This window comes from Cognatundibacterium squillarum (genome assembly GCF_014652435.1).
In the GTDB taxonomy this organism is placed as follows: domain Bacteria; phylum Pseudomonadota; class Gammaproteobacteria; order Burkholderiales; family Burkholderiaceae_D; genus Undibacterium; species Undibacterium squillarum.
On record NZ_BMYU01000005.1, the window covers coordinates 115,343 to 173,013 of the forward strand.

46 protein-coding genes (2 of these 46 running past the window's edge) are annotated in these 57,671 nt (G+C 52.6%); 35 read left to right on the forward strand and 11 right to left on the reverse strand.

The genetic code is table 11. The annotated features are described in order from the left end of the window. From nagZ to IE092_RS11545, 4 genes are all read left to right on the forward strand, one after another. On the forward strand, positions 1-224 hold the 3' end of the coding sequence (nagZ, locus tag IE092_RS11530; RefSeq protein ID WP_229793151.1) for a beta-N-acetylhexosaminidase. It extends 1,315 nt beyond the left edge of the window; only the last 224 of its 1,539 coding nucleotides appear in the window; its start codon lies beyond the left edge, outside the window; it ends in the stop codon at positions 222-224. A gap of 22 nt (positions 225-246) precedes the next feature. Further along, a complete protein-coding gene (locus IE092_RS11535; protein WP_189357329.1) occupies positions 247-1,335 on the forward strand; it encodes an ABC transporter ATP-binding protein in 1,089 nt (362 codons plus the stop codon). 243 nt (positions 1,336-1,578) lie between these two features. Continuing rightward, positions 1,579-2,421 (forward strand): phosphate/phosphite/phosphonate ABC transporter substrate-binding protein, encoded by an 843-nt coding sequence (locus IE092_RS11540; protein ID WP_189357330.1) that lies wholly within the window; start codon positions 1,579-1,581, stop codon positions 2,419-2,421. Next, positions 2,418-4,787 (forward strand): PAS domain S-box protein, encoded by a 2,370-nt coding sequence (locus tag IE092_RS11545; protein WP_189357331.1) that lies wholly within the window; start codon positions 2,418-2,420, stop codon positions 4,785-4,787. The genes IE092_RS11540 and IE092_RS11545 overlap by 4 nt, the downstream gene beginning before the upstream one ends. Before the next feature lie 28 nt (positions 4,788-4,815). On the opposite strand, the gene IE092_RS11550 is transcribed toward IE092_RS11545, so the two are convergent. Both IE092_RS11550 and IE092_RS11555 read right to left on the reverse strand, forming a co-directional pair. After that, positions 4,816-6,123 (reverse strand): MFS transporter, encoded by a 1,308-nt coding sequence (locus IE092_RS11550; protein WP_189357332.1) that lies wholly within the window; start codon positions 6,121-6,123, stop codon positions 4,816-4,818. A gap of 374 nt (positions 6,124-6,497) precedes the next feature. Next, a complete protein-coding gene (locus tag IE092_RS11555; protein WP_189357333.1) occupies positions 6,498-6,836 on the reverse strand; it encodes a hypothetical protein in 339 nt (112 codons plus the stop codon). A gap of 256 nt (positions 6,837-7,092) precedes the next feature. On the opposite strand from IE092_RS11555, the gene IE092_RS11560 reads away from it, so the two are divergent. Continuing rightward, a complete protein-coding gene (locus IE092_RS11560) occupies positions 7,093-8,196 on the forward strand; it encodes a heparan-alpha-glucosaminide N-acetyltransferase domain-containing protein (protein ID WP_189357334.1) in 1,104 nt (367 codons plus the stop codon). A gap of 257 nt (positions 8,197-8,453) precedes the next feature. Here the strand turns inward: IE092_RS11560 and IE092_RS11565 are convergent, their stop codons facing one another. The 4 genes from IE092_RS11565 to xseA form a co-directional block, all read right to left on the reverse strand. After that, positions 8,454-11,084, reverse strand: coding sequence for a S9 family peptidase (locus tag IE092_RS11565; RefSeq protein ID WP_189357335.1), 2,631 nt, complete (start codon positions 11,082-11,084; stop codon positions 8,454-8,456). A gap of 361 nt (positions 11,085-11,445) precedes the next feature. Next, positions 11,446-12,312, reverse strand: a complete 867-nt coding sequence (locus tag IE092_RS11570) for a DMT family transporter (RefSeq protein WP_189357336.1) — start codon at positions 12,310-12,312, stop codon at positions 11,446-11,448. A 197-nt stretch (positions 12,313-12,509) separates the two neighbouring features. Further along, a complete protein-coding gene (sodB, locus tag IE092_RS11575) occupies positions 12,510-13,088 on the reverse strand; it encodes a superoxide dismutase [Fe] (protein WP_189357337.1) in 579 nt (192 codons plus the stop codon). A gap of 226 nt (positions 13,089-13,314) precedes the next feature. Then, entirely contained in the window at positions 13,315-14,676 is a 1,362-nt protein-coding gene (xseA, locus tag IE092_RS11580; RefSeq protein WP_189357338.1) for an exodeoxyribonuclease VII large subunit, read from the reverse strand. Positions 14,677-15,877: 1,201 nt separating this feature from the next. Between xseA and IE092_RS11585 the strand changes: the two genes are divergently transcribed. The 12 genes from IE092_RS11585 (at position 15,878) to IE092_RS11640 (ending at position 27,129) form a co-directional block, all read left to right on the forward strand. Further along, a complete protein-coding gene (locus IE092_RS11585) occupies positions 15,878-16,483 on the forward strand; it encodes a MotA/TolQ/ExbB proton channel family protein (protein ID WP_189357339.1) in 606 nt (201 codons plus the stop codon). 2 nt (positions 16,484-16,485) lie between these two features. Further along, complete coding sequence (locus IE092_RS11590) at positions 16,486-16,932, forward strand: ExbD/TolR family protein (RefSeq protein ID WP_189357340.1); 447 nt, start codon at positions 16,486-16,488, stop codon at positions 16,930-16,932. A gap of 85 nt (positions 16,933-17,017) precedes the next feature. Continuing rightward, complete coding sequence (gene lpxK / locus IE092_RS11595; RefSeq protein ID WP_189357341.1) at positions 17,018-18,058, forward strand: tetraacyldisaccharide 4'-kinase; 1,041 nt, start codon at positions 17,018-17,020, stop codon at positions 18,056-18,058. Continuing rightward, entirely contained in the window at positions 18,039-18,227 is a 189-nt protein-coding gene (locus tag IE092_RS11600) for a Trm112 family protein (RefSeq protein WP_189357342.1), read from the forward strand. Before lpxK ends, IE092_RS11600 begins: the two co-directional genes overlap by 20 nt. Next, the gene (kdsB, locus tag IE092_RS11605) at positions 18,224-18,994 is read left to right on the forward strand and encodes a 3-deoxy-manno-octulosonate cytidylyltransferase (RefSeq protein WP_189357343.1); all 771 of its coding nucleotides are present in this window, start codon (positions 18,224-18,226) and stop codon (positions 18,992-18,994) included. Before IE092_RS11600 ends, kdsB begins: the two co-directional genes overlap by 4 nt. A 190-nt stretch (positions 18,995-19,184) precedes the next feature. Further along, entirely contained in the window at positions 19,185-19,841 is a 657-nt protein-coding gene (adk, locus tag IE092_RS11610) for an adenylate kinase (RefSeq protein WP_189357344.1), read from the forward strand. Between the two features lie 570 nt (positions 19,842-20,411). After that, entirely contained in the window at positions 20,412-21,170 is a 759-nt protein-coding gene (locus IE092_RS11615; RefSeq protein WP_189357345.1) for a 3-hydroxyacyl-CoA dehydrogenase, read from the forward strand. Positions 21,171-21,282: 112 nt separating this feature from the next. Continuing rightward, a complete protein-coding gene (locus IE092_RS11620; protein ID WP_189357346.1) occupies positions 21,283-22,464 on the forward strand; it encodes a patatin-like phospholipase family protein in 1,182 nt (393 codons plus the stop codon). A gap of 46 nt (positions 22,465-22,510) precedes the next feature. Further along, positions 22,511-23,125 carry a phosphoribosylglycinamide formyltransferase gene (gene purN, locus IE092_RS11625; protein ID WP_189357347.1) on the forward strand — a complete coding sequence of 205 codons (615 nt, stop codon included), beginning with the start codon at positions 22,511-22,513 and terminating at the stop codon, positions 23,123-23,125. Positions 23,126-23,155: 30 nt separating this feature from the next. Continuing rightward, a complete protein-coding gene (locus IE092_RS11630) occupies positions 23,156-24,418 on the forward strand; it encodes an RsmB/NOP family class I SAM-dependent RNA methyltransferase (RefSeq protein WP_189357348.1) in 1,263 nt (420 codons plus the stop codon). Between the two features lie 65 nt (positions 24,419-24,483). Further along, entirely contained in the window at positions 24,484-25,806 is a 1,323-nt protein-coding gene (locus tag IE092_RS11635; protein ID WP_189357349.1) for a mechanosensitive ion channel family protein, read from the forward strand. 129 nt (positions 25,807-25,935) lie between these two features. Continuing rightward, entirely contained in the window at positions 25,936-27,129 is a 1,194-nt protein-coding gene (locus IE092_RS11640) for a DesA family fatty acid desaturase (protein ID WP_189357350.1), read from the forward strand. 582 nt (positions 27,130-27,711) lie between these two features. On the opposite strand, the gene rpmG is transcribed toward IE092_RS11640, so the two are convergent. The 3 genes from rpmG to radC form a co-directional block, all read right to left on the reverse strand. Further along, on the reverse strand, positions 27,712-27,879 hold the full coding sequence (rpmG, locus tag IE092_RS11645) for a 50S ribosomal protein L33 (protein ID WP_189357351.1): 168 nt from the start codon (positions 27,877-27,879) through the stop codon (positions 27,712-27,714). 25 nt (positions 27,880-27,904) lie between these two features. Continuing rightward, positions 27,905-28,141, reverse strand: a complete 237-nt coding sequence (rpmB, locus tag IE092_RS11650; RefSeq protein ID WP_189357352.1) for a 50S ribosomal protein L28 — start codon at positions 28,139-28,141, stop codon at positions 27,905-27,907. Positions 28,142-28,264: 123 nt separating this feature from the next. After that, complete coding sequence (gene radC / locus IE092_RS11655) at positions 28,265-28,939, reverse strand: RadC family protein (protein ID WP_189357353.1); 675 nt, start codon at positions 28,937-28,939, stop codon at positions 28,265-28,267. A 99-nt stretch (positions 28,940-29,038) separates the two neighbouring features. Between radC and IE092_RS11660 the strand changes: the two genes are divergently transcribed. The 6 genes from IE092_RS11660 to IE092_RS11685 all read left to right on the forward strand — a co-directional run bounded on the left by IE092_RS11660 (position 29,039) and on the right by IE092_RS11685 (position 34,554). Next, positions 29,039-29,494: an FKBP-type peptidyl-prolyl cis-trans isomerase gene (locus tag IE092_RS11660; protein ID WP_189357354.1), complete on the forward strand. Its 456-nt coding sequence runs from the start codon at positions 29,039-29,041 to the stop codon at positions 29,492-29,494. 5 nt (positions 29,495-29,499) lie between these two features. After that, positions 29,500-30,444: a 4-hydroxy-3-methylbut-2-enyl diphosphate reductase gene (ispH, locus tag IE092_RS11665; RefSeq protein WP_189357355.1), complete on the forward strand. Its 945-nt coding sequence runs from the start codon at positions 29,500-29,502 to the stop codon at positions 30,442-30,444. Between the two features lie 481 nt (positions 30,445-30,925). Continuing rightward, on the forward strand, positions 30,926-31,855 hold the full coding sequence (locus IE092_RS11670; RefSeq protein WP_189357356.1) for a branched-chain amino acid ABC transporter permease: 930 nt from the start codon (positions 30,926-30,928) through the stop codon (positions 31,853-31,855). An 11-nt stretch (positions 31,856-31,866) separates the two neighbouring features. Further along, entirely contained in the window at positions 31,867-33,048 is a 1,182-nt protein-coding gene (locus IE092_RS11675; protein ID WP_189357357.1) for an ABC transporter permease subunit, read from the forward strand. Between the two features lie 10 nt (positions 33,049-33,058). Next, complete coding sequence (locus tag IE092_RS11680) at positions 33,059-33,829, forward strand: ABC transporter ATP-binding protein (protein WP_189357358.1); 771 nt, start codon at positions 33,059-33,061, stop codon at positions 33,827-33,829. Further along, positions 33,829-34,554 carry an ABC transporter ATP-binding protein gene (locus IE092_RS11685; protein ID WP_189357359.1) on the forward strand — a complete coding sequence of 242 codons (726 nt, stop codon included), beginning with the start codon at positions 33,829-33,831 and terminating at the stop codon, positions 34,552-34,554. The genes IE092_RS11680 and IE092_RS11685 overlap by 1 nt, the downstream gene beginning before the upstream one ends. A gap of 102 nt (positions 34,555-34,656) precedes the next feature. Here the strand turns inward: IE092_RS11685 and phaP are convergent, their stop codons facing one another. Continuing rightward, entirely contained in the window at positions 34,657-35,214 is a 558-nt protein-coding gene (gene phaP, locus IE092_RS11690; RefSeq protein ID WP_189357360.1) for a TIGR01841 family phasin, read from the reverse strand. Positions 35,215-35,479: 265 nt separating this feature from the next. On the opposite strand from phaP, the gene IE092_RS11695 reads away from it, so the two are divergent. Then, positions 35,480-36,175, forward strand: a complete 696-nt coding sequence (locus IE092_RS11695) for a nitroreductase (protein ID WP_189357361.1) — start codon at positions 35,480-35,482, stop codon at positions 36,173-36,175. A gap of 144 nt (positions 36,176-36,319) precedes the next feature. Further along, a complete protein-coding gene (gene pbpG / locus IE092_RS11700) occupies positions 36,320-37,333 on the forward strand; it encodes a D-alanyl-D-alanine endopeptidase (protein ID WP_189357362.1) in 1,014 nt (337 codons plus the stop codon). A gap of 365 nt (positions 37,334-37,698) precedes the next feature. Here pbpG and glnE read toward each other — a convergent pair whose 3' ends face one another. Further along, positions 37,699-40,449, reverse strand: a complete 2,751-nt coding sequence (gene glnE, locus IE092_RS11705) for a bifunctional [glutamate--ammonia ligase]-adenylyl-L-tyrosine phosphorylase/[glutamate--ammonia-ligase] adenylyltransferase (RefSeq protein ID WP_189357363.1) — start codon at positions 40,447-40,449, stop codon at positions 37,699-37,701. 222 nt (positions 40,450-40,671) lie between these two features. Between glnE and IE092_RS11710 the strand changes: the two genes are divergently transcribed. From IE092_RS11710 to IE092_RS11755, 10 genes are all read left to right on the forward strand, one after another. Continuing rightward, a complete protein-coding gene (locus tag IE092_RS11710) occupies positions 40,672-44,820 on the forward strand; it encodes a YhdP family protein (RefSeq protein ID WP_189357364.1) in 4,149 nt (1,382 codons plus the stop codon). Between the two features lie 10 nt (positions 44,821-44,830). Beyond that, positions 44,831-45,628, forward strand: coding sequence for a carbon-nitrogen hydrolase family protein (locus tag IE092_RS11715; RefSeq protein ID WP_189357365.1), 798 nt, complete (start codon positions 44,831-44,833; stop codon positions 45,626-45,628). Positions 45,629-45,724: 96 nt separating this feature from the next. After that, entirely contained in the window at positions 45,725-47,176 is a 1,452-nt protein-coding gene (gene tldD, locus IE092_RS11720) for a metalloprotease TldD (RefSeq protein WP_189357366.1), read from the forward strand. A gap of 21 nt (positions 47,177-47,197) precedes the next feature. Next, positions 47,198-47,950 carry a cellulose biosynthesis protein BcsQ gene (gene bcsQ / locus IE092_RS11725; RefSeq protein ID WP_189357367.1) on the forward strand — a complete coding sequence of 251 codons (753 nt, stop codon included), beginning with the start codon at positions 47,198-47,200 and terminating at the stop codon, positions 47,948-47,950. Between the two features lie 355 nt (positions 47,951-48,305). Beyond that, entirely contained in the window at positions 48,306-48,794 is a 489-nt protein-coding gene (gene bcsD / locus IE092_RS11730; protein WP_189357368.1) for a cellulose biosynthesis protein BcsD, read from the forward strand. Positions 48,795-48,815: 21 nt separating this feature from the next. After that, complete coding sequence (bcsP, locus tag IE092_RS11735; protein ID WP_189357369.1) at positions 48,816-49,421, forward strand: cellulose biosynthesis protein BcsP; 606 nt, start codon at positions 48,816-48,818, stop codon at positions 49,419-49,421. Continuing rightward, positions 49,418-50,182 carry a cellulose biosynthesis protein BcsQ gene (gene bcsQ / locus IE092_RS11740; protein WP_189357370.1) on the forward strand — a complete coding sequence of 255 codons (765 nt, stop codon included), beginning with the start codon at positions 49,418-49,420 and terminating at the stop codon, positions 50,180-50,182. Before bcsP ends, bcsQ (IE092_RS11740) begins: the two co-directional genes overlap by 4 nt. Positions 50,183-50,244: 62 nt before the next feature. Further along, positions 50,245-52,362 (forward strand): UDP-forming cellulose synthase catalytic subunit, encoded by a 2,118-nt coding sequence (gene bcsA / locus IE092_RS11745; RefSeq protein ID WP_229793152.1) that lies wholly within the window; start codon positions 50,245-50,247, stop codon positions 52,360-52,362. 50 nt (positions 52,363-52,412) lie between these two features. Then, positions 52,413-54,719, forward strand: coding sequence for a cellulose biosynthesis cyclic di-GMP-binding regulatory protein BcsB (gene bcsB / locus IE092_RS11750; RefSeq protein ID WP_189357372.1), 2,307 nt, complete (start codon positions 52,413-52,415; stop codon positions 54,717-54,719). 288 nt (positions 54,720-55,007) lie between these two features. Continuing rightward, on the forward strand, positions 55,008-57,671 hold the 5' portion of the coding sequence (locus tag IE092_RS11755) for a cellulose biosynthesis protein BcsC (RefSeq protein WP_189357373.1). It continues 1,569 nt past the right edge of the window; only the first 2,664 of its 4,233 coding nucleotides appear in the window; its start codon is at positions 55,008-55,010; its stop codon lies beyond the right edge, outside the window.

Consider the following 57,671-nt stretch of genomic DNA (forward strand, 5'->3'; position numbering starts at 1 on the left):
CGATCCGTATCCGGTACAGCGATAAAGTCCGTCGCGAATGGAAACCGGATTTGCATCTGGTGTTATGGAACCCGTTCCAGATGCTGGATATTGATGCACCTGCACTGGTGACCTATGGCTTTGCACCACCAGCGGTAGATGCTGCCAGAGCATGGCTGGCGGGTGAGGTCAGCGCGAGCGGTGTGTTACCGGTGCAGTTACCGGCAGCCAGCCAGACGCATTGAAAACACCGGCCCGGAGAACTGAATGGCAGCGCTGGAATTACATCAGATACGCAAAGAGTATGACGGTAACGTCGTGCTCAATGATATCAATTTGCACATTGAGAATGGTGAGCTGCTGGTGTTACTCGGGCCTTCAGGCTGCGGGAAATCCACGCTGTTACGCATGATTGCCGGGCTGGACGATATTTCTTCCGGTGAATTGCGCATAGACGGCAGACTGGCGAACCACTTGCCACCGGCAAAACGTCAGCTGGCGATGGTGTTTCAGAGTTATGCGCTGTATCCGCATATGTCGGTATTTGACAATATGGCATTCAGTCTGAAAATGGCCGGTAACAGCGCTGCGCAGATTCGCGAAAAAGTGCATGCAGCAGCAGAAACGCTGCAAATCAGCCATTTGCTGGACCGTCTGCCAAAAGCGCTCTCTGGCGGACAGCGTCAGCGTGTCGCGATCGGGCGTGCAATAGTACGTGAGCCTTCGGTGTTCCTGTTTGATGAGCCATTGTCGAATCTCGATGCCAGCCTGCGCGGACAGATGCGTGTGGAACTGGCGCGTCTGCATAAGAAGCTTGGTGCGACCATGATTTATGTAACCCATGATCAGGTCGAGGCGATGACGCTGGGACAGCGCATTGTGGTGCTGAATCAGGGGAAAATCGAGCAACTGGGGACACCCGCGCAACTGTACCGCACGCCGGCCAGTCTGTTTGTGGCACGTTTTCTCGGTATGCCGGCGATCAATTGTTTCAGCGCACAACTGATGAGTTCGGATGGTCCGGTCCTTCGCATCGGTGGTCATTTTTTGTTGCGCAGCCCGGTTGTTTTTACCTCGTCGCTCAATGATGTGCTGACGGTTGCGGTACGGCCGGAACACATGCGCTTAACGGCGGATACCGACTACGAAATGGTGATGTTCAGTGCTACTGTTACTGTGACAGAACAACTGGGCGACTGCACTTTGTTGTATTTGCAAGTGCCATGGCAAGAGGAGTGCATTGCCGTGCGTGATGCGCAGTGTCAGTCATGGCAAACCGGGCAAACGGTCGGTGTGTACTTCGATGCCGAACACTGTTTATTATTCGATGCCGCTGGTCAGCGTATCGCACCGTAAGCCGTAATCTCAGTAGTCCCGCCTGTAACGGAGTGGCAAATCTGTTGATCGGACGCGAATACTTTGCGACAACGGAAAAGAAAATCGCACCGCGTTGCGTGCTGAGGTTTTCGGAGTTGCATTTGCATGCTATGTTATCAGAACGCATATCAATGACACTGGCCACAAATGCATCACGCTGTGATGTGGAATCGCGTTATTCAAGGCATGCGTGCAAATTTCACCGGTACATGGAACGCAGGCATGACAAGGCTATTTTCACGCAGGCGCTGGTTAGCTACCAGCGCAGGACTTATTTCAGGTTTGGCTTTTGCCGGTCAGCGCGCACCGCTGGTAGTGGGCGTTATTCCGTATTTATCTCCGTCAGTATTACTGAGCTTGTTTGCGCCTGTGCGTGATCATTTGCAAACCGTGCTCGCTCGTCCCGTGGTGTTGTACACCGCCACCGATGTACCTACTTATATTCAGCGTTGTCTGAAAGACGAATATGACCTGCAATTGTCATCAGCGCACTTTACCCGGCTGGTTCAGCGGCGTACCGCCAGTGTACCTTTGGCACGATTCAGCCACGACCTGTTCGGTATGGTCTACGTCAATGGTAAATCTTCGGTACAAAAGCTGAATGATTTAAGCGGATTGAGACTGGCCGTAACGGACAGAACGATTCTGGTTAATCTCGAAATTTTCCGTACGCTGCGCAAACATAAAATTGTGGAGTCCGATTTGCAGTTAAGAATGAGTGCAAATCAGAACAGTGCACTGCTGGCGGTGTCACATGGTGAAGCCGATGCCGCTATTACAGCGCATTTTGCACTGGATCAGATGCCGGAATCGCAACGCGGTGATTTTCGCAGTATTTTTCAGAGCAGCGCCTTGCCAAATGTGCATTTGGCCGCTTCGCCAAGGCTGAGCGGTACAGAGCGTCAGCAGATTCAGCAAGCCATGCTGAGCTTGCCGGAACAGGCCGGCGGACAATTATTTCTGCAGCGCAGCCGTTACGGCGGTGTTGTACCGGCCGATGAGGCAGTGCTCAAATCAATGGATGTATATCTCTCTGATACGCTGCATTTTCTGGGGATGCAATGAAGTTATCTCTGCGCTGGAAACTGGTACTGGGCAGCCTGTTAATCGAAGTCGTCATGCTCAGTTTTCTTGTCACTAACAGTGTGCGTCTGAATGAAGCGCATTTACAGCAACTGGCGGCGATACGTTTACGTGAAGTATCGGTGCTGTTGAATGCTTCACTCGGCCCATCACTGGTGCAGCAGGATTTTGCCTCAGTCACAGAAGTGTTTCGACAAAGTCGCAGTCAGGAAGGCATTACCTATTTCCTGCTCTACGACAATACCGGGCAACTGGTGGCAGCCGATGGTTGGGAGGGCATCCCGCCGCAGCACCGGGCAGGATTACAGTTACAGACGAATCAGCACCGGATGGACAGTCAGGTGGATATCGTTGTTGCGGGGCAGGCCTACGGTAGTCTGTATTTCGGCATGAGCACAGCATTTCTCGATCAGTCGCGCGCTGCACTATTGGCTGAATCAATCATGATTGCCGGACTTGAAGTGATTTTGTCATTGCTTGGTTTACTTGTGCTCGGTACCTGGCTGACACGCCATTTAAAAACGCTGGAGACCGCGGCACTGGCGATTTCTGCCGGACAATTCAATGTACGACTGCCCGAGCACAGTGAAGACGAGCTGGGTGTCGTGGCACGTGCGCTGAATCGTATGGGTGATGAACTGCACAATGAAATGGCGGCAATGCGTAACAGTGAGCAGCAGCAGCGTGAGCTGGTTGTACGCTTGCAGGCAGTATTCGATGCGGTGCCGGATTACTTATCGCTGAGCCGTTTGCAAGACGGCAAGATACTCAGTGTGAATGCCGGATTTTCTTCGCTGACCGGTTATCCGGGCGACTTTGCCATCGGACGAACCACAGTCGAACTTGGCATCTGGGCAAATCAGGCCCATCGCGAAATCTGGATATCAAAATTGCTGAGCGCAGGTTCTCTGGCGGATTATCAGACCAGTCTGCGTACCAGTGATAACCGCATCATTATTGTATTGCTGTCGGCCAAATTACTGGATATTGATGGCCAGCCACATATCGTTGCAATTTGTAAGGACATTACGGAGCGGCTGCAAATTCAGGCCAGAATCGAGAAAGCCAGACGTGACTTGCAGGACGTACTGGACGCAGCATCTGAGGTCTCGATTATTGCGACCGATCTGGACGGTGTGATTACCATGTTCAACCGGGGCGCAGAAAAGCTGCTGGGATTTCAGGCCGAGGAAATGGTGCATACGCTGACACCGGCGGTTTTCCATGATCCTCAGGAAATGCAGCAAAGACAGGAAGAGCTACGAGCGCGCTATGGTTCACGTGTGGAGGGCATTGGTCTGTTCACGGTAGTTGCGATCGAGCAGGGATCAGAGATCCGAAACTGGACCTATATACGGCGCGATGGGCAGCGTAAAACGGTGTCTCTGGCGGTCACGGCGATGCGTGACGGTGGCGGACAAGTGATTGGTTTTCTGGGGGTGGCCCGCGATATCACACCACAGCGTGAAGCCGAACATGCGCTGGCAACCCTGAATAATGAACTGGAATTGCGTGTGACCGAAAGAACGGCAGCCCTGCAGCAAGCGAATTTTGAGCTTGGTGAGGCGATGGATCAGTTACGCATCGCGCAGGATGAACTGGTGCGCTCTGAAAAAATGACGGCACTCGGCAATATGGTGGCTGTCGTCGCCCATGAACTGAATACACCGATTGGCAACAGCCTGACAGTCGCCAGTACCATGCATGACCGTTGCGCGGATGTTGGCCGGCAGTTTGATAATAATCAGTTGCGCAAGTCGGGCCTGCAGGAATTTTTGATGGCAGAGCACGAAGGCTCTGACATTTTGCTGCGTTCATTACGGCGCGCCAGTGAACTGATTACTAACTTCAAGCATGTGGCGGTGGATCAGACCACGGGTCAGCGCCGTGCATTTGATCTGAAAGAAGTGATGGAAGATGTGGTATCGGTGCTGAGTCCTATGCTGCGTAAGACGGCTTACAAGCTGGAATTGCAGATTCCGGCAGGATTGCAGATGGACAGTTTCCCCGGGCCACTGGAGCAGGTCATTACCAATCTGATGACGAATGCGCTGACGCATGCGTTTGAAGATCGCGACACCGGTATGATGCGTTTGCAAGCGGAAAGCCGGGATGCTGCGCATGTGGAGCTGCGTTTCAGCGATGACGGAGTAGGGATACCCGCAGATCATTTATCGCGCATCTTTGATCCGTTTTTCACGACGAAGATGGGTCGCGGCGGAACGGGGCTGGGACTGAATATTGTCCACAATATCGTCACCAAAACGCTGGGCGGGCAACTGGAAGTATGCAGTCATGCGGGGACAGGTACCACGTTTATTTTAAGACTGCCGGTGATTGCACCCTGAGTGCAGACCGGCAGTTGCAGATGCCTGATCAGGAAGCGTCGGCGGGCGCTGTTGCCAGCGGTGCTTCGTTGCGCTTACCGTTATCCGGCAAGGGCAGAAAGCGTGTCAGGATTAATGATGGCAGGCCGCACAGCAGCACAAACAGGAAGAAGTGCTGATAGCCGAGTGCAATCTGGATATCACCGCTGACGGTTTTAAACAGTACGAAGCCCAGCTGCATCACACCGGTACCGAGTGCGTAATGCGCAGTCTGATATTTACCCGGTGCCACCACCTGCATGATGAACAGGATCAGACCAACGAAACCAAAGCCGTAACCGAACATTTCCAGACTCAGTGCCGTACCGATGACCAGCATACTTTCGGGCATTTGCGTGCTCAGATAAAAGAACACCAGATTCGGTACGTTCATCGCAATAATCAGCCACGGCATGGCTTTTTTCAGACCCAGCCACGAGGTGAAGTAGCCACCGAGGATACTGCCCGCCAGAAAGGTCAGCGTACCGGCTGTACCGTAGACGATGCCGACCTGATCGGTACTCAGACCCAGTCCGCCTTGTTCTTTCAGCTCACGCAGGAACAAGGGGCCAATAGTCTGAATCTGTGCCTCACCGGCACGGAACAGGATGATGAACAGAATCGCCAGCCAGATGCCCGGTTTGCGCAGAAAATCGATAATCACATCCTGCAGGGTTTGCAGAATTTCAGCGGTAGAACCTGCCTGCACGTCGCTGCGGGTATCCGGCAAAGCCCATACGTGGTAGGCCGATAAGGCCAGCAGCATGGCCGCCAGCAGCGCAAAAATCACACCCCAGGCCAGATTCGGGCTCATTTGTTTTTCCAGATGACCGGCCAGAATCACCAGTCCGCCCAGCGAAATGAATTTGGCGGCATTGAAAAAAGCGCCTTGCCAGCCCGCATACGCTGCCTGCTGTTTGGCTTCCAGTGTGGAAATGTATAAACCGTCAGCGGCAATATCATGGGTGCCGGATGCAATTGCCACTACCGCGAACAGCGCAATACTGATCGCAAAGTAAGACGACATTTGCAGCGACAAAGCAACCAGACCCAGCGTAATGCCGCCGATTGCCTGAAAGATCACCACCAGTTTTTTCTTGCTCGGTGCCGCTTCGAGGAAAGGGCTCCACAGGCATTTAAATACCCATGCCATGCCGATCAGACCGGTCCAGCGCGCGATCTGGTCATTGCTGATCCCCATACTTTTGTACATCAGACCGGCCACCAGCGCCACCGCGTAAAACGGTAAGCCTTCTGCCAGATACAGTGTCGGCACCCAGCGTATCGGATTGCCGGATGCTGCTTGTTGATTACTCATGTGCTCCCCCTCAGGATCGTTCTGCCGGCTGTGCCGTTTTCATGTAGCGGCAACCATAACGCCGTGCATGGTGGCGGTCAACTGGTTTTGAAAGTTAAATGCCACTCTGTATCCACTTTGCGGAATGCAGCAAAAACCGGCGGCTGGTCTGCATCAGCGCAGTACTGAAAAAATAAGGGTTTATGCAGATTCTGCGGTGTCGGGATGCGGCCGTTTTCACGGTTTGCCGTTGTTGGCGGAACAGCAGGAAATGTCAGTATCCTGCAACTGGTATGCAAGCTCTGCACAGTTGCCGCGGGCAAAAAAAACGCCGCGGCAGGGGAGTGCGGCGGCGGAGGGGAACTTACAGTGAGAAACCGGAGAATTGCGGGAAATCAGCGATGCTGGTCGTGCCAGCGCAGTTTGTTCGGCTGACCTGCCTGAGCATCATACGCTTCATAAGCGGACGGGCGCTGTTGCGGCTGCACACGCGCTTCCTGCATACGGCGCACGCCCATCAGGTGCAGACTGAGGCGGAACAGCATCGCCGCCAGTATCAGCATCAGCACGAAAGGCAGCAGACTCAGCACCAGTGCAATCGCCGCCAGTACGATCAGTACCCGTGGCAATGGTGTGCGCGATAAACCGGCGGTGAAACGATCCAGCACGCGGCGACCCTGTTGTCCGTACTGACGACCAACGGAGTACAAAAACTGGGAAATGTTTCGCAACATGATGAATTCCTTTCAGCGGAGTCTGGCAAGTGATAGCGAAATGCATTATGCATGGACGTGTTACGGAATGCAGCGGTAAAAATGCCGGAAAATCGCCGATGCAGGGATTTCGCGTCTGCAAGCCTTTGCTGCACAGGCAGACCACCGGACAGATATTCTGCGCTGCATCACTCTGACATGCAGCGCATTGCAAGCGATGGATGAATACCAGTCAAAATCCAGTCAAGTTCCACTTACAATGCCAGCCGGAATCTGTATGCAGGATACATTTCAGGGAAAACAGGCGATGACGAATCAGGCGAAAGGTGGCCGCGTAGCAGCGGTGGATATGCTGCGCGGTCTGGCGGTGGCGGCAATGCTGATGGTGAACAATGCCGGCGACTGGTCGCATGTTAGTCCATGGCTGGAACACGCAACATGGCATGGCTGCCAGCCCGCCGATCTGATTTTTCCCTGTTTTCTGGCGCTGACCGGCATTGGTCTCGGTTTATCTGTCTGTCAGCCGGCAGCTGCGACACGTCCCGGCGTGTTACAGGCCGCGATCCGGCGCAGCCTGCGGCTGATCGCGCTGGGCGTGGTGTTGCATCTGGTGGCGATGTGGCTGATTGAAGGTCGTGCCTTCCGCCTGCCGGGTGTGCTGCAGCGTATTGGTCTTTGCTTTTTGCTGGCATCGGTATGGGGGGTATATGTGCAAACCCCGCTGAAACGCTGGGCGTCAGTGCTGGTAGTGGGGGGAGTATATTCAGCGTGGCTGTTATCCGGCAGTTCGCTGCTGCCGGGGCAGAATGTCGCGGATCAGCTGGATATCGCGGTATTCGGTCAGTGGGCGATGCCGCCGGAAAACGGTAGTGCAGGCGGTGATCCGGAAGGTCTGGGTTCGCTGGCCGGTGCGCTGATCAGCGTGATGCTGGGCGTGCTGATTGCCGCACCGCTGCGTGAACGCCGCTGGCATTTACTGGGTGTACTGGCGCTGGTGATGATGCTGGGCGGCTGGCTGTTCAGCTTCTGGCTGCCGCTGAACAAGCATTTGTGGACGCCTTCGTTTGCGCTGTGGACTACCGGCATCAGCCTCACGATCCTGCTGGTTTTGCAGACAGCCGTCAGCCAGCTTCGCTTGCCGGCATTTGGCACCAGCCTCGGTATCAATGCGATTGTGATTTACGCCGGTGCGTGGGTGGCAACCTGTGTGCTGAGCTTTTTCGCTGCCGATCAGTGGTTGTATCGGCATCTGATCCTGTCCGGCCCGTGGGCTGTGTTAGGGCCGGAATTCTGTTCCGCCCTGTACGCTGCAGCCTTCACTGCCTGCTTTGCGGCGCTGGCAGTCTGGATGCGTCGTCGCGGCTGGCGCTGGGTGATCTGAGCTGGCTGACAGCCTGAAAAGCCTGAAAAGGCGCGGAAAATGCCTCAAATGCGGATTCTGGCATAGCGATCCGGCGGTCGTCGGCAGAAGGTCCGGGCCTCCGTCAATGCCGGATGCGGATAGCTGCACAGCGCCTGCTGATTTTCGCTCAGGATTCGTTTGATCCACCGTTCTGATTACTGCTGAGAACGGACAATAAAAAAGCCATCCGGCGTAAGGCCGGATGGCTTTTCTGTCATGCAGACATCAGCAAGCGATCAGCGCTTGCCTTCGCCCAGATGCTGCAGGAAGAAGGCTTCGTACTTCTTATGCCATGCTTTGGGCTTCACTGCACCGCCCATACCATGTTCGCCATCCGGATCGAGGAACAGATCCACCAGCGCTTCCTTGCCGTTTTCCAGCAGGGCGCGGTACACATTCACGGTGTCCTGATACAGCACGTTCGGGTCCTGCATACCGTGTACCAACATCAGCGGTTTTTTCAGACCGGCAGTCAGTGGCAGCAGCGAATACTTACGCAGATTTGGTTTGCTGCGGTCGGTTTTGCCGATGGTGCGGCCGCTGTACCAGCTGTTGTAGTTCTCCCATTCCGTCGGGCCGGCACCGGCAATACCGGCAGCGAAAACGTCAGGGCTGGTGTACATCGTGTACTGAGTCTGGAAGCCGCCAAAGCTCCAGCCGGTCAGGCCGATACGTTTGCTGTCCACGCCGAAGTTTTTGGTCATGTACTTGACCAGATCTTCCAGATCTTCGGTTTGCGGTTTGCCAGCCTGTTCCCAGTTCGCATCGCTGAATTTACGGCCATAGTTGGAATGACCGCGCGGGTCCACCGCCACCGTCACATAACCGTGTTTCGCTGCCATATACATGCCGAACAAATGCGCGGTTGGCTGGAAGCTGTCCACTTCCACGATATGACGGTCATTCAGCGGGCCACCGTAGGTGTAGACCACGGCTGCGCGCTGGTCTTGCGGTGTCCAGTCTTTTGGTTTGAACACAAAAGCCTGAATCTGATCGCCATGACGATTCGTGAAGCTGAAACGCTCCGGTGTCAGGCGTGCAACATCTTTCCATTTCGGATCATGGCTGCTGGTCAGGGTACGGGTTTTGTGGCTGGCAATGTCAGTAAATTTCAGCTCAGGACGGTTACTCCAGTTGCCGCTGACGCTGGCCAGTTTGTCACCCTGATAGCTGACATCTGATGCACGGTGGAATTCACCGCTCTGACCAATCGCCTGCATGTCACCATTTGCCAGCTGCACTTTGTACACATTCATTGCGGCGAAATCATCTTTGTTCGCCAGCACAAACATGGTTTTGCTGTCCGGTGTGTAACCCAGCACCTGATGGGCTTCGAAATCACCTTTCAGTACCGCGCTGGCTTTGCCGTTCGCGATATCAATGGTGTAAGGCTGACGATAGCCTTGCTCATCCAGCACGGCGATCAATTGTTTGCCATCCGGTGTGAAGTGCGGACGAATCACATTCACCACTTCGTGACCGACATTGCCTTTGCGTTCGAACACCATTTTCGGTTTGGCTTTTTCGTCGGCATTACCAACATAAATGCGCAGCAAATCTTTTTCACGTTCCCAGGTCGAGAAGGTGTAGCGGCTGCCGTCTTTGGCCCAGCTCACATCGCTCATTTCAAACCAGACATCGCCACCGGCATTGGTGAAGACCGGTTCCGGCTGGCGGCTGCTGGTGTCGCCGGTGCGGCGGATATACAGGGCGCTGGCCAGAATTTTGCGTTTGTCATCCGACACTTCACGCGGCACTTTTTTCGCCGTGGCAAATCGGTCGTTGTAATTCATGATTTCGACCTGACGCTCAGACGCAGGACGGGGTTTACCAGTTTCCGGATCAACATCCGGTGCCTCGGCAACAATCGCCATCCATTTTTTATCTTCGGTCAGGGTCGTCGAGCTGATGCGGTATTTTTTCTCTGCATCATCAGCAAAAATCAGTTCCGGATTCAGCTGGCGAATCACGCTGGAATCAAACGCTGCGCTGTACAGGCGTTTTTCATCCATATAAATATACCCTTTATCATCCGCCTGATATGCAGCGATACGTTCCGGTTTATCGGTTTGTGTTAAACGCTCGATTTTGCCGGACGATGCCTGCAGGCGGAACAAATCACCACGGTACTGGAAAATCAGTTCGCTCTTTTTATTCGCCCAGACATAGCTTGCCACGCCAGGATACAGATCACCGGCTTTTAATTTGTTTTTTGCGATTTTCTTTTTCAGTTCATCGCGCAACTCCCACAGCTCTTTTTCTTTTTCCGCTTTCTTTTCTGCAGGCTTGTCGGCAGCTTTGTCAGCTGTTTTATCGTCGCCGGCTTTATCGTCTTTGGCAGCTGCTTTTTCTTCTGCTTTCTTTGCTGCTTCTTTGGCTTTTTTCTCTGCCAGTTCTTTTTTCAGTTCAGCAATGGCTGCTTCTTCCCACTGAAACAGATTCACGTTTTCACCGCGCAGATAGGCAGCCTGTGCTTCAGCTTTGGCCTGACGTTCCGCTTCTTCTTTATCGCGCTGCGCCAGTTTTTTATCGAAACGGTCCCAGACTTCCGGTGCATCGTAGCTGCGCATCAGCGCAGGCGAGGTAATGCGGCGGGTTTCGCCGGTCTGGGTATCGTACAGATACAAATCTAAACCGGCTTCGCCAAACGGATTCCAGATGTATGCCAGATAACGGCCATCATGGCTGAAATTGATTACATGCGCCGACTGGCCGGCATAGCTCTTGGCACGGAACAATTGCTCCAGCGTCAGATCGCTGCTGGCAGACTGCGCCGCCGGTGCCGTATCGGCATGCACCACGGCAGGTGCAGTACTGAACAATGCACACGCCAGTGCCACGCTCAGGGTCAGATATTTTGGTGTCATAGTGGAAATCCCCGGTGAGAAAAAAGCTTCACGCCCGGCAACGGCGGCACAGGCATGAAATCTTGCATAAACAGGCTGGAATAGACAGGATTACCGCACAGCAGTTCCGCAATCACAGGAATAGAGCGGAGAAACCTAGAAAATTTGCTGTAAGCCTTCAGCAGCCATCAAAGATTGTGCCTTTATGTCTGTCTGCAATCCGCTGTCGGATAGGCAGCAAAAAGCGGATTGTTTATGGCTGAGCGAATGTTTTAATCAATTGATCAGAACATACTCTCTGATCCGGTTCAGGTTCCGGATGTCAAAAAAGGCGCAGCAGCGCCTTTTTTGTTTTGTCAGCAGCACAGAAAGCAGAAGGTCATCAGCGTGATGGCCGCACTACCAGTGCCACACCGGCCAGCGCGATCAGCATGCCGGTTGCTGCTGTTAATGTGAAGCTTTCGCCGAACATCAGCCACGCCATCAGTGCGGTGACAGCGGGCACTAAGTACATATAGCTGGTGACTTTGGTGGCTTCGCCGTGACGTATCATCACAAACAATACGGAAATGCCGATACCGGATAACACCAGTACGGACCAGGCCATCGCAATGAAAAAGCGCGCTGTGTACTGGATTGTCTGTGTTTCCAGCATCAGTGCAAACGGCAGTGTGACCAGTAACGATGCTGCAAACTGGATCACTTGTCCGGTCCGCACATCCACCGCAGGACAAAAACGTTTCTGGTACAGCGTGCCGGTCGTCATGGAAAACAAGGCCATCACCGCCAGCGCAATACTGGCGCCGGATAATCCAATTGCTGAAATTTTATTTGAAACGACCAGCGCCACGCCGCTGATGCCGAGTGCCAGACCGAACCATTGTTTACCGCGTACTCTTTCGCCAATCAGCGGACCGGCCACCGCGGTCAGAATCGGCTGGATATTCGCAATCAGCGCCGCCACACCGGCTGGCATGCCGAGTTTGACGGCGCACCAGATCCCGCCCAGATAACCCGCCTGCATCAGTACGCCGGCCACGGCGATCGGTAAGACTTGTTTTTTTGATGGCCACGGTGCATGCATGAAGATCGCGAGCAGCAACATCATCAGCACCACGCCGCTGTAGCGCAGACACAGGAAAGTCAGCGGTTCCGCATATGGCAATCCGAACTTGGCAACGACATAGCCGGAAGCCCAGATGAAGATAAAAATCGCAGGGAAAAAACGTATCAGGCGGCTGGCTGGCATGGTGTGGTCTTTACAGTCCGGTACAGGTTGGGTTTGTCGCTGAACGCTGCACAGTGTGGCAGTGCAGGTCAGGCAGAAGCGGATTATCCCATGCGACTTTTACCGTCAGAATGCAAAAAACCCGCACTGCCAATACAGTTGCGGGTTTTTTCATACTGTGCAGTTTGTTTGACCTGCACAGTTGCCAGACGCAGAAATTACGCGAAGTTTTTCGCTGCGAATTCCCAGTTGGTCAGCGCCCAGAATGCTTCCAGGTACTTAGGACGTACATTACGGTAGTCGATGTAGTAAGCGTGTTCCCACAGATCGCAGGTCAGCAGTGGTTTGTCTTCAGTCGTCAGCGGTGTTGCTGCGTTGGATGTGTTGACGATATCCAGTGTGCCGTCTGCTTTTTTCACCAGCCATGTCCAGGAGGAACCGAAGTTACCTACTGCGGATTTGGTGAAGGCTTCTTTGAACGCGTCAAAAGAACCCCATTTTGCATTGATTGCATCTGCCAGCGCGCCGCTTGGCTGACCGCCACCGTTTGGTGTCAGGCTGTGCCAGTAGAAAGTGTGGTTCCAGATTTGCGCTGCGTTGTTGAATACGCCGCCGGAGGATTTTTTCACGATCTCTTCCAGAGACAGGGACTCAAACTCTGTACCTTTGATCAGGTTGTTCAGGTTGGTCACATAAGTCTGGTGATGTTTACCGTAGTGGAATTCCAGTGTTTCTTGAGAGATATGTGGCGCCAGAGCGTCCAGTGCATAGGGCAATGCCGGTAAGGTATGTTCCATGTTGCGTCCTTTAAATTAACAGTGGTTTCCGTCGGTATAACGGCAAAGACCGCATTGTAAGCGTTTCGCGCAAAGCTTGCAGCCTTTGCAGCAGAAATCCGCATGCGGCTTAGGGATATCGCCAGCGTTTCTGCCGTGGAGCGGCGGGTTGATATGCATAATTGCGCATTTGCCGACTTTTAACGCTGTTTTTTGCACGTTTTTGAGCCGTGTATTACCGACAGCATTATTCCAGCGTCGCTTGTACCGATGCCAGTTCTGCGGTCGCGCTGCCTTCTGCCAGCTGAATGTGGTAGGCCTGATGCGGTTTCAGGGCAGCCGGCGAGCGCAGGATGCGGCCTTGCTGATCGCGCAGTATGGCGTAACCGCGTTCCAGTGTGCGTTGCGGGTTCAGCGCTTCCAGTTGCGCCTGCCATTGCTGCAGGCTGGTCTGGCGCTGCTGATGCTGCTGGAACTGCGCACGCTGCAAGCGCTGTTGTAATTGTTGCAGTTGCTGTCCGGCCTGCCGGATATCAGGCCGCTGCGCCTGCCAGCGCTGTTGCAGCAGGGTAAGTGCCTGCTGACGCTGGTGTAGCCGGTATTGCCAGACTTGTTTCAGCCGGTTTTCCCATTGTTGCAGGGTTTGCTGTTGCTGCCGTATCGCTGCCTGCGGACTGATCAGGCGACGGTTCAGATAGTCCAGCGTCTGCTGATGTTGCTGAAACCGGCGCTGCCAGCTGCGCTGCAGGCGTTCCTGCTGCTGATTCAGCTGTGTCAGCCAGTGCTCACAAGGCTGACCGGTCAGTTCGGCCGCTGCAGTCGGTGTCGGTGCGCGTAAGTCGGCAACAAAGTCGGCAATTGTGAAATCCGTTTCATGCCCCACACCGCTGATAACAGGAATATCACTGTGGGCAATGGTTCTGGCCAGCATTTCATCATTGAATGCCCATAAATCCTCGATGCTGCCACCGCCACGGCAAAGAATCAGCACGTCACACTCGGCACGGTCGTTGGCGGTGGACAGCGCCAGTGCCAGTTTTGCGGCTGCGCCTTCGCCCTGCACAGGCGCCGGATACAGGATCACTTCGGCATGCGGCAGACGGCGTTTGAGTGTGGTCAGCACATCGCGCAAGGCAGCGGCCTGCGGACTGGTAATCAGGCCGATCCGTTTCACAAACGCCGGGAGCGGGCGCTTACGTTCGGCAGCCAGCAAACCTTCGGCTTCGAGGGTGGCTTTGATGCGCAGAAACGATTCATACAAATGCCCGACACCGGCCCGGCGTATCGCTTCCACCGTCAGCTGATAATCGCCGCGCGGCGCATACAAACCGACGGTAGCGCGCACTTCCACCTTATCGCCTTCACGCGGCTGAAACTCTGCATACATTGCCCGTCCGCGGAACATCACGGCTCTGACCTGCGCACCGGCATCCTTCAGTGTGAAGTACCAGTGGCCGGAAGCGGCGCGGGTAAAGTTGGATATTTCGCCGCTGACCCAGAGCAAGGGAATCTGGCGCTCCAGCAACTGGGCGACAGCATTGTTCAGTGCGGAAACCGACATCACAGACGGCATCGCAGCGCGGTTTAAAACAGGAGACTCAGTATTCATGCGGGTTTTCAGGCAAAAAGCTTTCCACAAGCAGCAAACATGCGGTAAGCATCGCATCCGGACGGGGGCTTGTCAAAGTGAATGAAAACTGCTGCGCTAAGTGATTGATTATTCGGGATTTTCACTTTGCAAAATGTTTGTGCATCCTGAAAATATCCTTACAAATCAATGACATTCAGGGGACTGTGCAGGCTTTTGCACAAGCTTATCCACAGAAAATGTGGGCAACTTGGGGATATCTTTTTCGGATGGCACACTGCAGCAAGCTGCCTGTTTTTTAGGCAGAAAAGAAAATGACTTTCAATTCAGGGACTTAGCATGCTTTACCGGCCACTCTTCACAGTCTTTTCCACAAAAAATGTGCAAACTGTGTGAAGTTACCCACTGTTTCAGTCGGTCAGACGGGTACGTTGTTGCTGCTTAAAAAATAGTCAGAACAAGATATTCAATATAAATCAAAGACTTAGTGATAATTCCGGCGATTTTGCACATGGTTTTCCACATAATTTGTGCAAAATTCCGGGGCAAGCTGGCTTTGAGTCTGCATTTACGCCGGAAAAAACAGTAAAACGCAGGGAAAGCGGTATTTGCTTAATTTTTAAGCGTAAATGGTTTATCTTTTAAAATCATGGGTTTACGGCGCAATTACATAACTTTGCACATAGTTTTCCACAAAAATTGTGAACAGTCTGAGCGGTTTGTCCCGGTGTTGGGGAAAAAACGCCATTTCGGGTTCTGCACACGCCTTAAGGTCGTTTTGCCTAAAAAACAGGCATTGATATAAATGGTTTTAAAATCAGTGACTTAGCAGGCTAATCCCTGACTTTTCACATGTTTGTCCACAAAAAGTGTGCAGAACCATGCAGTGAAATGAACGGTATATCCGGACTGCTGCGGGCTGTTGCCGCTGGCTGAAGTGCTGCCTAAAAAATAGGCGGAATAAGTTTATTGAATAAAATCAGTGACTTAGCGAGATATCGCAGGCTTGTCCACAAGCTTCCGCACAGAAAATGTGTAGATCCGTGGATATTCCGGTCTGCGCCTTGTTGTGCCCCGTGTCGTCCGGTACTTGCCCGTGATGGGCGAACACGTTACATTGCGTGCTGCACAAAACTTTGCACCGCAAGACCGGCCGACTATGGTCAGCATGCTTCGCGGTGCGCACTGCCTGCTGTTATTCCACCTGTTTAAAGGAGTCACTTTGTTAGCTATATTTCAGGCCGCTGGCTGGCCCATGTATTTTTTGCTGCTGGCATCCATTATTGCGCTGGCGCTGATCGTAGAACGTACGGTTTCGCTGCGCGCCAGCAAAATTCTGCCTTCGACGCTGCTGGATGAAGTGATCCGCGTACACCAGAGCGGTAAAGCGACGCCGGAAGTGATTCGTCAGTTATCTGAAAACTCTCCGCTGGGTCGCGTACTGGCAGCCGGTCTGCGCAATGTGAATGCGCCGCGCGAAGTAATGAAGGAATCCATCGAGGAAGCGGGCAGTGGTGTTGCACACCAGCTGGAACGTTTCCTGACCACACTCGGCACGATTGCTTCGCTGGCACCGCTGATGGGTTTGTTCGGAACGATTGTCGGTATGATTGAAATTTTCGGTTCCCAGACCGCAACCGGTGCGAATCCGGCGCAACTGGCACACGGTATTTCTGTCGCACTCTACAACACCGGCTTTGGTCTGCTGATCGCGATGCCGACGCTGGTGGCATACCGCCACTTCCGTGCGCTGGTCGATGGTCTGGTTGTGGAAATGGAGCAGCAAGCCGTGAAATTTGTTGACGTGGTACACAGCGCCAGGAAATAAGCATGAATTTTCGTAAAGGAAGAGGACGGGAAGAGCCGGAAATCAACCTGATCCCGTTCATTGACGTGCTGCTGGTGATTCTGATTTTCCTGATGGTCACCACCACTTACAGCCGTTTCACCGAACTGCAGATTACCCTGCCGACCGCTGATGCGGAAAAAGCGCAGGATAAACCGCAGCAAATTGAAATCGGGATTGATGCGCAGGGCCGTTACAAGATCAATACGCAGGCTGTTTCGTTTATTGATACTCAGACGCTGGCAGAAGACTTGAAGAAAGCTGCGGCGGAAATCGGCAAGCAGCAATCCGGTACGGCGGTGGATCCGGTTATTATCATCAATGCGGATAAAGCGGCGACGCACCAGTCCGTGATTGATGTACTGGAAGCGGCGCGGATTGCAGGTATGGCGAAAGTCACGTTTGCAGCACAGACCGGTAATAAAAATTAAGGCAAAGGCGGTGCTGCCGCCGTTGGCCGGAATGCGGAATATTCCGTGATGCAGGGAGCCGGTGGCTCCCTCTTTGTTTTGAGCTATGCGTCTATCAATAGAATCTTTTCTGCATCGCCAGTGGCAGCAGCGTGGCTGGTGGTCATGGCTGATGCGTCCGCTGAGTGCGCTGTACGGATACTTGTCCGGGCGCGCAAAACAACAGGCTTTGTGCCAGCAGCAGCGCATACCGGTGCCGGTGGTTGTTGCAGGAAATGTGTTTGTCGGCGGAACCGGTAAAACGCCGCTGGTGATTGCGATCGTGCAGCATTTGCAGGCGCAGGGTTTGCGGCCGGGGGTGATTTCACGCGGCTACGGCGCATCGGCTGAAACGGTTTGTGCCGTAACGCAATCGACATCAGTGACGCAGTCCGGTGATGAGCCCTGGCTGATACACTGGCATACCGGTGCGCCGGTATTTGTCGGACGTCGCCGCACCGATGCGGCACTTGCCTTGCTGGCAGCGCATCCGGAAACCGATGTGCTGATTGCGGATGACGGTTTGCAGCATTATCAGCTGGGACGGGATATTGAGCTGGTGCTGTTTGATCAGCGCGGCTGCGGTAACGGTTTGCTGTTACCTGCCGGTCCGCTGCGCGAAGCTGCCAGCCGGCCGCGGGATTTCACGATTCTGAACGCGCCGCACAGTATCGACGTACAGCAAGTTCCGGGGCTGGCGGCAGAATCCGGCGTGGTGCGCATGGTTTTACAGCCCGGCTCCTGCTGGCAACTGACAGATCCGGCGCAGCGTCGCCCGCTGTCCGCATTTGCCGGTCAGCAGGTGACAGCGGCGGCCGGTATCGGGCATCCGGAACGTTTTTTCCAGACACTGCGCGGTGCCGGCATACAGCCGCAGACCATGCCTTTACCTGATCATTATCAATTCTCAGCGACAGATTTTCAGTCCTGCGATAGTCAAACCATACTGATCACAGAGAAGGATGCAGTAAAATGCCTGCAAATTCCGGCACTGAAGAATGACCGGCGTATATGGGTGCTGCCTGTTGAGGCACAACTGACGCCGTCTTTCCTTGCCGACCTGACTCAAATGATTTCGGAGAAACAGCGTGGAAGCCCGTCTGCTTGATAATCTGGTGTGCCCATTGTGCAAAGGCCCGTTAACCCATCACAAAGCCAAAAAAGAACTGGTTTGCTATGCAGACCGTCTGGCATTTCCGATTCGTGATGATATCCCGATTATGTGGGTCGATCAGGCCCGTACCCTGACTGCAGAAGAAGCGGAAAGCCGCACATGAGTGCGGCAGGTTTCATCGCGATTGTGCCGGCAAGACTGGCATCCACCCGTTTGCCTGACAAGCCGCTGGCCGATATCTGCGGCAAACCGATGGTGGTGCGCACGGCAGAGCGCGCAAAAGCGTCCGGCGCAGCGCGCGTTGTGGTGGCGACGGATCATGCCAGCATTGTGGCTGCCTGCGAGCAGCACGGCATTGAAGTAATGCTGACCCGTGCGGATCATCCTTCCGGCACTGACCGCATTGCGGAAGTCGCACATGCGCTGGGTTTGCCGGCGGATGCAGTGATCGTGAATGTGCAGGGCGATGAACCGCTGATCGATCCGGCGCTGATTGCAGCCTGTGCAGAACGCATCAGTGCCGGTGTACCGATGGCGACCGCTGCGCACGATATTCACAGCGCGGATGAGATTTTTAATCCGAATGTGGTGAAAGTGGCACTGGATCGTCAGCAGCGTGCATTGTATTTTTCCCGCGCAACGATTCCGTGGCACCGTGATGCATTCGCGCATGGTACACAACAGGTGCCGGAAAATTATCCGGCGCTGCGCCATATCGGAATTTATGCGTATCGCAATGATTTCCTGCAACAGTATCCGGCGCTGCCTTTGTCGCCGCTGGAACAGATTGAATCACTGGAACAGTTACGTGTGCTGTGGAATGGTTATGCGATTGCCGTACACGTCACAGAAGACAGTCCCGCGCCTGGCGTAGATACGCCGGCTGATCTGGAAAAAGTGCGCGAAATTTACCGGAATTTGCAAAAATAAGCGCGAACTGCACAGATTTTCATGGCAATTCATCAAGAATCGCCAAACTTGTGGTAAGTTTGGTGAAAAGTTTGTGTGATATTCAGGAAGTGCTGCCGCGTTACTGCAGCCCGCGCCGCCGGTGGTATGGTCCCTGCGGTGCATTTCCGCGCTGAACAAGAATTTAATTTAACTCGTCTTAGGAACTATTATGCGTCTTATTTTATTGGGAGCGCCAGGCGCCGGTAAGGGCACCCAAGCTAATTACATCAAAGAAAAATTCAATATTCCTCAGATTTCCACCGGCGACATGCTGCGTGCAGCGGTGAAAGCCGGTACGCCGCTGGGTATCGAAGCGAAAAAAGTGATGGATGCCGGCGGTCTGGTTTCTGACGATATCATCATCGGTCTGGTCAAAGACCGTCTGCAACACGATGACTGCAAAAACGGTTACCTGTTCGATGGTTTCCCGCGCACAACCCGTCAGGCAGATGCAATGAAAGAAGCCGGCGTGCAAATCGATTACGTTCTGGAAATTGATGTGCCGGACGAAGCGATTGTTGACCGCATGAGCGGCCGCCGTGTTCACTTGCCATCCGGTCGTACCTATCACGTCAAATACAATCCGCCAAAAGTGGAAGGTAAAGATGATGAAACCGGTGAAGACCTGATTCAGCGTGATGACGATAAAGAAGAAACCGTCAAAAAACGTTTGAACGTCTACCACGAGCAAACGGAAGTGCTGGTCTCTTACTACGGTGACTGGGCGAAATCCGGTCAGCCGGGCGCGCCGAAATACCGCAAAATCGCGGGTATCGGTGCAGTTGAAGCCGTGCGCGATGCGGCATTTGCAGCACTGGCAGACTAATCGCCTGCATTCACTATCCGGTAAGCTGATCCTTACCAGACAAAAAACCGCTTCCTGCTCCGGAAGCGGTTTTTTTATGTCTGTCTTATCTGCGGAGTCAGCGTGCTGATCATCATTGGTGGCATCTTCCGTGGTTGCTGAAAGTCTGTGGTAATGCTTTGCGGGTGCCGGAAATGCCTGAAATACGCTGAAATGCGGAGTACAGCACAGCGATCCGGCGGTCGCCGGCAGAAAGTCCGGGCTTCGTAAAATGGCTGATGACGAACTTTGCATAGTCTGACCTGATTTTTGCTGCGGTGGCACGCAGTCAGCGCGACCGGCTGCGTCAGCCAGATGCCTGGCAGCGCAGTTCATCACCTAGCGTGCCGAGGGTGTTAAAAACCTGTTTTTTGTCAGATTGTCGCGACCGGATAAATCAGTTTTTACCCGTTTATGAGTACAATACCGATATGACGTTTACGTAAACGTAATGGCATCACAGCGTCATCACAATGTGTACATTGTGCAGCGTGTTTTTAAAGTTCGGCTGTTCGTTCATCGATAGTTCACCCATAACGCAGAGAGACAACTATGCAAATTCAAAATAACGTATTCATCATCACCGGCGGTGCATCCGGTCTGGGCGCAGCAACTGCGCGTTTGCTGGCTGAAAACGGCGCGAAAGTCGTGATCGCTGACGTGCAGGACGAAGCCGGTAAAGCACTGGCCGCAGAATTAAACGGTGTGTTTGTACGTTGTGATGTGACATCGGAAGCGGATGGCAAAGCTGTGGTGGAAGCTGCGACAGCTGCAGGCACGCTGCGTGGCCTGATCAACTGCGCCGGTGTGGCACCGGCAATGAAAACCGTCGGCAAAGACGGCCCGCACGCACTGGATGTATTCCAGCGTGTGATCAATATCAATCTGGTCGGTACCTTCAATATGTGCCGTCTGGCAGCGGATGCGATGAGCAAAACCGAAGCCGCAGAACACGGCGAGCGCGGTGTGATGATCAATACCGCATCGGTGGCGGCTTTTGACGGTCAGATCGGTCAGGCAGCTTATGCATCGTCCAAAGCAGCCGTTGCCGGTATGACACTGCCGATGGCACGCGATCTGTCACGCAACGGTATTCGTGTAATGACGATTGCGCCGGGCATTTTCGAAACACCGATGCTGCTGGGTATGCCGCAGGAAGTACAGGATGCACTGGGCAAAATGGTACCGTTCCCGCCACGCCTCGGCAAACCGGCAGAATACGCGCATCTGGCAAAATCGATTATTGAAAACGTCATGCTGAACGGCGAAACCATCCGTCTGGACGGCGCCATCCGTATGCAACCGAAATAACAACAGCAAACCGGCCCGGTTTGCACGCATCCTGCAGTGCGGCATGACTTCAGCGTCTGCCGCCGTTACACTGGTCAGCATGAGGCTGAAGGCCTCGATACCGGAGTGAACTATGCATGATCCTGCGCAGACAGGGCTGATACTGACCGGTGGCGGCGCCCGTGCCGCCTATCAGGTCGGTGTGCTGGACGAAGTCAGACTGATACTGCAAGAAGCCGGCGTTGCCCGCCAAACCAATCCTTTCGGCATTATTTGCGGTACGTCCGCCGGTGCCATCAATGCTACCGCACTGGCATGTCGTGCCGACGATTTCCATGATTCGGTACGTAAGATCGTCAAAGTCTGGGCCAGTTTTCAGGCAGGGCAGGTCTACCGTGCTGATTCTTTGGGCGTGATCCGTTCCGGCGCACGCTGGCTGACGCTGTGGTCGTTTGGCTGGCTGCTGAATAAATGGCGCCGCTCACCGCCCAATTCTTTGCTGAACAATGCGCCGCTGGAAGCTTTACTGGGGCGTATGCTGGATTTTGACCGCCTTGATCGCGTGCTGATGAATGGCCAGCTGAAAGCGCTGGCGGTGACTGCTTCTTCATATACAGCAGGTCAGCATCTGACCTTTTATCAGACAGAAATGCCAGTGGAGCCCTGGGTGCGCACTCAGCGTCTGGCGCAACGGGATATTATTTCGGTACGCCATCTGATGGCGTCTTCCGCCATTCCGTTTGTGTTTCCGGCGGTGGCACTGAACTGGGAAGGGCAATTGCAGTATTGCGGTGATGGTTCCATGCGCCAGCTGGCACCGATCTCCCCCGCGATTCATCTGGGTTCACGCCGTGTTATGGTGATCGGTGCCGGGCGTCTCGGCGAACCCGTGCGTGTCTGTACCGAAGCTGCACAGTATCCCAGTCTGGCTCAGATTGCCGGTCATGCGATGTCCAGTATTTTCCTTGACAGTCTTGCCGTTGATATCGAGCGTCTTACCAGGATCAATAAAACCCTGTCTTTGCTGCCGCCGGAATTGCTGGCCGCCACCCCGCTGAAGCCAGTGGATGTGCTGGTGATTGCACCCTCCGAGCGACTGGATGAAATTGCTGCGCGTCATGTGCATAACCTGCCTTTGCCGGTGAAGACCATGCTGGGCGGCATCGGTGCGACGGAAGTGCGCGGTTCGGCACTGGCTTCCTATTTGCTGTTCGAATCCAGTTATACGCAGGAACTGATTGCCCTCGGTAAGAAAGATACCCGCGAGCGGCGCGATGAAGTCCTGCACTTTTTCGGCTTATCACAAAGTACATAATCCGTTCCGATTTGGGAAACGACGCGGTCAACGGTAAAATGGCGGGATGAAAAATATCGTCATCCTCATTTCCGGCCGTGGCAGTAACATGCAGGCCATCGTCAAAGCCTGCCAGCAGGAACAATGGCCAGCCCGTATTGCCGCCGTCATCAGCAATAAAGCCGATGCCGGTGGTTTAGCCTTTGCAGAACAACACCAGATCCCGGCGATCGTCGTCCCCAGTAAGGGCGCAGCCAGCCGTGAAGCCTACGATGCCGAGTTGCAGCGGCAAATCGATGCTTTTTCACCGGATCTGGTGGTGCTGGCCGGTTTTATGCGCATCCTGACCCCGGCGTTCACTGCGCATTACGAAAACCGTATGCTGAATATCCATCCGTCGCTGCTGCCGTCGTTTGTCGGCTTGCATACCCATCAGCAGGCGCTGGATGCAGGCGTGAAAGTCCACGGCGCGACCGTGCACTTTGTCACGGCTGAACTGGATCACGGCCCTATCGTGGCACAGGCGGTGGTACCGGTACTGGACGGGGATGATGAAGATACGCTGGCACAGCGCGTTCTGGTACAGGAACATCTGATTTATCCGCGCGCTGTACGGCAATTTATTGAGGGAAGAATGACTGTTGAGGGCAATTGTGTCCGTATCACGGCAGAAGATGCCTGATTTTTCCCGTTCCGAATCTGAAGGAAGTTTATGAGATTACATCCGGCCGTTGTTGGCCATACTGAAAACGTACTGCGCGAAATTCTGCGTTTCGCTGGTCCCGCAGACGTGACTTTGTCCCGCTATTTCCGCGAAAACCCGCGCCTTGGCGGTCGTGAACGCGGCGTGATTGCAGAATCGGTTTACTGCTTACTGCGTAAAAAAACCATGCTGACCGCATTTTCCGAATCCGGTTTCGGTCCGGCGATGCGTCGTCTGGCCTTGTTATCGATTGCCGAAATCACCGGCGTGGAAGCGATTGCTGGTCTGGAAGCCGGTGAAGCAGAGTGGCTGAAGCGGGTTGCGCTGATTGACCGTCAGCATTTGCCGCTGGGTCAGCGCACCAGCATGCCAGCATGGCTGTGGGATAAGCTGACGGCATTGCACGGCGAAGAGGGCGCATTTGCGCTGACAGAAGCGCTGAATACCAATGCGCCGCTGGATCTGCGCGTGAATCTGCTGAAGGCCAATCGCGACAGTGCTAAGGCAGAACTGTCTGAAGCCGGTATCGAAACCGAAGAAACACCGTTCTCCGCAACCGGTTTGCGCGTGAATCGCAAACCTGCTCTGCAAAACACCACCATCTTTAAAAACGGCGGTATTGAAGTGCAGGATGAAGGCAGCCAGTTGCTGGCGCAATTGCTGGGTGCACGCCGCGGCGAAATGGTCATTGATTTCTGCGCCGGTGCCGGTGGTAAAACGCTGGCGCTGGGTGCGATTATGCGCAACACCGGCCGCCTGTACGCCATGGATGTTTCCGAAAAACGTTTGTCCAAACTGAAGCCGCGTCTGGCGCGCAGTGGTTTGTCGAATGTACATCCGGTGCTGATCGCGCATGAACGCGATGCCAAAATCAAACGTATGGCAGGCAAGGCTGACCGCGTGCTGATCGATGCACCGTGCAGTGGTCTCGGTACCCTGCGTCGCAATCCGGATATGAAATGGCGTCAGCAACCGGAAGATATCGCAGAACTGAATCAGAAACAGGCGGCGATTCTGGACAGTGCTTCGCGTCTGGTGAAAGCCGGTGGCCGTCTGGTGTATGCGACCTGCAGTATTCTGGAAGATGAAAATGAAGCGATCGTGCAGGGCTTCCTGGCACAGCATCCGGAATTCGAACTGATCCCGGCTTCGCAGGTGTTGCAGGAGCAGCGCGTGGAACTGGAAATGGGCGATTATCTGAAGCTGTATCCGCATCTGCATAAAACGGATGGCTTCTTTGCTGCGATCCTTGAGCGCAAAAAAGCAGCCTGAATCACTGTGAACTGATCTCTTAACCCCTCTGACCACAGAGGGGTTCTTGTTTCAGGAATTCGAAAATGGGAACACCTTTGCTGACGAATTTATTATCGGATCTCGCGGATGATTTTCGCGAGCCGCAGTTTTTATGGCAGGTCGGTACGGTACTGATCTGTTTTCTGATGGCATGGCTCTTGTCGCGTGCTGTGCGCAGTATGTTCCATCAGCCTGAGCCCGGCTCCGGCATGATCGCAGAAATCGGTGCAGGCAGCTTCAGCCGGGTCCTGATGCCGCTGACCACTTTGCTGTTGCTGCTCGGTGCCAAAGCCATACTGGGGCGCTGGCAGCATGTGCATTTGCTGAGTTTGCTGGTGCCGGTAATCGGCTCGCTGGCGCTGATACGCTTTGCGTTTTACGTATTGCGTAAAACTTTTGTGAAAGAAGGACGGGTCGGGAATTTTCTGGCGACTTTTGAAAAACTGTTCGCCGGTCTGGTCTGGATTGGTGTGGTACTGCACTTCACTGGTTTATGGCCGGATTTGCTGGCGGCACTGGAAGATGTTGTATTGCCGGTCGGGAAAAATAAAATCTCGCTGCTGGCAATACTGCAAGCCTGCATTTCCGTGGTGCTGACGCTGATTGTGGCTTTGTGGGCGAGTGCTGCGCTGGAAGCCAAGCTGATGGCATTGCCGACCGCGCATACCTCGTTCAAGGTAGTGATGTCGCGGGTCAGCAAGGCTTTGCTGATCGTGCTGGCAGTGCTTGCCAGCCTGACCATGGTCGGTATCGACCTGACGGTGTTGTCGGTATTCGGTGGTGCGCTGGGTGTGGGGCTGGGGTTTGGCTTGCAGAAAATCGCCAGTAACTATGTATCCGGCTTCATTATTTTGCTGGACCGCAGTATGTCGATCGGCGACATGATTTCGGTGGATAAATTCAACGGCAAAGTCACGCAGATCAATACCCGGTATACCGTGTTGCAGGGATTGGACGGCGCAGAATCGGTCATCCCGAACGAAATGCTGGTCTCCACACCAGTGCAGAATTTCTCACTGACGAATACCAGTGTGGCGATGTGGACGGATTTTTCTGTAGGCTACGATACCGATCTGGATGCTTTATTGCCGGTGCTGGCACAGGCTGCACTGACCGTGGAACGCGTGTGCAAAGATCCGGCACCGGGTGCGCATTTAATGCGTTTCGGTGCTGACGGACTGGAATTGCGTGTCAGCTTCTGGATTGCCGATCCGCAAAACGGTAAAACCGGCGTGTTATCCGATGTGAACCGTGCGCTGTGGGCGGTGATGAAAGAGCGTGGTATTGAATTACCATTTCCGCAGCGAGTTGTTCATATTGCAGCGGAAACGTCCTTAAAAAGCGACCAAAATCTTGTTAAATCTTGATTTGCCTTTGGTGAGTTTCCTCTAAACAGCGTAAAATGTTTTTTATCCGGTCAAAACAGACCGGCATGCGGCTGCTCTTTCTGTACTGAGAGCAGCCATTTATTTTGTAGGGCAATAACTTTTTGTACCATGATCGAGACAATTATTGATTTTCTGTCAAATGGTCTGACCCGTGCGAGTGGCTGGCAGGTTTTCCTGTTCACCATGGTAGTGACGCATATCACTATCGCCAGTGTGACCATTTTTCTGCACCGCTGCCAGGCACACCGTGCGCTGGAACTGCACGCGATTCCAAGTCATTTCTTCCGCTTCTGGCTGTGGATGACAACCGGCCAGGTCACCAAAGAATGGGCCGCGGTTCACCGTAAGCACCATGCAAAATGCGAGACCGAAGAAGATCCGCACAGCCCGCAAACACGTGGCATTAAAAAAGTGCTGTTTGAAGGTGTTGAACTGTACCGTGAAGAAGCACGTAATCAGGAAACCCTGAAAAAATTTGGCCACGGCACACCGGATGACTGGATGGAGCGCAATGTGTACAGCCGCTATACAGCATTGGGTATCGTGCTGATGCTGTTGATCGACGTTGCACTGTTCGGCGTTCTGGGTCTGACTGTCTGGGCTGTGCAGATGGCCTGGATTCCAGTAACTGCTGCCGGCATCATCAACGGTATCGGCCACTACTGGGGTTACCGTAACTTCGATTGCGAAGATGCTTCGACCAATATCTTCCCTTGGGGCATTCTGATCGGTGGCGAAGAGCTGCACAACAATCACCATACGTTCGGTACTTCTGCCAAGCTGTCTTCCAAATGGTATGAGTTCGATATCGGCTGGATGTACATCCGTATTCTGGAAACCTGCGGTATGGCAACGGTGAAAAAAGTCGCGCCGGAACCGAAATTCGTTTCTCAGAAAAATGCAGTTGATCTGGAAACGCTGCAATCCGTCGTGGCAAACCGTTACGAAGTAATGGCGAAATACACCAAAACCCTGCGTAAAGCCTGGGCTGTGGAAGTCGCATCCCTGCGTGAAAAAGCACAGATCGAAGCGAATCGCCTGAAATCTGCGAAACAATTGCTGCAGGTTGAGCCAAGCAAACTGCTGGCGAGCCAGAAACAGCAGTTGCAGGAAGTGCTGCAGCACAGTGCTGTTCTGAAAACCATGCACGAAATGCGTGAAGAGCTGGCCCAGATCTGGGAACGCTCTACCAACAGCCGTGAGCAACTGGTACAGCAATTGCAGGACTGGTGTGCCCGTGCCGAAGCATCAGGCATTCAGACACTGCAAGAGTTCTCTCTGCGTCTGCGTACCTACGCCTGATCCCGTTGATTGCCTGCGCAGTGTGCAGGCCTCAACTGCGTCAATAAAAAGCGCCGTTTCTGTCACAGGAAACGGCGTTTTTTTTATGGCTTTCGTTTGTCGCAGTGCTCAGTATGTGCGGGCAGTCTGCGTCACTTCAGTACTTGTATCGCAATGAGCCGCGTCCACACGCCCGCAGGCAATGATTTCGGCCTGAAAATGCCTCAAATGCGGAGTTTTGCACAGCGATCGCGCTGTCGTCGGCAGAAAGTCCGGGCTTCCGGAAATGGCAGATGACGATCTTTGCACAGCGTGAGTCACCGGCAGAAAAGGGCGTGCTGATCAGATAACGCATGGCGTAATGCAGTGGAGGGGCAGTCGGACTGTCGTGACAGCAATGAGGCTCTGCTTGAGGAGTTCGTTGTTCTCAGTAAGGCCGGTTCAGACGATTGCTAAAATACGAAAGCCAATCCCGGTCAGCAAGCGGTAACTGAAGCGGCAATATAAGAAAGCAAGCAGGAGAGTATGCAAGAGAGTAAAAGAGTGCAGGACAATAAAAAAGCCTGATCAGAGATCAGGCTTTTTTTGTGAAACCAAAACCGATTATTTGATTTTTGTTTCTTTGTACAGCACGTGCTTACGTGCTTTAGGATCAAACTTCATGATCTCCATTTTTTCAGGCATTGTGCGCTTGTTTTTGGAGGTTGTGTAGAAGTGACCGGTGCCGGCTGTCGATTCCAGCTTGATTTTGTCGCGACCTGTTTTTGCCATGATATTTTCCTAACAAAAGTTATGCTTACACTTTTTCGCCACGGGCACGCAGGTCAGCCAGAACAGCTTCGATACCGACTTTATCGATAACGCGCAGACCAGCATTAGACAAACGCAGAGAAACCCAGCGGTTTTCAGATTCTACGAAGAAGCGACGATTTTGCAGGTTAGGCAAGAAACGACGTTTGGTTTTGTTGTTAGCGTGGGAAACGTTATTGCCAACCATTGGCCCTTTCCCAGTTACTTGGCAAACACGTGCCATGATGAGCTCCTTGATTCCGAATTTTGGAAAAACAGGATTGTACGTAAAAAACGTAAATTTATCAATGACTTGTGAAATAAAATTGTTAAATGTGATTTTCGATAAATTTAACAATTTAAATTTTCACAGTAAACCCCGCTCTGCAAAAGAGAAAATCCCTGCTCTGGCAACAATAAAATGGTCCAGCACCCGTACCTCCAGCAACTGCAAAGCCTGTTGTAATTGCGCAGTCAGTTGCTTATCGGCGGCGCTGGGATCGCAGTTTCCGGATGGATGGTTGTGCGCCACAATCACGGAAGCCGCATGGTGATGCAAAGCCCGTACCGCCACTTCGCGCGGATAGACGCTGGCCTGCGTCAGCGTGCCGCGAAACATTTCTTCGGTTGTGATCAGCTTGTTCTGTACGTCCAGAAACAGTACGCAGAAACATTCATAAGGCCGGTTGGCAAACAGCAGGTGCAGATAGTCTTTGACCGCCTGCGGATTGGAGAGACTGACTTTTTCTTCCAGTTCTTCACGAATGGCGCGCTTGGATAACTCCAGCACCGCCTGTAACTGCGCGAATTTCGCCTGCCCAAGTCCGTGAATGCGGCAGAACTCGGACAGTGGCGCTGCAAACATGCCGGATAAAGAACCGAATTCTTTGAGTAAATCACGTGCCAGATCGACCGCACTTTTTCCGGTAACTCCGGTACGTAAAAAAACCGCCAGCAATTCTGCATCGGATAAATGGCTTGCGCCCAGCCGGATCAGGCGTTCGCGCGGGCGGTCATCCTGTGGCCAGTCCAGAATCGTCATCTTACCCTCCTGTCATATCAAGACTTCCGTGTTTTCGCGGTGCGTTGCTGCAAGCTGGCTTACAATATGCGCTTATTTGAAAACGCCGGAATATTTACTATGAGTGAAAGCACCCCATTGCGCGTACAGAGCGATTCGTATCTGACTTTGCATTACCGTCTGGCTACGCTGGATGGTGAAAATATTATCAGTACTTTTGATGAAAATCCGGCAACTTTACAATTGGGAACAGGACAACTTGCGCCTGAACTGGAAAATGCCCTGATCGGTCTGGAAGACGGATCGCACACCAGCCAGGAATTGCCGCCGGAAAAAGCCTTCGGCCCGCGCAATCCGGATCTGATTCAGCGCGTTTCAGCGCAAACCCTGAAAGAAAACTCCGCGTTCGGCGAACAATACGTGATTGGTGATCTGGTTGAATTTTCTGCACCGTCAGGTGGTCGTTTCGCCGGTATTCTGCGTGCGATGGATGACAACGGTTATTTGTTTGACTTTAATCATCCGCTGGCCGGTCAGACCGTGATTTTTGAAACCCGCATTATCGGTATTCTGTAAATAAAATGGATAAAGAGATTCTGTTAGCTCAGCCGCGCGGTTTTTGCGCCGGCGTTGACCGTGCCATTGAAATCGTAGAACGTGCGCTGAAACAATTCGGCGCACCGATTTATGTACGTCATGAAATCGTGCATAACGCATTTGTGGTGAATGACCTGCGCGAGAAGGGCGCAGTGTTTATCGAAAAACTGGAAGATGTGCCGGCCGGTGAAACCCTGATTTTCTCTGCGCACGGTGTGTCGCAGGCGGTACGTCGTGAAGCGGAAGCGCGCGGTGTAACGGTGTTTGACGCGACCTGTCCGCTGGTGACCAAAGTCCATATCGAAGTCGCCAAAATGCGCAAGGAAGAGCGTGAAATTATCATGATCGGCCATGCCGGTCACCCGGAAGTGGAAGGGACGATGGGGCAGGTGGATGACGGTATTCATCTGGTGGAAACCGTTGAAGACGTTGCGCGTCTGCAGGTAGCTGATCCAGAAAAGCTGGCCTATGTATCGCAAACAACCTTATCAGTCGACGATACCGCTGACATTATTGCTGCACTGAAGGCACGCTTCCCTGCGATTTCTGAACCGAAAAAAGGCGATATCTGCTACGCCACCACCAATCGTCAGCAAGCCGTGAAATTTATGGCGCCGCAAGTGGAGGTGGTGATTGTTGTCGGCAGTCCTAACAGCTCTAATTCCAACCGCTTGCGCGAAGTGGCAGAAAAAGTCGGTGCCAAAGCGTATATGGTCGATCATGCTTCGCAGATTCAGCCGGTCTGGCTGGAAGGTGTTGCCCGCGTCGGTCTGACCGCTGGTGCATCCGCACCGGAAGTGCTGGTGAAGGAAGTGATTGAGCGTCTGCGCGAGCTTGGCGCGAAGTCGGTTCGTCCGCTGGAAGGTGTTGAAGAGAATGTCACATTCCCGCTGCCGAAAGGATTAACCGGTCAGCCAGTTGTTGGTTAAAAGGAAATTGACAAGTATCTGAACAAAGTTCTCTTTAAGGCGATTATTCGATATTTTGTTTTGCAAAACCGTGCTTAAGATGTGCTCCTGCCAAAAAACAGGCGCCATCCCGCACCCCGTAAGGTGTATGCTGGTCTTGTGATTTTGTGGAAAATACTTAGGATAAGGTGGTTTTTATACCACGGCATCCTGAAAATGGCTGGGTATAATCCGGCCACCAACCCCGGACTATCCACCGGTCAAAATATTAGAAGAGCTTTTACCAAAAGTTGCAGAGGAGAGGTTTGTTATGTGTATCACACGCAGTATTTTCACTCCCGATATGATGACCCGCGACTTCAGATAGTTAGCGGAAGCTGAACGGCACCGTTTTTTACGGATGCCGTTTTTTGTTATCTGAAGTCCTGAACGTCAGGCAGCGCTGATCACAGCAACCCCTGACTTAACAGAAACACTGATTCATTCATTGAGAGAGAAGTATATGGATACCTTTATCCAACAGTTAATTAACGGTCTGGTCACAGGCTCGATGTATGCGCTGGTCGCACTCGGATACACCATGGTGTACGGGGTGCTGAACCTGATTAACTTTGCGCACGGTGACGTGCTGATGGTCGGCGCGATGGCCGGTATCAGTATTCTGAAACTGCTGCTGGTCTACGCGCCTGGTCTGCCGGGCATCGTGATGCTGATCATCGCGATTCTGGGGGCGATCCCGATTTGCATGATCGTAAATATTCTGATCGAACGTATTGCTTACCGCCGCTTGCGTAATGCGCCGCGTCTGGCACCGCTGATCACCGCGATCGGTGTGTCGATTCTGGTGCAAACGCTGGCGATGATGATCTGGGGCCGCAGCCCGATTCCTTTCCCTTCCGTGATGCCGACCATGCCGGTGTTTATCGGTAATGCAGTGATTTCTCAGACGCAGATTCTGTTGCTGATTCTGGCCGTGATTTCCATGGTTGGTCTGGTACTGCTGGTTGAAAAAACCAAAATGGGTCGTGCGATGCGTGCCACAGCGGAAAATCCGCGTGTGGCAGGCCTGATGGGCGTGAACTCAAACAGCGTGATTGTTGCAACCTTCGGTATCGGTGCTGCGCTGGCTGCGGTTGCCGGTGTGATGTGGGCGGCTAACTATTCTTCCGCACAGTTTGCAATGGGTTTCGTGCCTGGTCTGAAAGCTTTCTCTGCAGCGGTGCTGGGTGGTATCGGCAATATTTACGGTGCGATGCTCGGCGGTATTCTGCTCGGTATTATCGAAGCGCTGGGTGCCGGTTATATCGGCGATCTGACCGGTGGTGTGCTGGGTAGTCACTATCAGGATATCTTCGCGTTCGTTGTACTGATTATCGTCCTGACCTTGCGTCCATCCGGCATTATGGGTGAACGCGTTGCTGACCGTGCCTGAGGAGTTGAAGAATGTCTTCTGTATTTGATACGAAAGCCAATCCGGCCAAGGCGTATACCAGTCTCGGTCTGCTGGCAGTGGTTTTGATTGCGTTCCCGTTTATTTCCGCGAATTTCGGTAATTCCTGGGTACGTATTGTGGATATGGCGCTGCTGTACATCATGCTGGCGCTGGGTCTGAATATCGTGGTTGGTTTCGCGGGCTTGCTGGATCTGGGTTATATCGCGTTTTATGCGGTGGGTGCTTATCTGGCGGGTATCTTTATGTCGCCGCAGTTTGCAACCATTCTTGAGTCTTTCGTCGAAAACTATCCGGTGTTCGGTGCAACACTGGTGGAGTGGTTCGGGCCTGAAATTGCCACGAAAGGTATTCACTTATCCGTCTGGATCATTATCCCGATCGCCGCGATTCTGGCTGGTGCATGCGGTGCCTTGCTTGGTGCCCCAACGCTGAAACTGCGTGGCGACTATCTGGCTATTGTGACGCTGGGTTTCGGTGAAATCATCCGTATTTTCATGAACAACATGAATGCGCCGATCAACTTCACCAACGGCCCGCAAGGGATCAACATGATTGATCCGGTCAAAATCGGCGGTGTTTCTCTGGCAGGTGAAGCGGGTGTCGTTGATGTATTCGGTTACCAGATGCCGTCCGTCAATGCGTATTACTTCCTGTTCCTGGCATTGTGCGTGCTGATCGTGGTGGTATCCCTGCGCTTGCAGAATTCCCGTCTGGGTCGTGCATGGGTTGCAATCCGTGAAGATGAAATTGCAGCGAAAGCCATGGGTATCAATACCCGTAACGTGAAGCTGCTGGCATTCTCGATGGGCGCATCTTTCGGCGGTGTTTCCGGTGCGATGTTCGGTACCTTCCAGGGCTTCGTTTCCCCTGAATCGTTCTCGCTGATGGAATCGATCGTGATTCTGGCGATGGTGGTGCTGGGTGGTATTGGTCATATTCCGGGTGTGATTCTCGGTGCGGTACTCCTTGCTGCATTGCCTGAAGTACTGCGTCACATTGTCGAACCTGTACAAATGACGCTGTTTGGCAAAGTGCTGATCGAAGCTGAAGTGTTACGTCAGTTGCTGTACGGCCTGACCATGGTTCTGGTGATGCTGAATCGTCCGGCGGGTTTGTGGCCAGCACCAAAACACGAAGATAAAGTTCCGGCAACATCGGATGCTGCAGCGTAAGGAAGCGAACATGACTCAAACCATTCTGAAAATTCAGGGCGCCAACAAGCGTTTCGGTGGCCTGCAGGCATTGTCGAATGTCGGCATTGAAATTAAACAAGGTCAGATTTACGGACTGATTGGTCCTAACGGTGCCGGTAAAACCACGTTCTTTAATGTGATTACCGGTTTGTATCAGCCTGATACCGGTACGTTTGAACTGGATGGCAAACCGTATTCTCCGTCTGCACCGCATGATGTGGCCCGTGCCGGTATTGCACGTACTTTCCAGAACATCCGTTTGTTCGGTGAAATGACTGCGCTGGAAAATGTGATGGTAGGACGCCATGTGCGTACCCATCAGGGCGTGTTCGGTGCGATTTTCCATCATGCCGCAGCTCGCAAAGAAGAAGCGGAAACCCGTGCACGTGCACAGGAATTGCTGGACTTCGTCGGTATCGGTCAGTTCGCAGACCGTACTTCTAAGTATCTGTCTTACGGTGATCAGCGTCGTCTGGAAATCGCCCGCGCGCTGGCGACCGATCCAAAGCTGCTGGCGCTGGACGAGCCTGCCGCAGGGATGAATGCGACAGAAAAACTGGGCCTGCGTGAATTGCTGGTCAAAATTAAAGCACAGGGAAAAACAATTCTCCTGATTGAGCACGACGTGAAACTGATGATGGGTCTGTGTGACCGTATCACGGTGCTGGACTACGGTAAGCCAATTGCAGAAGGGGTTCCGGCAGAAATTCAGAGTAACCCGGCGGTGATTGAAGCCTACCTGGGCGGAGGAGGACACTAATGAAAGAAAATGTACTGAAAGTCAGCCAGCTGAAGGTGGCATATGGTGGTATCAAAGCGGTAAAAGGCATTGATCTGGAAGTTAACCGTGGCGAACTGGTCACCCTGATCGGCGCTAACGGTGCTGGTAAAACAACGACCCTGAAAGCGATTACCGGCACGCTGCCAAGCTGCAAAACCGAAGGTGAAATTTTTTATCTTGGCAAACAGATTCGCGGCAGCCAGTCATTCCAGCTGGTATCTCAGCGTCTGGCGATGGTGCCGGAGGGCCGTGGCGTATTCACACGCATGACGATTCATGAAAATCTGCTCATGGGGGCATTCACCCGTGATGACAAAGCCGGTATCGAAGCGGATGTAGAAAAATGGTACGGCATTTTCCCACGCCTGAAAGAACGTTCTGCTCAGCTGGCCGGTACGTTGTCCGGTGGTGAGCAGCAAATGCTGGCCATGGCACGTGCGCTGATGAGCCATCCTGAATTGCTGTTGCTGGACGAGCCATCCATGGGTCTGTCCCCGATTATGGTGGAAAAGATCTTTGAAGTGATTCGTAATGTGTCGGCTGAAGGCGTCACGATTCTGCTGGTGGAGCAAAATGCGAAACTGTCTTTGCAGGCAGCGCACCGTGGCTATGTGATGGAATCCGGCATCATCACCATGAATGGTGATGCGAAAGACATGCTGAATGATCCGAAAGTGCAGGCAGCGTATCTGGGTGAAGGCTGATCTGATTCCCGCGATGTAAATCAGCCGGGCAAATAATAAAAACCCGGTCAGTGAGAACTGACCGGGTTTTTGCTTTGTTCAAGCTTGTCCTGCGTGATTGCTTCAGGACTTTTTCAGATTGCTGGCAGCCTTAACAGCTTTTTCCACCTGTGCACCGGCCTGATTCAGATTCGCCTCGAAATTTTCGGCCAGATTGCGGGTCAGTTTCTGGATATTTTCCAGTTGTGCAGACGCCTGATTGCTGCCGGAGCGCATCAGAGCGATCCATGGCTCGCTACCCTGAGGCAGGTTTTTGCTCAGCACTTCAAACAATGCCAGCGACTTTTCCAGTGTGTCCTGCGCTTGCTGATTGGTGATTTTTGTGAGTTCAGACTGACTTGCCGATGCAATCGCTGTCAGTTGTTTGCTGTAGTTCAGCCAGATGTCTGCATCCGCTTGCTGGCTGATTGCCTGCCAGAAGGCTTGCGGATCAGCCGCATGCAGTACTTCACGCGTACGGCGGGCTTGCTCATCCATGCTGTGGCGGAAGGTGTTCAGTTGCAGATCCAGCAGTCTTGCTGATTGTTCCAGCGACTGGTTGCCGGTGGCGCGCAGCAGATTCAGTTGCGCATCAATGCTGGCTTTGCTGGCGGTGGAAAGTGGTTCTGGTACAGAAAACATGGAACGACTCCTTTGGATTGGGTGAAGCCGGAAAGAGCAGGCAGAAATTGACAGTACGCAACCAGTCCGGCAACGGGGGAGCGGACTGTACTGTGACTGGCCTGTGGCAGTGTCAGTCAGACAATTCTATGCACAACTTATGACAAAGCGATGAAAAAAACATCAAATTGTTGCTTTCCGGCAGGGCATTTCTCTTACAATCTGAACCTTCACTTTTCTGCCAGGATCGTGTTTCCGGCAGTTTTTCTGTTTTGTAAGGAGTGCTATGGATACGAAAGAGATGCAGCAGGCCATTGATCATGTGATTCGTTCCCGTCGTTCTGTACGTGCATTTAAATCTGACGCGGTACCGCAGGAAACGCTGGAACACTTGCTGACGCTGGCAGCGCGGGCACCCTCCGGTACCAATACCCAGCCGTGGAAAGTCTATGTACTGCAGGGACAGGCAAAAGAGCGTTTGTCTCAGCGCATACTGGACGCGCACAATCAGCCAGACCCGGCCAATCCGCATGCAGAGGAATATCACTACTATCCGCAGCAATGGGTGAGCCCTTATGTAGACCGCCGTCGTAAAGTGGGTTGGGATTTGTATCAGTTGCTTGGTCTGACGCGGGATAACAAAGCCGGCATGCATGCGCAGCACGGCCGCAATTATCAGTTCTTTGATGCACCGGTCGGTCTGATTTTCACCATCGACCGCATCATGGAGCAGGGCTCCTGGCTCGATTACGGGATGTTTTTGCAAACGCTGATGCTGGCAGCACGTGGTTTTGGTCTGGATACTTGTCCGCAGGCAGCGTTTACTCAGTATCACCGTATCATTGCAGAAGAACTGGCTTTGCCGGAGCAGGAAATGGTGGTTTGCGGTATGTCGCTGGGTTATGCCGATCCGGACAAGATCGAAAATACGCTGGAAACCGAGCGCATGGCGTTGTCTGAATTTGTCCGGTTTGTTGTCTGATCATCAGTCTTATCCGTTTACTTCAAATCTCTGCGCTAAGTGCTTCATTCTCTTGCGAAATTGCATTGATTTGTTACACTTCAGGGAAATATTTTTTCATCGCTTTTTAGGGAGTTGCTGGTAGTGAAGTATGTACGCAAAGCAATGACAATCAGCCTTGCTGTGTTATTTCCGGCTTTCCTGATGACGGCGAACCCTGCTTTTGCCAAGCATCATGAAAGCAAAAAGCCCGCTGCACAAAAAAAACGGGTGGTGATTACCAACAACCCGGCACGTGTATCTGCGGGTAAGAAAGCAGTCGCAGGCAAGGTTAAAGCCAGAGCCGGTAAACACCGCGTGGCACTGGCAGATGCCACACCGGCAAAACCGACGGTGGGCGACAGCATTGGCCTGAAACATAATGATCCGCTGGCGCTGCAGTCCAATGTCGCGTTTGTGGTCGATCAGGCCAGTTCCAAAGTTCTGTTTGAGAAAAATCCGGATGTATCGCTGCCGATTGCATCCATTACCAAACTGATGACCAGTCTGGTGGTGGTGGAAGCGCATCAGGATATGAACGAGGTACTGGAAATTACTGACGAAGATATTGATCACGAAAAAGGCACGGGTTCCCGCCTGAAGATCGGTGCACGTCTGAGCCGTTCTGATTTGCTGCATATCGCGCTGATGAGTTCGGAAAACCGTGCCGCTTCCGCGCTGGGCCGTCATTATCCGGGTGGTCTGCCGGCATTTGTGAATGCAATGAATGCCAAGGCAAAACAACTGGGTATGACCGATACGCATTACGTGGATTCCAGCGGTTTATCCAGTCAGAACCGCGCCAGTGCGCGTGATCTGGTCAAACTGGTCAATGCTGCTTACAAGCACCCTGTGATTCGTGATTATTCGACCGATTCCAAATATGTGGTCAATCCGGGCGGCCGTCCGCTGGAATACGGAACATCAAACCGCTTAGTCGCGAACCCGACATGGGAAATTGGTTTGCAGAAAACCGGTTACATTGCAGAAGCAGGCCGTTGTCTGGTCATGCAGGCCATGATCAAAGGCCGTGCCGTGGTCATGGTGTTCCTCGATTCTAAAGGCAAGTATTCGCGTCTGGCGGATGCGGGTCGTGTCAGAAAATGGCTGGAAACCAATCAGGAACAAAAAGTATCCTGAGGATCGCCGGTTCCGCTGAACCGGCAAAACCGTGAATCCGGAAAACCGCTGCATCACCGCAGCGGTTTTTTTTCGTCTTGTTTTTTGCTTTTCACTTCTTTTTTAACCGGAACGGAGCAGGGTGATGCTGTCAGCGCATGGCGTATTCGCGCTGACAAGACGGTCGTGGTGCAGCGCGCATAAACCCGTAATCCGCTGCGTAACGAGTTCTTAGTTGTGCAGATATCCGCATTTGTCATTTTCGGAGAGCCGGACTTTCTGCCGACGACCGCCAGATCGCTGTGCAGAACTGCGCAAAATGCCTGTTTTCGGGCTGTTTTTCCGGTGTGACAGGCGCCGGACGGTGCCCGCCGTCCCGTTCCTTCTCAGACGACAGCCTGATCGCCACCGAACAGCGTTTGCCATAAACCACTCGCGGCTTCCGCTTCTGCTGCGATCAGTTCCGGCGCAACCCGCGCCCGTTCGGTACCCTGCAAGCGTATGCGATGCTGCAACTTGCGCATACTGCGATACGCACTGGCGCAGGCTGCTGCCTGATCAGCAGGGATCAGACCGGCTTCACCGGCAAAACGCAGCAGTGCAATATTGCCGGTATTGCGGCGCAGGGCAGGAACGCTGGCCGCGTAACGCAGGACCAGATACTGCACCATAAATTCCACATCAATCATGCCGCCGGCATCATGTTTCAGATCGAATACGCCTTCATGCGGCGGGTTCGCATCGCGCATACGCTGGCGCATATTCAGCACTTCCTGACGCAAATGGTGTTCATCGCGCGGCGCGATCAACACCTGTTCGCGGATGGCTTCAAAACGCGCACCGATCTCGCTGTCACCGGCACAAAATCGCGCACGGGTCAGTGCCTGATGTTCCCACAGCCATGCAGATTGCTGCTGATACCGCTCGAACGAGGCGACCGAGGACACCAGCAAACCGCTCGCACCGTCAGGACGCAGCGCCACATCAATATCGAACAGAATGCCGGATGGTGTATGACTGGTCATCCATGTGATAAACCGTTGCGCCAGTTTGGCATAGTTACCCGGCGCTTCCTGATCATCGTCGTCGTACAGAAAAATTACATCCAGGTCCGAGGCGTAACTGAGTTCCTTGCCGCCCAGCTTGCCGTAGGCAATCACGGCAAAACGCGGCACATCCCGATGGCGCGTGGCAATCGTCTGCCACGCCGCCTGTATCGTTGCTTCAACCAGAATATCGGCCAGTAAGGAAAGCTCGTCGGCCAGTTGTTCGACGGTCCACTGGCCTTCCAGATCCTGCGTCAGTAAGCGGAATTGCAAAGCGTGATGCAGTTCGCGCAGCACTTCGAGTTGTCGTTCCACATCGCCCGGATGCTGTTGCAGAGCCGTTTGCAGCTCAGTGCGGAATTGCGGCCAGTCGGGACGCTGGCGCAGCACCCGCTCATCGAGTAATTCATCCAGCAGTAAGGGATGGCGGGTCAGGAATTTTGCAGCCCATTCGCTGGCATCCATGATGCGCACCAATCTGTCCAGTGTGTGCGGAAACTCTGTCAGCAGCGAAAGATACGCACTGCGCCGTGCAATTGCTTCCATGAAATCCAGCAAACGGTTCCAGCACGGCACCTGCTGGCGCGCATGGCTGACCGTCAGCTGTATCGCACCGGACACCAGTTGCAGCAGCTTCTGCTGACTGCTTTCACTGATGGTCTGCAGGCGTGGCGAACTCCAGGTGGCGCGCAGACGGCGGGCTGTTTCGCTGGCATCCTGCATCCCTGCCTGCTCCATCACAGCAACCAGTGCTTCTTCCTCTGCGCCAGCCTGCAATGCGCTGCTGAGCGCGGCTAAGCGTGCTTCCGCCGTATCGCAGCCACTGTCTTTTTCGCCGAAAATCGTATCGAACTGATGGGCGACAAAATCGCGGTGCGCCTGTAACGCCTGCAGCAGCGTGCCGACATCGTCATAGCCCATCATCCGCGCTACCCGCAGTTTATCTTCGTCTGCAACCGGAAAGGTATGGGTCTGCGCATCATCGAGATATTGCAGGCGGTGTTCCAGATTACGTAAAAAGCAGTAAGAGTCCAGCAGCCGGGTTACGGTGTCGTCATTGAAAATGCCGCGCTCAGCCAGTGCGCGTAAGGTGTTGCGGGTGGAGCGGTCGCGCAGACCGGCATCGCGGCCGCCACGGATAATCTGAAATACCTGCGCCAGAAATTCCACTTCACGGATACCGCCGCGGCCGAGCTTAATGTTCAGATTCCGTTCCGGATGACGGGTTTCCTGACGCAGCACTTCGGCACGGATTTGCGCATGCATGGAGCGCAGCGAATCAATCGCCCCGAAGTCCAGATAACGTCGGTAAACAAAGGGCCTGACGATACTTTCCAGTTGACGGATATCACTTTCTTTTCCGGTCATGGCTCGGGCTTTGACCCAGGCATAACGTTCCCATTCACGCCCCTGTATCAGAAAATATTCTTCCACCATGCCGAAGCTCGCGACCAGCGGGCCGGACTGACCATTCGGGCGCAATGCCATATCGACGCGGAAACTGTAGCCGTCTGCCGTGATTTCAGAAATTGCACCGATCAGCCGGCGGCCAAGACGGGTGAAAAATTCGTGATTGGAAATCGACTTCTGGCTACTTTCCGTTGTCCGTGTATCGCCGTCTTCGGGGTAGCAGAAAATCAGATCAATGTCAGATGACACATTCAGTTCGTAGCCACCCAGTTTGCCCATGCCAAGCACAATCATTTGCTGTTCTTCACCGCTGTCGTCACCCACAGGTACACCATACAGCGCCTGCAATTCTGCGCTGATATCGGCGACATGGGTTCGTACCACGAAGTCAGCAAAATGGCTGATCGTGTCCACGACTTCATGCATATCTGCCTGTCCGCGCAGATCACGCTGAATCAGGGTACACAGCACGAGGTTGCGCAAACGTCGCATTGCGCCCGGTAACCCGGTTCCGGCTGACAATTCTTTTTGCAAAAAGTACGCAAAACGCGCATTGGTAAAGGATAATTGCGAAACTTCCTCTAACAGCGCGGCACGCTCCGGCTGTGCCTGCAACCAGCGGGCTAAAAAGCGCGATAAATCTGACGGGGAAGCAGAAGAGAGTTTGTTTGAGTTCGGCATAACGATGACTGGGTTAGCAAGTTGGCCCGGGGCCGGTATTGATCCGGTTTGCAAAGCATTGTCGCAGTGCCGGACAGTTTTGTCTTGATGTGCTTAAACTGCGTGTACTGAAACCGCGGTGATGAACATCAGCGTATCGATTTTTGCGAGGGACATGTTGTTGATCGGGAATTGCGCAGCATCAGAAACCGGCGTTGGTCCGGTCACGGTTGTGTGTCCGGCATGACTGGCGATTCCGCACACGATCCGCATCCGCCGCTGACAGGCTGGCGGCGCAGCTGGCGTTTACTGCGCCTGTTCTGGCATGTCTGCAGCCGCAGTCTGCGCTGGACAGTGCTGTGTATCGTTGGTTTGTATTTCCTGTTTGGCGTGCTGGTACTGGGCTTACGCTATCTGATTCTGCCGCAGGTCAGCGCCTGGAAGCCGGAGGCGGAACAGGCTGTTACTCATGCGCTCGGACGTCAGGTCACCATCGGTGCACTGGATGCGAGCTGGCACGGCTTGCATCCGCGTCTTGAACTTACTGATGTCCGTATTGCAGATCAGCAAGGGCAGACCGCCTTATCCCTTCCACGAATTGATGCCACCTTGTCGTGGTGGAGCATTCCGTTTCTGACACCGCGTTTTGATGCGATTGAGCTGTTGCGGCCCGCATTAAAGATTCACCGGGATACCAAAGGACGCATCCTGATTGCCGGTTTTGTGATTGATCCGGCCGCCAAAGGCGATGGTAAAGAACTGGACTGGGTGTTGTCGCAACACCGGATTGTGATTCGTGAAGGTCAGCTGACCTGGCAGGATGGCCTGCATGATACGCCGCCATTGCAATTACAGAATCTGGTACTGGATCTGCGTAATCAGTGGAACCGTCATCAGTTTGCGCTGCGCGCGGAACCTTCCGGTGCGCTGGCAGCGCCGGTTGATATTCGCGGTAATCTGAAACATAAGCCTTTTGCCGGATCACTGGCGGACCCGGCAACCTGGTCTGGAGAGTTATATGCCGACCTGCGGCAAACTAGTTTGGTACGATTGCAGCATTATCTGCCGCTGGATTTGCAGGTCAGGGAAGGTTACGGCGCTGTCCGCGCGTGGCTGAATTTAGACGACGGGCGGATGGCAGATTTCACCGCAGATGTGCGCCTTGCGAAAGTGCAGGGGCGTTTTGGTCCGCGCTTGCCTGAGCTCGATATGCGGGAGATCAAAGGCCGCATCCGGGTTGGCGAAAAGCAGGCATTCGCGAAGAAGTATCTGCCATCGGTCTTCGGCAAAGCCGGACATCAGATAGAACTGATTGGTTTTTCGATGACTGCGCCGGACGGCAGTGTGCTGCCGCCGACCAGTATCCGTGAAGACTACACCCCCGGCACAGACGGCCAGCCGGAACATGTGCAGCTTTATGCAGAGTCACTGGATCTCGGAACCATCGCAGGTTTCGCCAGCCATTTACCGATTCCTGAGGATCAGCGTCAGATGCTGGCTGATTTTGATCCGCGCGGACAGTTGCGCCGTTTCAGCGCGAGCTGGAGCGGACGTTATCCGGATATCAGCCGTTATCAGGTAAAAGGTGAGTTTCACAAGCTCGCGATGCGACCTCAGCCGGCGCGCGCACCGCGTGCGGCAACACGCGAATTACCAGCCGTGGCAGCTGTGCCTGCCATCCCGGGTTTCACAAATCTGTCGGGTTTTATTGATGCCAGCGAAAAAGGCGGCAGCTTCAGTCTGAATTCGACGGAGCTTTCATTCAATACTTCCGGCTATTTCGTCGATCCTGCACTGAGTTTTGATCGCCTGCAAATGGCAGCCAACTGGCGTTTTATCGCGGATGCAATGCAGTTTCAGGTTGCCAGAATGGAATTGCAACAGGGACCAATGCGTCTGCAACTGTCGGGCAAGCATCAGTTGTCACTGAAAGAGGGCGCGGGGCCGGGACAGATTGAGCTGACCGGTCGTTTGCACGGATTTGATATCAGCAGCATCGACAAGTACATCCCGACTATCACACCGCCGGACTTGCGCCACTGGCTGACGCATTCTTTGCTGGGCGGAACTCTGGATGACACCAGCTTGCGGTTAAAAGGTAACTTGCAGGATTTTCCGTTTGCAGCGAATGATCCGCAGGCCAGCCGCCAGGGTGAGTTTCTCGTCAAAGGGCGGTTGCGGCAGGCGAAGCTGGATTTTTCCGCAGGGGAACTGGCAGACGGCAAACCTTTGTGGCCTCTGATTGAGCAAATCAACGGGCAGATTATTTTTGACCGGGCAAAAATGGAAATTCTCGCGGATACTGCCCGTACACAGGGCGTGGATCTGAAGAAAGTCCGCGCGGTGATTCCGGATCTGATTCATCATCAGGCCGAGTTGCAAATTGACGGGCAGGCGAACGGCCAGTTGCAGCAAATGCTGGGCTACGTTGCAGCCAGTCCGGTACGCGGCTGGCTGTCTCACTTTCTGGATGACAGCAAAGCCAGTGCAGCCGCAGGCCTGCATCTGAAGCTGAATATTCCGCTGAATCATGTGATTGATACCAAAGTGAACGGCCAGTTGCAGTTCATGAATAATGAAGTCAGTTTGCAGCCCGGTATTCCTGTTGTGTCCGGATTGAATGGCAAGCTTGAATTTACCGAAACCGGCGTCAGTCTGGGACCGCTGCGCGGACAAGCACTGGGTGGTGCGGTGGCGATCAGTGGCGGCAGTCTGAAAGACGGCAGTATCCGTGTCCGGCTGGACGGCAGCGCCAGCGCCGACGGGCTGCGCGATTATTTACCGGCATCACAGCGCCATTTGCTGGAAGGCAGGATCAGCGGCAGTAGTCGCTACACGGCTGCGCTGCAGGTACGCAAGCAAACGATGGAGATGAATATTGAATCCAGTTTGCAGGGAATGGCATTGCAATTGCCGGCACCGCTGAACAAAGCGGTGACTGAAACACTGCCGTTACGTATTGATTTAGTGCCGCAAACTGCAGAGGCCGGCATGCTGCGGGATGAATTGCGTATCTCAGCCGGTAATCTGCTGCAGGCGCGTTATCAGCGCCAGCGTAAGAGTGAAGGGGATCAGCCATGGCAAGTCGTGCGCGGAGGCATAGGTATCCAGAGTGCGCCACCGGAACCGGTCAGTGGTGTTGAGATGAAATTGCGGGTTGCAGCGCTGAATATCGATGACTGGCAGCGACTGATGCCATCTTCTGCGACATCACAAAATACGACAGTTGCAGGTGATACAGATCTGAATGTCGGCCGGTATTTTGCAGTTCGTCAGGTCGATCTCAAAACCAGCCATTTGCAATGGATGGGAAAAATTCTGCAAAACGTCAGTGTGCTGCTGCGCCAGCAAGGTAATGACTGGCAGGCCGATTTGCAGTCAGAGCAGATTACCGGGCAATTAAAATGGAGTCCCGGCACACAGCTTGCAGATAATGGTCAGATCAGTGCACATTTCAGTCATTTACGGATTCCTGCTTCTGTTGCTGGCGAAAGCAATACTGAGTCCGTAAATAAAGGAAATGAGCAATTGCCGGGACTGGACATCGTCGCAGAGAATTTTGAGCTGAAAGATAAGAAACTGGGGCGTCTGGAACTGAATGCGCGTAATCAGCGCAGCGGAAAATCAGACGAGTGGATTCTGAATCGCGTATCGCTGAAAAACAGTGACGCTGAGCTGAAAGCCAGCGGAAAATGGCGTAACCGTGGTGGCACCGATAGTCAGACAGAGTTGCAGTATGAACTGAACGTGCAGAATTCCGGGAAATTGCTGGAGCGTCTTGGCTTTGAGCATGTGTTGACCGGTGGCAAGGGCAGTCTGCGCGGCGAGTTACGCTGGAATGGTTTGCCATATGCAATGGACTTTCCGAGTATGTCAGGCAAGGTTGCACTGGAGATGAATGCCGGTCAGTTCCTGAAAGTGGATCCCGGTGCTGCAAAGCTACTTGGTGTGCTCAGCATGCAGTCACTGCCGCGTCGTCTGACACTGGATTTCAGAGATGTATTTTCAGAGGGGTTCGCATTTGATGCGATTCAGGGAGATGCCCTGCTGCAGCATGGTATTGCACGTACCGACAATTTACGGATGCGCGGTGTCAGCGCTTCCGTGCTGATGGCTGGCAGTGCTGACTTACAGCAGGAAACGCAGGATTTACATGTCGCGGTGATTCCGGTCATTAATGCCGGTGCAGCGTCGGTCGTGTACGGACTGGCAGTGAATCCTGTCATCGGTCTGGGTACTTTTCTTGCGCAGTTATTTCTAAAAGATCCGCTGGCCAAAGCCTTTACTTTTGAATACGGTGTCAGTGGCTCGTGGCGTGAACCAACTGTCAAAAAACTCGAACGCAGTGAAGTCAGCGAGCAGGCCGGTACTGCGAAAACAGTCAGGAATTAACGGAGCTTTCATGAAAATCGCTGCTATACAAATGATTTCAGCTATATCGCCAGCGCTGAATTGTCAGACCGCTGAGCGCTTGATCGCACAAGCTGCTGCTGATGGCGCACAGTGTATTGTTCTTCCGGAATACTGGCCACTGATGGGCCGGAAAGATACCGATAAACTGGATATTGCCGAGCAGGAAGGTGATGGCCCGTTGCAGGCATGGATGGCTGATTGCGCGAAGCGTCATGGCATATGGCTGATCGGTGGCACCATTCCTCTGGTTTCATCTGAGCCGGAAAAAGTATTTAACAGCACGCTTGTGTACGGACCGGATGGTGCGGTGCAAGCGCGTTACGATAAGATTCATTTGTTTGGATTTCAGAAGGAGCAGGAATCTTACGAAGAGTCCCGCACGATCACACCCGGAACCAGTCCAGTCACATTCCTGGCAGACGATCTTCGGGTTGGATTATCTATTTGTTATGATTTGCGTTTCCCGGAGTTATACCGGGCAATGGGCAACTGCGATTTATTGCTGGTGCCTGCTGCATTTACTTACACAACAGGACAGGCACACTGGGAAATTTTGCTGCGGACCAGGGCGGTCGAAAACCAGTGTTATGTACTGGCTTGCGGGCAGGGTGGCGTGCATGAAAACGGGCGCAGAACCTGGGGTCACAGCATGCTGATCGATCCCTGGGGAAAAATAATTGATGTATTACCTGAGGGAGAGGGCATTGTCAGTGGTGTCGTTGACCGGGGGCTGATTGCAGAAATCCGTGCAAGTTTGCCTGCATTGCAACACCGTAAGCTGGGCTGAGTCACCAGCCGTCACTGTATGTGCAGGTATTCTGGCTTACAATCTCTGCGAGTGCTTTAAAAGCGATATTTTTACGATTTATTTATCAGGAATACTATGAGTTCAGTGCAAGGTCATCTGGAAACAGCAAGTCAGTTACTGCTTACGCCATTCGGTCTGGATGAACAGCATTTGCAAAAAGTGTTGTCTTCGATGTTCACCCATAAAGTTGATTATGCCGACCTGTATTTTCAGTTCACCCGTAGCGAGGGCTGGAGTCTGGAGGAGGGTATCGTCAAGACCGGCAGTTTCTCAATTGATCAGGGTGTCGGTGTACGCGCGGTTTCGGGCGAAAAGACAGCGTTTGCATACTCTGATGAAATTTCTCTGCAGGCGTTGACCGATGCTGCTGCAGCGACTCGCACAATCGCCCGTCAGGGAAGCGGAAAAATCAAAGTTGCCTCCGGATTACATTTGGCGACTGCACATCAACTGTATCCGGCACAGGATCCGCTGCACTCGCTGGACGCGACAGCCAAAGTCCGTTTGCTGGAGCGGATTGAAAAGATGGCGCGTGCTAAAGATCCGCGCGTTGTGCAGGTGATGGCTTCTTTGTCAGGTGAGTACGACGTGGTCATGGTCGCGCGCAGCGATGGTGTGCTCGCAGCAGATGTCCGTCCGCTGGTGCGTGTTTCGATCACTGTGATTGCAGAACAAAATGGTCGCCGTGAAATTGGTTCTAGTGGTGGCGGTGGTCGTTTTGATTATGCGTATTTTTCCGATACGGTGCTGGATCATTACGCCAGTGAAGCAGTGCGTTCTGCACTGGTGAATCTCGATGCGAGACCGGCACCTGCCGGACCAATGACGGTTGTACTCGGTCCGGGTTGGCCGGGCGTATTACTGCACGAAGCTGTTGGGCATGGATTAGAAGGTGACTTTAACCGCAAAGGTTCCAGTACCTATTCCGGACGAATCGGTGAACGGGTTGCTGCACCGGGCGTAACAGTCGTTGATGACGGAACGCTGGAAAACCGTCGCGGCTCACTGAACATGGATGATGAGGGAAATCCGACGCAGCATAATGTACTGATCGAGGACGGTATTCTTACGGGTTACATGCAGGATATGATGAATGCCCGGCTGATGAAGATGGCAGTAACCGGTAATGCCCGCCGCGAATCATTCGCGCACTTGCCAATGCCGCGTATGACTAACACGTATATGCTGGCTGGCGATAAGGATCCGAACGAAATTCTTGCGTCGGTGAAAGACGGTATTTACGCCGTGAACTTCGGTGGTGGTCAGGTTGATATCACAAACGGGAAATTTGTTTTTTCTGCCAGTGAGGCTTATCTTATTGAAGGCGGCAAAATTACCCATCCGGTCAAAGGAGCGACTCTGATCGGAAACGGTCCGGAGGTAATGAATAATATTTCCATGATCGGAAATGACTTGCAGCTGGATTCTGGTGTAGGAATTTGCGGAAAAGAGGGGCAAAGTCTTCCGGTCGGAGTCGGTCAACCGACATTGCGTATCGAAGGGTTGACAGTGGGCGGAACTGCATAAGCACGGACATAAGGGAAAATTATGCGTGTAATAGCTGTTGCCTCTGCAAAAGGCGGCGTTGGTAAAACGACAATATCTGCAAATCTTGCGGCTGCCATTGCGCAAACAGGACGTCCTGTCCTTGCAGTTGATCTTGATCCGCAAAATGCAATGCAGTGGCATTTTGGTGGCGCACAAACGGACGTTGTAAGGGGACTATCTGCGCTGACTGACGGCAGAGTCAGTTTTGCTCGCCTGGTTAGTAATAACGGTGCTGGTATTCACTTCATTCCTTTTGGTATTACTGGTGAACTCAAACGTCAGAAGTTCGAAAATTTGTTGTTACAAGAAGAGAACTGGCTACGCTCGCGTCTGGAATCTTATATCCAGAATCCCGAAACAGTTGTGATTCTGGATACTCCTCCGGGTCCGTCGGCATATTTGCATCAGGCGATTCATGCTGCAGATTTTGTGCTGGCGGTGGTTTTAGCAGATGCCGCTAGCTACGTTACCTTGCCGGAAATCGAAGAGCTAATTCAGGCTTACGGAGGTTTGTCACGAAGACCTGATTCGGCATATGTTGTAAATCAGGCCGGAGGGCGTCAGCTGTCGCAGGATGTGGTTCAGATGTATGCATCACAACTCGGTGACAGACTGATTCCGTTTTACGTGCCTGAATCGTCTGCAGTTGAAGAGTCTCTTGCGTTTGAGCAGACTGCGATCAACTATGCACCGGAAAATCCCGCCACAATTGTTATGATGCAAATCAGGGATTGGTTGCTCGCCCGAATTTGAGACAAATTGATGTGAGGCTGCATTTTTTTTCACATGGTAAATTGTTAAATTCTCCTCCTTGTTCTAAAGTTACAATCAGTCGGGTCGTTATCCGGTGCATGATAATTGTATTAAGCTAAGTTCCTTCGAACTTGACTTCATTTTCTGTTTTTTGAAGCTTTTGTTTCTCTGCGGAAATTTTCAGTGTTTCAATTGTAAAAACGTTATTCTTTTTATGGATTGTTAACATTTGATCAGCCTGGCTTGCTAGACTGGTTAAGTATGCAGGTGTTACATTTGTAACTGGATGTGTATACATTTCAGACGACTTCCCGGAGACACTTCTCCGGGTGCGAAAAGCGGAAGGTAAGATCTTATGTCTCAGCAACGTAATCGTTACATTGAAAATCTGCAGGTTTCTCGCCAGTGGCAGTTTTTTCTCAAGGCATTTGCGCAGGAGTTCTCCCAAAAAGGTGATGTGCGGGAATTACGATTGCTGATGCACCGGCTGGGCCGGCGGATGGCTACGATGGTCAGCGTAACCGATGGCAGTAGTTTACAGGCTTTAGAAGACGCAATGAACAGGGTCTGGACAGATATGAACTGGGGATGTGTGGAGTTGTCTGAGCAAGCTGACGCTTTACTAGTTTTGCATCAGTTCGCGCCTTTACGTCTGGCTTTCGGACCGGAGGCTTCTGTTTGGACGCCTGCTTTGCTCGAGGGTATATACGCGCAATGGTTTGAAGCACTTGGTATGGACAGTTCTTTGCGTCTCACGCAGCGTGGCAATGAAGATGAGGATTGCTTACTGGTCTTTGAGTTGAAAAGAGTTGTCGATGAGTTTGCCTTTATAGGTAAACGTTAATTCGCATTGACGGTGAAAGTGATGACAGTCATGGATAACGATGTCAAAAACCTGTTTCAGAGAGCAGGAAAGACCGTTGCTGGTTACCAGGAAATTAATCGTCAGCAGGAAAACGAAGAGGCCAGACAGCGCTGGCCGTTGTTGAGGGATATTCGTCTGGAAGTGACACCTGATCAGTTGCCACCGGATGATCAGGTTGAAACGAATAAATTACCTTTGTTCGATGGTATGGCAATGGCCGAGTCGTCACTTGCTCCGGAAGAAGCGAATCTGCCTGAGAAAGACGTGGTGCTTTCAGACAAAATTCAGGCTGCAACGGATGATCATCCGAAACTTGCACTTCCTGCACAAGCGTTCGAACGCGGGGGCAGCGTAACAGAATTGGTTTTTGCTCAACAAAAAAATGCCCGGGCAAACACGAGTGACCCGGATCGTTTATTCAGCGCAATACTTGGTAAATCTGACCAGGCGACAGAACGAGATAGCTCCGGTGACTCAGACGTAAGCGGCGAACTAAGTAAGGAAATGCCAGTTAGCGACCTGTTTCGCAGATTGTCGCAGGGCTCACCAAAACCTCAGGCTCAGACTCCTGCACCTTCATTCTTCCGGAAGATATTTGGTTCATGAGAATCGTTGCAGTCATTTCTCCGAAAGGAGGCGTGGGAAAAACAACGGTTACAGCCAATTTGGCGGCTGAACTGACAAAGTCAGGGGAGCACGTGCTGGCGCTGGATCTGGATCCGCAAAATGCGTTGCGCTTGCACCTAGGAATGCGGCACGCTGATTCAGCGGGAATTGCGAGATTGCAAAAAGGGCAGTCTTGGCAAGACGCTTTGCAAAGCAGCGCGTTTGGTATGAGTTACCTACCGTATGGTACGGTTGATGAAGAACATCGTGAGGTACTTGAAGAGCAAATACGTTCAGATGCAGGCTGGCTGGCGCAGGGACTGGGTACACTAGACCTTAATGAGGCATCAATTGTTTTACTGGATACTCCACCGGGGCCGAGTTTATATATGCAGCAAGTGCTAAACGTTGCACACATTGTGCTTGTCGTTTTGAAGCCGGATGCTGCATCGTATTCTACTGTGCCGCAAATGGAGTCGCTGATTAGCTATTACACGGAACGACGTAAAGACTTTCTCGGATATTGTGTAGTACTGAATCAGATGGATGCCACCAAGCAGTTGGCACGGGATATTTTCAGTATTTTACGATCCCGGCTGAAGGATAGATTTATTCCGACAGGCATACACCGGGATGAGTCAGTGTGTGAAGCACTCGCGTATCAACAGCCGGTGACAGAATATGCGCGGCATTCCAGCGCAGCGCACGACGTCAGTCAGCTCGCAGCGTGGTTGCAAAAGACCTATGGATTGATAGACTAATGCGGTCAATACTTAACTCCCGCTACCTTTATGGTCGATTGAATGAAACGATCCAGTCACTTGTGAACTGGAGCGGGTGGGAGCATAAAGGCGTACGCATCATAGCGCTGATTCTTGCTGCCGCGTTTTACTGGCTATCGATCAGTATCCCGATGGATCTCATGTTGCAGACACTGTTTTCTGCGGCCATATTCTCTTGTGCGATGTATCTGCGCCGGTATACCGGAACTCTGATTTCACTGATCATGGTAATGTTCTCCATCAGTGCGACCAGCCGGTATGTGTTCTGGCGTATTGCTTACACCATCAATACCGATAACACTATGGATCTGATTTTTGCGCTGATGCTGGTTGGCGCGGAAATCTATGCGTGGATTGTGTTATTGCTGGGTTATCTGCAGACAGCCTGGCCACTGAAACGCAAACCGGTGATTTTGCCGGAAGATACATCCACCTGGCCGACGGTCGATCTTTTCATTCCTTCTTATAACGAAGATCTGGCCGTTGTGAAGCCTACGGTACTGGCGGCGCTTGGTATTGACTGGCCAAGAGATAAACTGAATATCGTTATTCTTGATGATGGACGCCGACCTGAATTTGCAGCGTTTGCAGAAGAGGTCGGCGTACAGTGTTTCACGCGTTCTGATAACAATCATGCTAAAGCGGGCAATATTAACGCCGCGCTCAAGAGAACAACGGGTGAATTCGTTGCTATCTTTGATTGCGACCATATGCCGACGCGCTCATTCCTACAGTACACGATGGGGTGGTTCCTTGTGGATCCAAAGCTGGCCATGATTCAGACACCCCACCATTTTTTGTCGCCGGATCCTTTTGAAAGGAATCTGAATACTTTCCGTAATGTGCCAAATGAAGGTGAATTGTTTTACGGACTGATTCAGGACGGCAATGATTTGTGGAATGCGACTTTCTTTTGTGGCTCTTGTGCAGTCTTGCGACGTAAACCGCTGGAGGAAATCGGCGGTATCGCGGTTGAAACCGTAACGGAAGATGCACATACAGCGTTAAAAATGCAGCGACGGGGCTATAACACCGCATATCTTTCTATTCCTCAGGCGGCAGGGCTAGCAACGGAAAGCTTGTCGGCTCACGTGGGTCAGCGTATTCGCTGGGCACGCGGTATGGCGCAGATTTTTCGGCTGGATAATCCATTGCTCGGTAAAGGATTGTCGTTTGGCCAGCGGCTTTGCTACAGCAACGCGATGCTGCACTTCTTCTATGGCTTTCCGCGTATGGTGTTTTTGCTGGCGCCCTTGTCATATCTGTTTTTTGAGGTACATATTATCAATGCGACGGCTTTGTCGATTGCGGCCTATTCTCTGCCACATTTGCTGCATGCCAATATTACTAACTCGAGAATTCAGGGTGCCCACCGCCACTCATTCTGGGCCGAGGTCTATGAAGCGACGCTGGCGTGGTACATCTTCCGCCCTACGCTGGTTGCTCTGTTTAACCCGAAGCTGGGTAAATTTAATGTGACTGCAAAAGGTGGTCTTGTCGAGAAAGAACATTTTGACTGGGTGATTTCCAAGCCCTACCTTGTCATGCTCGGGCTGAATATTCTTGGTTTATTTGTCGGTGTCGGGCGTGCTTTGTGGTGGAACACCTATGAGCTGGATACTGTCTTACTGAACATTTTGTGGACGATTTATAACCTTGTGATTCTGGGGGCAACGCTGGCTGTCGCCACTGAAACAAAGCAAGTTCGCCGCTCACACCGTGTTCGTGCAACGCTGGATGCTATTCTGCGTCTTCCAACCGGACATTCACTAGTTTGCAAAACGGAAGATTTTTCCATGGGAGGAATGTCTTTCCATGTTCCTGCAAATTTTACGATTGCGCAGGAAACAGAGATTATGGTGTCGTTGTTCAGCTCGACTGGTGAAAGCTATTTCCCGGCCAAGGTTGTGTTTATTAAACCGGGAATGGTGAGTGTACAGTTTTTACCGTTAGACCTCGCACAACAGCGTGAGCTGGTGGCCTGTACGATAGGACGTGCGGACGTATGGCTGAGTTGGTCTGACGAACGTGATGTGGATCACCCTCTGAATGGTTTCAGGGAAATTGCGATGCACAGTGTGCGGGGATTTGCTCGCTTTGGCGCAGGTTTATGGCAACGTGTTCAAGAGAACCGTGGTCTGTGGAAACGACAAAATTAATTCTTATTATCGTGAAAAAAAATATCTTTAGCCTGTCAAAAAACATGACCATGAAAAAGACTATTGCACTTGCAGTCGCATTGTTAATGTCGGTTCCACTTAGTGAGCATGCAGAGGCAAAAGCTAAGAAAAATAAACAAGAAGAGTCAACGCAAAGTCAGGAAAGTGAAAAGGTCGGAGACCCGGCACCAAAGCCACAGACCCCTGTGAAAGTGTATAACATCAGCCTGAAGCAGCTCGGGCAGGGTAGTAGTGTAGAGTTGCGTGGCACAGAAGGGGAGCGGTCATTTCCGTTCACCGTCCGCAGTGATGAAGTGATTACATCCGCAAAAGTCCGTTACGGTCTGACCTATTCACCAGCATTGTTGCCTGATTTGTCGCATGTAAAGGTACTCGTGAACAATGAGCTGGTCGGTGTAGTTCCGCTGCCGCGAGAAGATGCTACCAAGGGGATTGTGCGTGAAGATAAAATTGACCCGCGCTTTTTTGCTGACTTTAATCAACTGACATTTAAGCTGATAGGGCACTACACTCGTGATTGTGAAGATCCGTTTCATTCCAGTTTATGGGCAAGACTGAGTAACACTACGTATCTGGAACTGACAGTTGCACCGATTGAGCTTGCGAACGATCTCGGACTGTTACCCGCACCGTTTTTTGATCGTCGTGATTCTTCGCTGCTGGATTTGCCATTTGTGCTGCCTGCGTCTCCTTCAATGGATTTGCTGAAAAATGCCGGTGCGGTTGCTTCATGGTTTGGTCATCTTGCATCGTATCGTGGAGCCAGATTTCCGGTTGCTGCACAAGGTTTGCCAAAGGGAAATGCAGTCGTTTTCGCCACAGGGAAAGAGGCTCCTGCGAGCGTGCAGTTACCGCTGATCAGCGGACCTACGCTGATGGTAGTACCGAATCCGGTATCGCCGCGTCATAAGTTATTGCTGGTGATGGGCAGAGATATTGCAGAGTTACGTACTGCAACCGAAGCACTGACGCTGGGGCAATTGGCATTGTCCGGCCCTTCAGCAGTGATCAAAAATCTGAAAGAGCCGGAACTGCGTAAGGCTTACGACGCACCTAAATGGCTGCCAACCCATCGTCCTGTTAAATTCGGTGAACTGGCAACGATGGATAGCCTCCAGGTCAGCGGTCTGACACCGGATTTGATTCGCATTAACATGCGTGTAGCACCGGATTTATTTACCTGGCAGCGTGATGGTGTACCGATCGACTTGCGTTATCGCTTTACCCCGCGTCCAACTGTCGATAAATCAACGTTGAATATCGGTATTAACGACGGATTTGTACGTGCACTGTCGCTGTCCGGTGCCGATATTGAAAAAGGCAAAATCAAAGAGTCAGTACTGCTGTTCTTCAAAGAGGGGCACCGGTACGCGCAGGAAGAAGTGCAGGTGCCAACATTCCGAATCGGCGCAGAAAATCAGCTGCAATTCCATTTCTTTTATGATTATCCTAAGCAGGGAGCATGTAAAGACGTTTATCTTGATAACGTCCGGTCTGCGATTGATCCTGATTCAACAATCGATTTTTCAAGTATTCCGCACTACGCGTCATTTCCTAATCTGGCCTTTGTTGCCAACGCAGGATTTCCGTTCACTAAATTTGCAGATTTACAGGAAACGGCGATTGTCATGCCCGATCGTGCCGGCCCGCAGGAAACAGAAGTTTATCTGAACATGATGGGACGTATGGGTGAGTCAACCGGTTATCCTGTACTAAACAGTCATCTGATTCGTGGCTCGGATGCTGAGAAGTTTTCGGATAAAGATTTTCTTGTTATTGCCACCGCCGGAAATCAGCCTTTGCTGAAGCAATGGGCGAAGTACATGCCAATATCGATTGACGAAACGGGTAACCGTTTGCAATTGCCGAGAGGTTTCCTCCGCATACTGGCACGCTGGGGTGGGAAAGATATCGATGATATAGAACGCCGTTCCGGAGAGTTACTGGCGGCTACCGGCAGTGGGTTCGGTGCAATGATGCAGTTTGAATCGCCATTGTCAGGAGGACGCAGTGTGGTAGTGCTGACTGGCGGTGATGGCAAGGGTTTGCTGAACCTGACTGATGGCTTGAATAAATCGGATATCCGCAGTAAATATCAGGGTGATCTTGTGTTGGTCAGAGGTGAGAACGTAGTTAGTGCGCTCATTGGTGATACTTATTATTCCGGGAACTTGCCTTTATGGGCATGGATTAAGTGGAAATTGTCTTCACAGCCATTGACGCTGATTATCTTCTTGATGATTGCATCGATGATCGCGGCAACCATGCTGTTCCGTTATCTGCGTGGAAAAGCGAAAAGCAGGTTGACCGGAGACGGTTCTTCAGAGCAGCACTGATGAACTGAAAACAGCCCCTGATCAGGGGCTGTTTCTTTATTGAACACTGTTCTGTTAAAACAAGTATTCGATGGTTGCAGAGTCAAAATTCGAATTCAGAAGTTATGCTATCTGCAGATTCTCAACAAGGGTTTAGGGTCAATGCAGTGCAGATTCCTGTCGCAAGGCAAACCAAGTATCATAGCTAAACATGAAACACATCGCCCATTCGGGGGGACAACTATGAGTCGCCGTTATAAATCTTTGTTGCTCGCACTTTTATCGTTATATACAACACAGGTTTTTGCCGTGAGTGATTCAGCATTGCAACAGAAATTGCTGGATCAGGCCCATTTCTGGGAGCAGCGCGGACGTGACGACAATGCTGCAGATGCATGGCAAAAGCTGCTGAAGATTGATCCAGCGAATGTGGATGCTATGCTTGCACTCGGGTCGCGTGAGGCACGGCTTGGTAACGCAGAACAGGCGAAGGCATATCTTGGCAGGCTGAGAGAAGTGAAGGCGTCTGCTGCACAGGTACGCCAGTTGGAAGAAGCAATACGCCGTGGCGCAAGCGGAACGAAGAGTCAGCTGGAAGATGCGCGCAAACTGGCGAAACAAGGTGATGCGGATGCTGCGGTAGATAGTTACCGTTCGCTCGGTGACCCATCGCGGTTACGCGGCGACGCTGCACTTGAATATTTTCAGACACTGGCAGGAACCTTGTCAGGTTATCCTGAGGCGCGCAAAGGACTGGAAAAGCTGTCTAAAGAAAATCCCGGAAATACCCGATATGCGCTGGCATATGCGCAGGCACTGACGTACCGCGATCAGTCCAGACCCGAAGGTTTGCATCAGTTGGAGCAACTGACATCGAAGCCGGATGTCGCTCGTGCAGCCAGAGATTCATGGCGTCAGGCACTGAGCTGGATGGGATTGCAAACATCGAATATGCGCTATTTTCAGAGCTATCTGGATAAATTTCCTGACGATAAAACGATACAGGAAAAGCTGACCGCATTAAAAAACCATCAGCAGGAAGCTCAGAACGAGAAAAGCCGGGAATCCCGCCACCGGGAAAAAGCGGTGCGCCCGCCGGTTGAAAATCTGGTGGCTAAGCAGCAGGCAGCTGGTTTCAAAGCATTAGATGACAACGATCTTGCAACAGCTGAAAAAGAATTTGACGCCCTGATGAAATCGCATCCGAAAGATCCGTCCGGTTACGGTGGCATGGGGCTGGTCAAGATGCGTCAGGAAGAGTTCATAGAATCGAGGAAATTATTAAGCAAGGCTGTTTCGATGTCATCAGGAAAAGGTGCATCGAACTGGAAGCAGGCTTATGACAGCGCAAACTACTGGGCGCTGACTGAGGAAGCGCGGAATGCATTTGAAGATGGTGAAAGTCTGAAAGGTATCGGCTTACTGAAAAAAGCAGTAGCACTGAATCCAAAAGAACCATCCGGTATTTTGCAACTGGCCGATGCGCTGAAGGCGGAGAATGATCTCGCCGGTGCAGAAGAAAACTATAAGCGTGTCTTTACAGACGATAAAACTAATACCCGCGCAATTGACGGTCTGGTTGGCATTTATTCGCTGCAAAAGCGGGTGCAGGATCTGGATGCCCTGAGCCCGTTTATGATTCCGCGCCAGCTGGCCATTCTGGCCAACAGTAAAGCGGAAGAATTGCTGGAAAAAGCGAAGAAAGCAGAAGCGGCCGGTGATCTGGCGACAGCGCAGTCAGCGCTGGAAGATGCAATTCTGGTCAAGCCGGAAGATGCATGGTTGCGAATGGGGCTGGCGAAGCTGTATCAGAAACAGAATATGCCGGGACAGGCGCGTGCATTGCTGGATGCGCTGACGAATGTGGAAAAACCGGATCCGGAAGCACTGTACGTCAGTGCGATGCTCAGTGAGATGCAATCGTTGTGGTGGGAGGGGATGATAACGCTGGAGCGTATTCCGGAAAAATCCCGTAATGCGGCCATGACCTCCTTGCAAAAGCGCCTCTGGTTGAAAGTGCAACTGGATCGTCTCGACGCGATGAATAAACGTGGTTACACCGATCAGGTTCGGGAATTGCTGGCAAGGGTGGATGCTGCGGCCGCAAATGATCCGGAATTTGTCGGTACGATTGCTTCGCTGTATATCAAACTGGGCGATAAAGAACGCGGTTTCAGTATGATCAAACAGCTGGTGCAAAATACCAAGGAACCGAAAGCCGGCCTGATGCTGCAATATGCCAGCGTCCTGATGCAAATGAATCAGGAAGCGGAGCTGGAAGCGGTAATGCGCAAAGTCGCAGCGATGCCGAAACTCAGTGAGGATGAAGTTCTGTCGTTCCGGCAATTGCAGCGTGCGCTCGCAATGCGTTATTCCGAACGTGCGCGCGAAGCAGGCGATTATGCAGCGGCATATACCTATATCCAGCCCATGCTGATTGAATCGCCGGAAGATAATCTGCTGTTACTGACGCTGGCACGTATTTATTCTTCGGCCGGTGATACTGATCCTGCCCGTGAGCTGTATCAGAAAGTCATGGAAACTGATCCGGAAAATCCGGAAGTGCTGCAGGGACTGGTGTTTGCAGCGATTCAGGTGAAAGATCTGGATGGCGCACAGCGCTATCTGGATACACTGATGAAATTGCAGCCGGAGAATCCGCGTTTTGTTGCGCTGGCCGGCAATGTCGCCAGAGCCAAAGGACAAAACAGCAAGGCACTGGGCTATTTCAAAAAAGCGCTGGCAATGGAGCAGGCACAGCGCCCGCTGGCGGGAAAATCTGATCAGATTCGTCTGGTGGATGCTGCAGCACCAGCTGTCACAAACTTCAAAGTCAATCCGTTTGCCGAAAAGCAGGCAGAAGCAAAAGCTGCGGTAATTAAACCCGTGGTTCCGGGACCTGTGCTGCGCGAAGTTCCACAGCTGGGGCCGCAGCATCAGATTCCGCAGACACCGAAACCCGTGCAGCCAAAC

What these genes read in the sequence shown, in the direction of transcription:
- IE092_RS11680 (WP_189357358.1), top strand. Translation starts at nt 33,059, where the DNA reads ATGACTCAAACCATTCTGAAAATTCAGGGCGCCAACAAGCGTTTCGGT.
- tldD (WP_189357366.1), top strand. Translation starts at nt 45,725, where the DNA reads ATGAGTTCAGTGCAAGGTCATCTGGAAACAGCAAGTCAGTTACTGCTT.
- bcsD (WP_189357368.1), top strand. Translation starts at nt 48,306, where the DNA reads ATGTCTCAGCAACGTAATCGTTACATTGAAAATCTGCAGGTTTCTCGC.
- IE092_RS11640 (WP_189357350.1), top strand. Translation starts at nt 25,936, where the DNA reads ATGATCGAGACAATTATTGATTTTCTGTCAAATGGTCTGACCCGTGCG.
- sodB (WP_189357337.1), bottom strand. Translation starts at nt 13,088, where the DNA reads ATGGAACATACCTTACCGGCATTGCCCTATGCACTGGACGCTCTGGCG.
- IE092_RS11615 (WP_189357345.1), top strand. Translation starts at nt 20,412, where the DNA reads ATGCAAATTCAAAATAACGTATTCATCATCACCGGCGGTGCATCCGGT.
- xseA (WP_189357338.1), bottom strand. Translation starts at nt 14,676, where the DNA reads ATGAATACTGAGTCTCCTGTTTTAAACCGCGCTGCGATGCCGTCTGTG.
- IE092_RS11590 (WP_189357340.1), top strand. Translation starts at nt 16,486, where the DNA reads ATGAATTTTCGTAAAGGAAGAGGACGGGAAGAGCCGGAAATCAACCTG.
- rpmB (WP_189357352.1), bottom strand. Translation starts at nt 28,141, where the DNA reads ATGGCACGTGTTTGCCAAGTAACTGGGAAAGGGCCAATGGTTGGCAAT.
- purN (WP_189357347.1), top strand. Translation starts at nt 22,511, where the DNA reads ATGAAAAATATCGTCATCCTCATTTCCGGCCGTGGCAGTAACATGCAG.
- bcsQ (WP_189357370.1), top strand. Translation starts at nt 49,418, where the DNA reads ATGAGAATCGTTGCAGTCATTTCTCCGAAAGGAGGCGTGGGAAAAACA.
- IE092_RS11695 (WP_189357361.1), top strand. Translation starts at nt 35,480, where the DNA reads ATGGATACGAAAGAGATGCAGCAGGCCATTGATCATGTGATTCGTTCC.
- IE092_RS11540 (WP_189357330.1), top strand. Translation starts at nt 1,579, where the DNA reads ATGACAAGGCTATTTTCACGCAGGCGCTGGTTAGCTACCAGCGCAGGA.
- ispH (WP_189357355.1), top strand. Translation starts at nt 29,500, where the DNA reads ATGGATAAAGAGATTCTGTTAGCTCAGCCGCGCGGTTTTTGCGCCGGC.
- IE092_RS11685 (WP_189357359.1), top strand. Translation starts at nt 33,829, where the DNA reads ATGAAAGAAAATGTACTGAAAGTCAGCCAGCTGAAGGTGGCATATGGT.
- lpxK (WP_189357341.1), top strand. Translation starts at nt 17,018, where the DNA reads ATGCGTCTATCAATAGAATCTTTTCTGCATCGCCAGTGGCAGCAGCGT.
- kdsB (WP_189357343.1), top strand. Translation starts at nt 18,224, where the DNA reads ATGAGTGCGGCAGGTTTCATCGCGATTGTGCCGGCAAGACTGGCATCC.
- IE092_RS11660 (WP_189357354.1), top strand. Translation starts at nt 29,039, where the DNA reads ATGAGTGAAAGCACCCCATTGCGCGTACAGAGCGATTCGTATCTGACT.
- IE092_RS11620 (WP_189357346.1), top strand. Translation starts at nt 21,283, where the DNA reads ATGCATGATCCTGCGCAGACAGGGCTGATACTGACCGGTGGCGGCGCC.
- IE092_RS11565 (WP_189357335.1), bottom strand. Translation starts at nt 11,084, where the DNA reads ATGACACCAAAATATCTGACCCTGAGCGTGGCACTGGCGTGTGCATTG.
- adk (WP_189357344.1), top strand. Translation starts at nt 19,185, where the DNA reads ATGCGTCTTATTTTATTGGGAGCGCCAGGCGCCGGTAAGGGCACCCAA.
- bcsB (WP_189357372.1), top strand. Translation starts at nt 52,413, where the DNA reads ATGAAAAAGACTATTGCACTTGCAGTCGCATTGTTAATGTCGGTTCCA.
- IE092_RS11630 (WP_189357348.1), top strand. Translation starts at nt 23,156, where the DNA reads ATGAGATTACATCCGGCCGTTGTTGGCCATACTGAAAACGTACTGCGC.
- phaP (WP_189357360.1), bottom strand. Translation starts at nt 35,214, where the DNA reads ATGTTTTCTGTACCAGAACCACTTTCCACCGCCAGCAAAGCCAGCATT.
- IE092_RS11535 (WP_189357329.1), top strand. Translation starts at nt 247, where the DNA reads ATGGCAGCGCTGGAATTACATCAGATACGCAAAGAGTATGACGGTAAC.
- radC (WP_189357353.1), bottom strand. Translation starts at nt 28,939, where the DNA reads ATGACGATTCTGGACTGGCCACAGGATGACCGCCCGCGCGAACGCCTG.
- IE092_RS11635 (WP_189357349.1), top strand. Translation starts at nt 24,484, where the DNA reads ATGGGAACACCTTTGCTGACGAATTTATTATCGGATCTCGCGGATGAT.
- IE092_RS11670 (WP_189357356.1), top strand. Translation starts at nt 30,926, where the DNA reads ATGGATACCTTTATCCAACAGTTAATTAACGGTCTGGTCACAGGCTCG.
- IE092_RS11710 (WP_189357364.1), top strand. Translation starts at nt 40,672, where the DNA reads ATGACTGGCGATTCCGCACACGATCCGCATCCGCCGCTGACAGGCTGG.
- IE092_RS11550 (WP_189357332.1), bottom strand. Translation starts at nt 6,123, where the DNA reads ATGAGTAATCAACAAGCAGCATCCGGCAATCCGATACGCTGGGTGCCG.
- glnE (WP_189357363.1), bottom strand. Translation starts at nt 40,449, where the DNA reads ATGCCGAACTCAAACAAACTCTCTTCTGCTTCCCCGTCAGATTTATCG.
- IE092_RS11675 (WP_189357357.1), top strand. Translation starts at nt 31,867, where the DNA reads ATGTCTTCTGTATTTGATACGAAAGCCAATCCGGCCAAGGCGTATACC.
- IE092_RS11555 (WP_189357333.1), bottom strand. Translation starts at nt 6,836, where the DNA reads ATGTTGCGAAACATTTCCCAGTTTTTGTACTCCGTTGGTCGTCAGTAC.
- IE092_RS11715 (WP_189357365.1), top strand. Translation starts at nt 44,831, where the DNA reads ATGAAAATCGCTGCTATACAAATGATTTCAGCTATATCGCCAGCGCTG.
- bcsQ (WP_189357367.1), top strand. Translation starts at nt 47,198, where the DNA reads ATGCGTGTAATAGCTGTTGCCTCTGCAAAAGGCGGCGTTGGTAAAACG.
- IE092_RS11560 (WP_189357334.1), top strand. Translation starts at nt 7,093, where the DNA reads ATGCAGGATACATTTCAGGGAAAACAGGCGATGACGAATCAGGCGAAA.
- IE092_RS11545 (WP_189357331.1), top strand. Translation starts at nt 2,418, where the DNA reads ATGAAGTTATCTCTGCGCTGGAAACTGGTACTGGGCAGCCTGTTAATC.
- rpmG (WP_189357351.1), bottom strand. Translation starts at nt 27,879, where the DNA reads ATGGCAAAAACAGGTCGCGACAAAATCAAGCTGGAATCGACAGCCGGC.
- pbpG (WP_189357362.1), top strand. Translation starts at nt 36,320, where the DNA reads ATGACAATCAGCCTTGCTGTGTTATTTCCGGCTTTCCTGATGACGGCG.
- IE092_RS11570 (WP_189357336.1), bottom strand. Translation starts at nt 12,312, where the DNA reads ATGCCAGCCAGCCGCCTGATACGTTTTTTCCCTGCGATTTTTATCTTC.
- bcsP (WP_189357369.1), top strand. Translation starts at nt 48,816, where the DNA reads ATGACAGTCATGGATAACGATGTCAAAAACCTGTTTCAGAGAGCAGGA.